Raw genomic sequence first — 44,749 nt, 5'->3', positions numbered from 1 at the left:
GAGGTTCCCTTCGCGGCTGCGGTGGCGCCTGCCGCCGGACCCGCGGCTCGGCGCGCGCAACGCGCGGCGGCCTTGGCTGCCAAGAGCGCCGCCCCGGCTGCTCCGCCACGCGACCGCGAGTCGCTGGCGAGCCCGCGCGCCCGCCGCGTGGCGAAAGAGCTGGGGATCGACTGGCGTTCGCTGTCCGGTTCGGGAGTGAACGGTCGGGTGCGCGAGCGCGACGTACGCGCCGCCGGCGCAACGCCGCGGCCGGCGTCGAGCTTGTCGCCGCGGCGCCGGGCCATTGCCGAGCGGCTGCGCGCCAGCAGCCGGCAGACCGTTCCGGTCACGCTCACCACGACGGCCGACTGCACGAATCTCGTGGCGCTGCGCGAACAGTTCAAGGCGGCCCGCGCCGAGCACGTGCCCACCTATACCGACTTCATCGCCTGTCTCGTGGCCGGCGTGTTGAAGCGGCATCCGCAACTGGCTGTCCGCTGGGAGCAAGGCGACGCCCTCGTCGGCGTCGGGGAAGACGCCTTCGACATCGGCATCGCCGTCGATGCGCCGCAAGGGCTGATCGTGCCGGTCGTGCGCGACGTGCTGCACAAGTCGTTGCTGCGCGTCACGCAGGAATCACGCACGCTGGTCGACAAAGCCCGCGCCGGCCGGCTCGCATCGCCAGAACTGCACGGCGCGGTGATCACGCTGTCGAACCTGGGCGCGCTGGGCATCGACGCGTTCACGCCCGTGATCAACTATCCGGAAATCGCCATCCTGGGCCTGGGGGCCGTGCGGCGGGTGCCGGTGATCGGGCTCGACGAACGAATCGTCGCGCGCGAGAAGATGGTCTTGAGCCTGACGTTTGACCATGCGGCGATCGACGGAGCGCCTGCGGCCCGATTTCTGGGCGATGTGGCCGCGGCCATCGACCACGCGGCGGCGCACCTGCTGCAATCGTAAGCCGCGCCGTCGGCGGCGCGCCGGCCGCCGCGTCAGTTGCCTTGGATGCCCTTGGACGCAAACAGCAGGTTGACCAATTCGGCGGGTGAATCGACGCCGAGCTTTTCGAACATCGACTTGCGCCGCGTCTCGACGGTCCGCAGGCTGACGTCGAGTTCTCCGGCCATCTCCTTGTTCATCTTGCCTTGCGCGACGAGCTGCATGACGCGCCGCTCCTCGGGCGTGAGCGAATCGAAGCGTCGAGCGATTTCGCCCTGCAGCGCGCGGCGCCGGCGGTTCTCGGCATCGGCCTCGAGCGCACGGCGAATCTCGTCCCAGAGGTCGTGATTGCGGCAGGGTTTTTCGAGCAGGCTGAAGGCTCCCTGACGCATCACGCGCACCGCCAGCGGTACGTCGGCATAGGCCGTGATGAGGATGACCGGCAGCGCGGCCTGGGCGCCCCCCAGCCGGGCCAACAGATCGATGCCCGAGATGCCGGTCATCCGCACGTCGCACACGGCGCAGCCGGCGAGCCGGGGATCGTAGGCCTCGAGGAAATCTTCAGCCGAAGCGAAAGTGCGCGCCGGGATCCGCATCGATTCGACTACGGCCGCCAGGCTTTCGCGCGCTGCCGGGTCATCGTCGATCACGAAGACCGTCGGCAGTTCAGTTGCAGACGCCATCGGGCTCTCTCGCCGTGCGCAAGGGAAGCATCAAATGAAATTCGGCGCCGGAGTTCTCGGCCGGCGAAGCCCAGATTCGGCCGCCGTGTGCTTCGACGATCGTGCGGCAAATGGCCAGACCCAGGCCCAGGCCATTGGGTTTGTCCGACACGAAGGCCTCGAAGATATCGACCGAGGCCGCGACGGGCAGGCCGGGACCCGTATCGCGAACGACGATCTCCACGTCGGCGTCGCGCCGGCAGGCCTCGACGGTCAACTGCCGGGACGCCAGCGGCGGATTGTCGCTCATCGCTTCGTAGGCGTTCAGCATCAAGTTCGTGAGCGTCTGTTCAATCAGCAAACCGTCGGCCACGAGCGGCGGAATCGAAGCATCGTATGCGACTTCGACCTGGACGCGCGTGCGCGCGCGGACCGGATCGGTCAGCGCGATCGATTCGTCGATCAATTCGCGCAGGACGATCGGCGCGCTCTGCGGTTGCGCCTTGCGGGCAAAGGCGCGCAAGCGGCGGATGATGGCGCCGCAGCGTTCGGCCTGGCAGGCGATCTGGTCGTTCCAGTGGCGGACCTTGGCGACGGCGGGGTCCTCGATGTGGCCGATCATCTGCGCGCTGGCCCCGGCAAACTGCACGATCGCGTGCAGCGGCTGGTTCACCTCGTGTGCGATCGCGGCGAGCATTTCGCCGAGCGACGCCAGGCGCGAGGCATGGATCAACTGTTCGCGCTGGAGCCGCAGGGCCTCGGCCGCTGCCGCGCGCGCGGTCACGTCGAGCAGCATGCCTTCGTAGCCGATGGCCCGGCCCGCCGTGTCGCCGGCACGCTGCGCGTGCAGCACGGCCGACAGCGTGCAGCCGCTGCGATCGGTGAGCGTACAGTCACCGCCGACGAGCCGTCCGGCTTCGAGCGCTTGCAGCAACTCGACCAGCGGTGCGCCCGATGTGCCATGCGCCGCGAGCAGGTCGGCGACCGAGTCGAAGCCGAGCACTTGCGCCATGGTCAAATTGGCGAAGGTGAGCCGGCCTTCGAGCGTGCATTGAAAGACGCCCACGATCGAGTTGTCGACCAGCGACCGGTAGCGACGTTCGCTTTGGCGCAGGCTTTCTTCGGAGTGGGCGCGCTGGCTGATCTCGCGCTCGAGCCGCGCCACGGCTTCGCGCAGACTCCCTGTCGACAACTGTTCTTTCAGCCGCAATAGCTCCAGGCGTTGGTGGTTTCCCCGCCGGGCGCGGAGGAAGAACACGCCCGTGATGCCGGCCGACGTCAGGATCACAAAGGTGCTGGCGACCTCCGCGCGTGGCACGGTCGCCCAGACGAACGGCAAGGTTCCCAGCAGGCCCACGACCACCAGCAGCAGGTAGTTGCGCACCGTGGAAAAAGTGAAACCGGCCAGGATGAAGGCGATCGCGACCACGCCCAACAGATCAGGCTCGCGATCGAGTTGCAGCATGACGATGGCCTGCCCCAGGATGAACGCGAGCAGCATCTTGAAGACCCGTGCCGCGAGGCCCGGCGGAGTGGTTCGCCGCCAGGCCAGAAAGGTCAACCAGAGCATGCCGGCCGCATTGATCAGGTTCACGCCCATGTCGAGCGAGCGATAGGGCAGCGCGTTGTCGACTTTGAATTGATGCAGCACTCCGCGCAGCGCGGTGACGAACAGGACCGGCGCCAGCCAAAGACAGGTCCGGGCCACGTCCGCGTCCAGGGCGGCCTGCAGCACTTCCTCGGGCAGCGCGATTTCGCGCTCGGCCAGCAGCAAGGGCGAGTTGCGCTCGGCAGATCCCGCCGCGCTGCGCGAATCGGCGTCGCGCGACGCCGAAATAAGACTCGCGATGGTCATGGTCCTGTCCCGATCGTGAGCCGCAGGTTCGCCGGACCGGAAATACCCATCCCACGAGCCTAATCGACCCTGCCGCAACTGGCCAGCAGCACGCGATTGCCGGGCGGCAACGGGGGTCGCCCGTGGCCCGGCGTCTGCCATCCTGGTATCAATGCCAGCTGCCGACCATTGTCTTTTCCCGGTGTTCTGCCCATGTCACGGTCCTTTCGCCTGGCACTTGTTTTGTTGGCCGTCGAGGTCGGCTTGATCGCCGCCTCGGCCGCGGCCGCCCCGCCGAATTTTCTCGTCGTCCTGGCCGACGACCTGGGCTTTTCCGACCTGGGCTGTTACGGCGGCGAGATCGCCACGCCGCAGCTCGACGCCCTGGCCGCCGGCGGCCTGCGCTACACGCAGTTCTATAACACCGCGCGCTGCTGGCCGACGCGTGCTGCACTGCTGACCGGCTATTACGCCCAACAAGTCGGCCGCGATGCGCTGCCGCAGCGGCGCGGCGGGGCCGCGGGACAGCGCCCCGCATGGGCCCAGCTGCTGCCCGAGTATCTGCGTCCGCTGGGCTATCGGTCGTATCATTCCGGTAAGTGGCACGTCGACGGCCGGCCCCTGGCGGCCGGCTTCGATCGCTCGTACGAACTCGACGATCACAACAACCACTTTCATCCCCAGAAACACTTCGAGGATGGACACCCTCTGCCTCCGGTCAAGCCGGGCGAGAACTATTTCAGCACCACGGCCATCGCGGCACATGCGATCGAATACCTCGCCGAGCATGCCCGTTCTCATTCCGACCGGCCGTTTTTCTGTTACGTGGCTTTCACCGCGCCGCATTTTCCGATCCAAGCACCGGCCGACGACGTGGCACGCTGCGCCGAGCGTTACGGCTGCGGCTGGGACGCCATCCGCGCCGCGCGCTTTGCCCGCCAGCGCACGATGCTGCACTTGCCCGGCGAGCTGGCGCCCTTGGAGCGGAATATTGGACCACCGTATAAGTTTCCCGAATTGTTGCAGCTAGTCGGTCCCGGCGAGGTTGACTTCGAGCTGCCCTGGAACGAGCTCGACGACGGCCAGCGCGCCTTTCAGGCGATGAAAATGGCCGTACACGCGGCCATGGTCGAGGGGCTCGATCGCGAGACGGGCCGCCTGATCGCGCAACTGCGCTCGATGGGGGCGCTCGACAATACCCTGGTGCTGTTCTTGTCCGACAACGGGGCCAGCGCCGAACTGATGGTGCGCGGCGACGGACACGATCGCACGGCGCCGGCCGGATCGGACAAGACGTTTCTCTGTCTCGGACCCGGCTGGTCGCGCGCGGCCAACACGCCGTTTCGCCGCCACAAGACCTGGGTCCACGAAGGCGGCATCGCTACGCCGCTCGTCGCGCACTGGCCGGCAGGGATCGCGGCGCAGGGCGAGCTCCGCCGCGCAGTCGGTCATGTGATCGACCTGGCGCCGACCTTACTGCACCTGGCCGGGGGAACCTGGCCCGTCGCCGCCGACGGCCGCCCGCCCTCGCCGGGGCGGGATCTCGCGCCGTCGTTTGCCGCCGATGTGCCGCTTCCGCGCGAGCCCCTGTGGTGGCTGCACGAGGGCAACCGCGCGCTGCGCGACGGCGACTGGAAGCTGGTCGCTGCCAAGCAAGAGCCGTGGCAGCTCTACGACTTGTCGCGCGATCGTAGCGAGGTCCACGACCTGGCGGTCGAAGAGCCCCAGCGCGTCGCCGACATGGCCGAACGTTGGCAACAGATCACCGACGAGTTCGAGCGGCAGGCGGCCGTGGACCGCTAGCGCTCGGCGCGGCGGTAGGGCGGCGTTACCAATAGACGTACCGCTCGAGCAGCTCGCGTTGCCTTCGCGCGAGCCGTTGCACGTCGGGAATCACGAACCGGTTGTCGTCCACGTCCAAGAGCAGCTTGCCCGATGGTCCAAAGTCGAGCGCCTGGCTCTGCGTCCAGCGCATCGTGAATTCGGCTGGGCCGGCCTGGGTGCGGATCTTCCATTGCAGGTAGCCGTATTCGAGCTGGATCTCGTCGATCGCCACGATCTCGCGGAGCAAATAGCGGCGCTCGAGTGCCGCCGTGATCAACTGCCGCTCGAGCGCAGGCCAGGCGCGCAGATCGCGCACGATGCCTAGTTCGTGTTCCTTGCCGTCGCGATCGACGGCCAGCAGGCTGATGTACTCGTCGGGCCGGGTGGCCGGGAAACAGCGCACGGCCACGAGGCCTCGTACCGTCGTGCCATCGGCCTGCACGATCGCTAGCGCGCCGTAGGGACCGCCCCGCAGTTGCACGTCGTCCGGCTCCAGCCAGGTCGGGCCCACGGCGTGCGACGACGTCTCATCTGTCGCGAGCGGAACGGGCTCTTCGATCTCGGTCGCCACGGCGGCCGACAGATCGATCGTGGTGTTGCGCGCGACCTGGGTTTGAATCTTGACGAGCCGGGCGTACTGGCCTGCGAGCCGCATCAGCTCGTCGTGCGAGCCCTGTTCGATCAGCCGGCCGGCGTCGAACACCAGGATCCGGTCCGAGTCGCGCAGCGTGCTCAGCCGGTGAGCGATCGCCAGCGTGGTGCGGCCGTGCGTGAGCGCGCGCAGCGCCTCTTGAATCGATTTCTCCGATTCCGTGTCGACGCTGCTCGTGGCCTCGTCGAGGATCAACACCTTGGGGTCGTAGAGCAAGGCCCGGGCGATCGACACGCGCTGGCGCTCGCCGCCCGAGAGCCCGGCGCCGCGTTCGCCCAGCCAAGTGTCGTAGCCGAGCGGCGTGCGGAGGATGAAATCGTGAGCCTGTGCCCCGTGCGCCGCGCTCAGCACGGCCTCGGTCGTCGCGTCGGGCTGGCCATACACGAGGTTGTCGTACACCGTGCCGCGAAACAAAAACGGCTCCTGGAGCACGACGCCGACATGCTGGCGCAGGTCGCTGGCGGCGAGCTGCCGGACGTCGATGCCGTCGAGCAGCACCCGGCCCGAGTCGACGTCGTAGAACCGGCTGAGCAGGTTGACGACGGTCGTCTTGCCGCTGCCGCTACGGCCGACGATGCCGATCCGCTCGCCGGGCCGCACCGTGAAGCTCACGTCCTTGAGTACAGGCCGGTGGCGCTCATAGCCGAAGGTGACCCGATCAAAACGGATCTCACCCTGCGCGGCGGCCAGCGTTTTGGGCTGCGCGGGATCGTTCGTCTCGGTCGGCGTGTCGAGCAGCTCGAACACGCGCTGGCAGCCGGTCATGAAACTGGTCAGCCAGGTCGTCAATTGCGAGAGCGTCGACAGCGGGGCGTAGAACATCGCCAGGTACGCCAGGAACGCCATCAACGAGCCGAGCGTCATCTGTCCGGCGAGCACATCGCGGCCGCCCACGTACCAGACGATCAACCCGCCCAGGCTGAAGACCAGCGCCATCACGGCCGTGAACGACGTCGTGGCCCGTTCGACGCCGGTGCGCGAGACGCGAAGGTTGTTGCTGGTCCGTTCGAACCGCTCGAATTCGCGCGGCTCCTGGGCAAAGGCTTTCACGACGCGGATGCCCGAGAGCATGCCCGAGAGCGTCCCGGCCTGTTTGTGGCTCGAGTCCCAGTAGCGGTAGTACTTCGGATAGACCCGGTGCCAGAAGAACAAGCTGCCCCCGACGACCAAGGGCGCCGGGATCAGCGTGTACAGGGCCAGCTTGGGGTTGAGCGTGAACAGCATGATGCCGACAGCCACGACCTGGACGATCTGCAACAGGAAGCCGCCGGTGATCTGCTGCAGCAGGCTGTGCAGCACCTCGCTGTCGTACGCCACGCGGCTGACGAGCGAGCCGACCTGGTGCCGGTCGTAGTAGCCTACGCCCAGCGCATGCAGCTTGCGGACCAACTGCCCGCGCAGCTCGTAGGTCAGCGCGACGCCGACGCGGTTTGCCAACAGCCCCTTGGTCCAGTTGACCAGGCCCAACAGCATGCGCGTCGAGGCCAGCGCCAGCACGACTAGCAACAGCGCGGTGAGCAGCGACGCCGCGTCGGGGCGGGCGCTGCCTTGCGCGAGAATCTCGTCGACCAGGTACTGTTGCAGCTTCGGCGGGGCCAGCTCCATCGCCACGCCCACCAGCATCAGCCCGCTCATCGCCAGGGCCGTCGGCCATTGCGGCCGCACCATCTGCCACAGCCGCCCGACGATGGCCCGGCGCGGAAGGCAGCGCGGGCACGATTCGCCCGGTGTCGGCAGCCGCAGCCCACACTGAACGCAATGCGTCGCCGCACGGGGTGCCGATTCCGGCGCGTCGATCTCGCCGTGCTCGCGCAGGGCCTCGAGCTGCTCGGCAAAGTCATGCAGTAGGTGGGCCAGCGAGTTGCTCGAACGGGCCAGGTCGATCCAGGCACCGTCGACGTAGGCTTGCAGAAAGTTCGAGCCGATCGTGGCGTGGGCCCGAAACCGCTCGGCCCGGGACAAGGGCCAGGCCTCGACGAGCCGGGGTGGCTGCACATCGTCGATCACCGCCAGGTGGTCGCGCGTGGCGACGAGCCAATGGTCGCCGCTGTCGCCCGAAAGGTTCAGATCGCTCGCGACCGACAGTACGACGGGCAGGCCATCGAGCTGTTCGGCGGCGAGCAGTTGTTGCACGGCGCGGGGAACCGCTGCTTGCAGCATTTCTGGTTGAGATTCCTCCTTGACCGGCAGTGGCGCTCGGCCGGACGCCTTACACGGCGCCGGCATTGCGGTCATGGCAACCAACGCTTACGCGGTGCGCAAGGGTTGGTTCGGTCCGCGGGCAGATTTCTTCGGAGAATTTCCGCAGGCCGGGCGCGGAGTTGCGTCCTGCCGCGCCCGGGCACCGCTGCTACCGCCCTGCCGGGGCGTTCAACCGCGCGTGGATCTGTTCGCAAGCTTCTGGGCGCAGCCGCAGGCCGTGCGCCAGGTCGCGGAGATAGGTCTTCTCGCTCGGCGAACTCAGGTCCATCGCGATCAGCGACAGTGCGTAGACCTGCTGTTCGAGCCCCAGCGGCACGCTCCAGCAGAACTCGCGGACGTCGAGCGGCTTGGCAAACTCTTCGCGGAGGAACTGCATCATCTCGGCAGACGCTTCGCCCACCTGCTGCAAGATGGCCTGCTGCTCGCCTGGGCTGAGCTGACCGTCGGCCTTGGCGGCGTTGACCATCGCGCGCACCAGCACGAGCGCCTGATCGTTCTGGCTCGGCTGCGGGGTGGGCAACGGAAACTGGATCGGCGACTGCGTCGGCGGCGCCGCGGGCGGTCGCTGCGGCCGGCCCAAGTCGCTCGGGCTCGGCGATTGGCGCGGGATATCGATCGGCTCTTCGCGCGGGGTTGTGCGTGGCGCGGGGCTCGGCGCCCGGCGGCTGTTGCGATCGACCGCCACGCCGAGCATCTCTTCGAGCTGGCGCGCTGCACTCTCGATATCGCCACCGCCCGTCGCGGAGCCACCCGACGATGGTGGCCGCGGCGCGCTCCCACCGCCGGCTGGCGGCGCCGGGCCGCGCTTGGTGAAACCGTCGAGCATGTCCTTGAGGATCTTGCCGCCCAGGCTGCCGCCTCCTGCGCCGCCGATTTTGCGCCCTAGCATGCCGCCGAGAATGTCGATCGCGTCCATCGGTATCCCCCTTGTCATTCAGAGTTAACGCGCGCGCCGGCTCTACGGTAGGCGGTTATTGTCGCGCGCCGCGGTACAGGGCGGAATAGTGCAACACGACCGCTGCCGTGATCAGAAACAGCAGCATGTAGTAGAGATTGAACACGAATTCGTTCCAAACGTGCGGCGGGCCCGTCACCAGATGGGCCAGCACGTTCAGCACCAGCAAGACCAGCCACATCAGCCCGGCGGCGTGCGGAAACAACTCGCCGCGGTAACCGCGCGCCAGCGGTCGCACCAGCGGAACCAGCCAAATCAGCGCCAGCACCACCAGAAAGGCGGGTCCCAGGTTTTGCCACAGCCAGGCGTCCCAGGCGTCTTCATCGCCGTAGTAAATGTTGAAAAAGCCCTTGAGCCCGCACTCGAGCGAAATGCCCAGCCCCAGCAGCAAGCCGAGATACAGGCCCACGCGCTCCAGGTTCGGATCCCCGCGCCCGTCGTGTGCGGTGGCCGGCTCGCGCGCGTACGTCCGGCAGCGGATCGCGTAATACAGCGGGCCCGTCACGAGCGCCCCGGCCAGCAGCGGCCAGCCCCACCCTTCGCAGGTCTCGAACAGCAGCAGCGCGTTGAGCACGGCCAGCAGCAGGTAGACCGCCAACCAGGTCGTGTCGGGCACGGCCAAGGGCCGCCGGGCGCGCTTGCGCGTCGCTTCGTCGGCCGTCAGCGGCCGGTTCGCCAGAAAATAGGCCACGCCATAGCCGATGCCGATCGAAATGCCGCCCGACGATTCCCAGCAGCGCCAGAAGTTGAAGTTGGCGCCTTCCCAGTACTCGGTGGCCCATTTCCAGTTTTGCAGCAGGGCCCAGCCGGCGCCGTTCACCAATCCCACGGTCGCGATCAGCAGGACGTTCTTGCCTTCGCGCCGCGCGGCCTCGTAGCCCAATAACCCCAAGTACACGCCCAGGTGCACGATGGCCTGCCAACTGTCGTTGATCAGCCGCCGCAGATTGGGATTGTGCTCCAGGTCCTGGTACCGCTCGGCGAGTGTGTCGTACATCGGCAAGAAAAGCTGCGGCAGCGCAACGTACAAGCCCCAGGCCACGAGCGCGCCGCCGATTCCGCAACCGATGCGCAGCAGCCAATGCATCAGCCGTGTTTCGCGCAGCGAGCCGGTCCAGGCCAGCAGGCACGCTCCCAGCCCGGCCCACGGCATTCCGGCGATGAACAGCCAGAGGAATCCGTAGGCCCGAGAAATGGGAACGAACTCGCCCTTGGCGTAGTTCGTGACCAGCTTGCCCTCGAAGAAGCTGGGCCACTGCATCCAGCCCCGCGCGCCGGAGATGCCGATTCCCGCGGTCACGGCGAGCACGATCCAGGCCGAGTCATAGCGCCGTTCAGGCCGGCCGGCCACGGGCCGCGAGATGAACCACCAGGCCATGCCCCAGGCCACGCCCGCGAACACGCAGCCGGCCGCCGCGCCGTAGCCCGACGATCCGCGCACGGCCCAGGTCATTCCGCCCAGCGCCGCAAACAGCAGCGTGGGCAGCAGCAGGTCGTGCGTCAGGTCGCGGCGTGGCGAAACAGTTTCCATGGGCCGGTTTCGACAACTTTGCGATCGCCGGCCTTCACGTCTGCTGCCAGCACGGGTTTGCGGCGTGCCTCAGTCGGTCACCGGCAGCACCAGGGCGGTCGGGCGTGCAGAGTCGTGGAACACCGTGTTCCGCGCGACGCGCGGCGGCAACTTGTTGCTGCCCGGCTGTTCGCCCGTGTTGGGGTTCACGTCGAACCGCGGGGCATTGCTCGACGTGACGTGTACGGCGATCCGGTGGCCCGCCTCGAACGTGTTGGCCGTGCTGCCCAATTCGATCGACATCCGCTCGGGCCGGTTCGGCTCCATCAGCTCGACCTGGTTGGGCCGGTGGCCGTGACGATATCGGGTCCGCAGCGGTTGATCGAGGATCAAGGCTTCGTAACCATCCGGGTACACGTCGACCAGCTTGATGCAGAAATCGGTGTCGGTGCCATCGGTGGCCGCGTACAGGTCGAGATACACCCGCCCGGCGATGGTCACGTCCTGCTCGAGCACCGGCGTCTGAAATCTCAGGTAATCGTCGCGCTCGCCGACCTCGCGCTGATCCATCGGGCCAATCGGCAACGTGAGATTCGCCCCGCCGACGGTGGGCACGGGCTTGGCCGGGTCGAACGCATAGGCGGTCGAGGCGTCGCTCGCCTCGGGCGCCGCGGTGGCCAGCGTTCGGTCGGGCTGCAGGAAATAGCGCGTCTCATGCGATTCGGGGGGCCAGTTCGCGGCCGTCTTCCAGCCGTTCTTCGGCGTGGCCTGGCGCTTGCGGGCCGAGGCCATCTGGTAGTACTTCACCGGCGGCTCGGTGGCGATCTCATTGGCGATGCCTTTGAGATGATGGTCGAACCACTTCATCTCCTCTTCCATCGCGCTGAGCATGCCGCCGCCGTCGGGATATTTCAGTTCGCCCTTGAGCTGACCGTGACCGAAGGGGCCCATCAGCAGCTTTTGCGTCCCCCGGGCGCCCGCGGCGCCTTGGTTTTGCAGAAACGCGAAATTGCCCTGCGTGCCGACGGAGAAGATGTCGTACCAGCCACCAACGTGATAAATGGGAATCTGGATCTTGGGACGATGCGGGGCGATGTCCTGCTCGTCTTCTAGCTTCGTGTCGTTCAGCGCCACGCGGCGCAGGGGAATCTGCTCGGGTACCTTCTGCGAGTTGAGCCAGCCGGTGGTGTCGGCCTCTTTGAACACGCCGCCGATGAAGATGGCCTCGGTGGCAAAGCTCTGCGGCGCGACGATGACGAACGCGCATTTCAAGGCCGGCGGCTGCGCGATGGCGGCCAACAGCGACGTGATGCCCATCGCCGAGGCGCCCGACATGCCCACCTTACCGTTGCACCAGGGTTGATGCGCGACCCAGTCGACCGTGTCGAAGCCGTCGTCGCGGTCGGTTTCAAAGACGGTGTAGGTGCCCTCCGAGCGGAAGCGCCCGCGGCAGTCTTGCAGGATGTAGACGTAGCCGGCCTTCACGTAGCGCTCGCCGAGCACGGCCATGCCGGAATCTTTGCCGTACGGCGTGCGCGTAAGGATCACCGGGAAGGGCCCGTCGCCCTTGGGCAGATAGACGTTCGTGGCCAGCTTCACGCCGTCGCTCATCGCGACCATGTGTTCGGTCGCGCCGGAGGCCACCTTGGGCAAATCGCTGGGCTTGGCGTCCGGCTTATCGGCGCGGGCCGTAGAGACCGCGACGGACAAGGCCGTGGCGAACGACAGGGCCAGGCCCCAACGGCGGACGAACTCTCCCATGACCAGCTCCTCCCAGATTGCCCGCCCGATGTATCGGCAGGCCGAAACTTTTTGCGCCCCGAGGGGTTTCCATCGTAGCCTTGGCGCCGTCGATCGGCAAAAATCCAGCGACGCGCGATTAATTCTGTCCTGCCATTCCCAGCAGCGGAAGTGCTCTCCATGTCCAAATCCTCGACGATCCTGGCACTATGCGGTTTGTACCTGCTGCCCACGCTGGTTTGGGCAGAAAACTGGCCCGGCTTTCGCGGGCCCTCGGGCGATGGGCAGATCGCCGCCGGGAGGCTTCCGGTCGAGTGGGGATCGGAGCAAAACCTGGCCTGGAAAGTGGCCGTACCGGGCGTGGCCTGGTCGCAGCCGGTCGTCTGGAACGATCGGATCTTTCTGACCACGGCCGTCGCCGATGACCAACCTCGCCCTGACTCGGCGCCGCAAGGCCGTGGTCGACGCCCCGAAGGCCGACCCGCCGAAGGAGCGGAGCCGCAGGGCAACGGCGAAGGCCGCCCCCGGGGCCGCGCCCCGGGCGGGACCGAACCGCCCGAGGCGGTCTATCGCTGGATGGTGATGTGTCTCGATCGCAACTCGGGCAAGGTGCTCTGGGAACAGGTTGCCCATGAAGGCCGTCCGACGATTTCGATCCACCGCACCAACACCTACGCTTCGGAAACGCCCGTCACCGACGGTGAGCACGTGTATGCCTATTTCGGCATGACGGGCCTCTACTGCTACACGGTCGATGGCCAACTCGCGTGGAGCAAAGACCTGGGCAGCTACAAGATGACGCTCGGCTGGGGGACCGGCAGTTCGCCGTGCTTGTACGGAGATCGGTTGTTCGTCCAGTGCGACAACGACGAACAGTCGTTCCTCGTAGCGCTCGACAAGCAGACCGGCGATGAACTGTGGCGCGTCGAACGCGACGAGAAATCGACCTGGTCGACGCCCTACGTCTGGAAGAACAAGTCCCGGGTCGAGCTCGTGCTCGGCGGCAGCAAGAAGTTTCGCTCGTACGATCCGAACGACGGCAAGCTGCTCTGGGAACTGGGGCCCATGAAGGGTCGTTGCTCAGCCACGCCGGTCGGCACGGACGACATGCTCTATTTCGGCGTCGGCGGTGGCCCGGCGGGGCTGGGGCCCTTGGTCGCGGTGAAGGCCGGTGCCAGCGGCAGCCATGAATTGCCCAAGGCCGGCGAAGCGAACGAGGCCGTGGCCTGGTTGGTCGACAAGGCGGGCCCGCCGATGGCCTCACCCTTGGTCTACGAAGGCTGCTTGTATGTTCTCGAGCAGCGCGGCGGCATCGTGGCCTGCTACGACGCCGCCACGGGCCAGGAGCATTACAAGCAGCGTCTCGAGGGGGCCAAGGCGTTCACCTCGTCCCCGTGGGCCTACGATGGCAAGGTATTCTGCCTCGACGAGTCGGGGCAGACCTTCGTGCTGGCCGCCGGCAAGGAGCTCAAGCTGCTGGGCACCAACAAGATCGATGACATGTTCTGGTCGAGCGTGGCCGTGGCCGGCGACGGCCTGATCCTTCGCGGCCTGAACCAGTTGTACGCGATCGAGCAGCCCTAGGGCTGGCAGTGCCGGTTCGATCGGCAGGGTCATCCTCCGCGGTCGTACCCCGGACGGCGGTGCGCGTGATATTTCCGCGGTCCGGCGAGCCTGGAAGTTTGAGGTCGCTGATCTTCCTGGACGCTCGCTCGAAAAGGACACCCCATGCCTCATCCGGCACGCCATCTGATCGGTCTGGGACTCGTGATGATCACGGTCGGCACCGGCTGGCTGCTCAATGCGCTGGGGCTGGGGCCGGAGATCAACTGGGTCTGGACCTTGGCGCTGGCAGCGATCGGCGTGCTGAGCCTCGCCCAGGGTGGCCGGATCGACAAGTTCAACGTCATCGTGGGTCCTTGGTTTTTGATCGCCAGCGCGCTTTCGGTACTGCGGCAGGCCGGCCTGTTGGTGCTCGACGTCGAGGTGCCGCTGCTGGTGATTGCCGGCGGCGCGCTGTTGGTGATCGCACAATCGCCGCGCGTTCCGATCCCCCATTGGCTGCAACCCGACGCCGCGGCCACCCGCCAGGAATGAACGCCCCTAGCAGCCCGTTGATTTTTTCAGCGGGCTGCGTGACCGCAAGGATTCGGTCTCAAAATGGCGACGTAAGTCGTTGTTTTGCAAGCCGTGCGGAGCTTCACTCCGCACCTGGCGAGGTTTAAATAGGCCACGAAGGCCTATTTCAACGGGCAGCTAGGCACGGCTCCTTACGGACGGGTCAGTTTCTTCATCTTGGCGAAGATCTGAACGCGCTTGTGCCGTAGGCGACCGGGCTTGTATTTGCTCAGCCACGCGGCGGGTCTCTCCGCCAGAAACACGCTGTCGCTCGCGGGGGCGGCGTTCGGCTTGCCGGCGAGCTTCTGGTGCACGGCGCGGAAATAGTAGTGATTGAACAACCGATTGAACTCGGTGAAGTAGATGTCCGCCGTGCGACAGTCACCGCGAATGATCAGCATGTTCTCGTCGTTCTCCTTGGTCGATGCGGCGCTGAAATTCGCCGAACCCGTAACGACGATGGGATCGTCGCCCAAGGGGTCGACCAAGAGGAACTTGGAATGGATGTAGGCCACGTGCCCGTTGACCTTCATCGCCTTGGTATTGGTTTCCTGGGCGAATCGATAGAGCGGATCGCGGAGAAACTCGCCAAACGCCTGGTAGATGTTCTGTTGCGCCGTCAGCTTGACGAACGGCTTGGGCTTGGTCTTCGCTCCCGGCTTGGGCTTGGTCGGCCGATCCTCTTTCTCCAATAGCATCAGCACGAGCGCGCTGTCGGGCGTGTTGTCTACTAACTCGGCCTTCAGCTCGGTAGAAACGCCGAATGCCAGGGTGATGCACGCGAGGTTGTCGGCCGAATCGGCGAGTTTGAAATAGGTGGTTAACGCCTGCAGCGTGCTGCGCGGACTGAAGACGGGCGTCACGCCCGTAGGGATCGATTTGACCGTCTTCGGGAAGGGCGACACGGCTTCGACCTGCTTGCGGAAGGCCGCATTGAGCTTCCTCGAGGTCGCCTGATCGCCGCCGGCAACCGCGCCGGGGTTCTTGCTCAGCACGTCCCAATAGGCCTTGAACTTGCGGGCCACGGCCGGGTTGCGGACCCAGTGGCCGACATTGGTTTGGCCGAAGATTCCGCCTTCGGAGATGTTGGTCGATCCTGTCCAGACTTCCGCGGCAGTCTGCTTCTTGCCCTTGAGCAGGACCATGAACTTGTTGTGCTGAATGGCGCTCTTGCGGGCCGTGCGCTGAATCACGCACGACGGTGGAAGGTCCACGGCCTTGATCAATTTCAGGTTGTCATTCCGCGGAAACGGCGCGATCTTCTTTTTCTTATTTCCGTTGTCTTTGGCGTCGACAATGATGCGGACGTTGACTCCCCGCTGGATCGCGGCTTTCAGGGCCTCGGCCACGGGCCGATAACGAAACTCGTAGAAACAGCACAGTAGCGAGTCGCCCCGCTTGGCCTGTTTGATGAATTCCAGGATCGCTTCATCCAGGGATCGGCTCAGCCAATCGAGCGCTTCCTGTCGTTTCTTCGCGGGCAGTTTTTTGGGCTTCTTGTTGCCGAATTTCACCGCATATGCCTGGCTCGAGGCCACACCACGATTGAAGAACACGTCGTGCTGTTGTTTGCTGAACAACGGTTCGGTCTTGATGCGGATCTCGATCGGCGGGGTGCTGCGGTCGAGGTTTCCTGGTGTCCCTTTCAAGGGATGAAAGACGTACCGATACTCGGATTCTGGCTGGCAGGTGAAATCGTCCCAGACAAAGCTTTGCACTGGGTGATCCTCGGTGCTCACTCGAGTTGCCGGCGTCGGCTTGGGCAGCACCGAACGAAAGACCTTGAATCCCGGCCGAAACTCCAGCTTCCCTTGCTTGAACGCACGCTGGACGGCAAATCCCAGTAATCCTTTTTGAGCTGCGCTGTCGGCCGTGATGGCAAACGATGTGGTGTTGATGCCCGACACGGCGAAGACTTGGAATCCACCGGTCAACTTGGACTTGAATCGCACAGCTCACCCCTTTCTTGAGTTGCTTATATCGCCGCATTCACCAGGTCGCCGCGGTTTTTCTCCCCGATAGTAGTTTGCCTATTTATCGTCGACGGCCGTAATTGGAGCCAGCCAAACGGGGGTGGTCAATATCTGGCTGCTTGTTAATTGCAACGTTTGCGCCAAAGGCGAACGTGAAGTCTCATGCCGGAACAGTCGGGAAATGAATTCCCCGCGCTGTTCTGTCCCCGCGAGTTTTCGCGGATGCCCGGACCGCGGGTTTGCTTTGTATCCGTCGGCTGGTCTTGCCGGGGCGACGCGCCGTTCGTCGCGTCGCGCGAGACCGCTGCGCGGCACCCCGAGGATGGAAGTTCCGCGCAGGTGCGAAGATGCGTCCCGGTGCCTCACCGGGTTGACGATCCCTGCGTCGATCGAGTCGTTTAGCGCTCGATCCGCAATTCGGCCAGGTAGATGGCCGTGATCGGTTTGCCGGCGTCGTCGCGTTCGTGGCTCGAATAGTACGACAGCAGGGCGTGCTCGGCGTCGAACGCCACGAAGCCGGGATACGAGTTGTCGCCGCCGCTGGGCAGCTCGGCGATTTCGTGCAGGTGGTCGCCGGTTAGCCAGTAGAGTGCCGTGCGGGCATCGGCCACGCTCTTGCGCCCGCCGACGAGCAGATGCTCGCCCCAGCGCACCAGCAATGGACCGCCGACTTGCCGGCCCAGGTCGCTGCGCTGCCACACCGCGAAGGGCGCCCGCGCGCGGCACAGTTGGGCGTTGGTCTTGCCGCCGCCGCGCGCCACGGCGACCAATGCCCCGTCGGGCTCGAACAGAAACGCCGTCTCGTCGCCATGCGTCTCCTGGAACAGGCTCGCCTTGCGCCAGATCAGGCCGTCGTCGCTTTCGAGCAGCGCCGACTCGACGATGTCGGGCTCAGGCTCGTCGGAATGCGCAAACTCGTGCTTGCGCCGTCCGCACAGCCAGGCCCGATCGCCCCACGCCGCGGCTCGCCAGACGTAATGGCCATAGGTGCCTTCGAGCATCGCCGGTCCTTGCCAGGCGTGGCCGTCGTCGGTCCACGCGGCATAGCCGAGGTGTTCGTTCAAATCGCGCGACGTGGGCGAGGTGTCGCCGCAATACCAGGTGCCGGTGTAGACGAACAACCGCTCGCGAAACACGAGAAAATGTGGATCGCGCGTATCGCGCCGCGGGACCGAAAAGCGATGCACCTGCGTCCAGGTCTGACCGTCGGTGCTGGACAGCACGAGGATGGCCGACGAGGGGTGCACCATGTGCCCGTCGGGGCAAGTGCGAAACGTCAGGTAATACCGGTCGCGAAACCGCACCAGGTCGGTAAAGGCGTTGTGCTCGCCGTTGTGAAACGCGCGGCGCACGTTTTCGACCGCGACGCGTGGCAGCTCCGGCTCGGCGGCGGTTGCAATGCCGCCGGTCGCCAGGACGATCGCCAGAAAGCACGGCCGCCACGCGAACAGCGTTGCGCCATCACGCCACAAGTTTGTCGACCACATTGCCATGCACATCGGTGAGCCGGTAGTCGCGTCCCTGGAAATGAAAGGTCAGCCGCAGATGGTCGAGACCCAGCAGGTGCAGCACCGTGGCCTGCAGGTCGTGGATATGGATCGGGTCTTCGGCGACATGAAAGCCGAGTTCGTCGGTCGCGCCGATCGTCTGGCCGACGCGCGCCCCGCCGCCGGCCAGCCACATCGTAAAGGCCTGGGGATGATGGTCGCGTCCCAGGCTGCGCCCCAAGGCGGCGTTCGATTCGACCATCGGCGTGCGGCCGAATTCGCCGCCCCAGACGACGAGTGTTTCGCCCAGCAGTCCGCGCTGTTTCAAATCGGCCACCAAGGCCGCGGCCGCGCGGTCGGTGTCGCTGCAGGCGCTCTTCAAGCCGCCAGCCACGTCGCTGTGATGGTCCCAGGCCTCGTGATAGAGATTGACGAAGCGCACGCCGCGTTCGATCAACCGCCGCGCCAGGAGACAATTGTTGGCGAACGACGACTGCCCCGGCTTTGCGCCGTAGAGATCGAGCGTGGCCTGCGATTCCTGACTCAAGTCCATCAGCTCCGGTGCGCTCGACTGCATGCGAAACGCCAGTTCGTAGGCCTCGATCCGCGCGGCGATTTCCGGATCGCCCCAGAGTTCCTGGTGGCCGTGGTTCAACTGGCCCACCAGGTCGAGCGTCTCGCGCTGTAACCGCGCGTCGACGCCGGGCGGATTGGCCACGCCGAGGATCGGGTCACCCTGCGAACGAAAGAGCACGCCCTGGTAGCTCGTCGGCAGGAATCCGCAGCTCCAGTTGGCCGGTCCGCCGCTGGTGCCCTTGCCGCTGGTCATGACGACGAAGCCGGGCAGATCGTCGGCCTCGCTGCCCAGCCCATAGGTCACCCATGCGCCCATGCTGGGTCGTCCAGGCAGCGCCGAGCCCGTGTTGAGAAACAATTGGGCGGGCGCATGGTTGAACTGGTCGGTGCGCATCGACTTGATCAGGCAGACGTCGTCCACGACACCGGCCAGATGCGGCAGCATCTCGGACAGCTCCGCGCCCGACTCGCCGTGGCGCGCAAACTTGTAGCGCGGCGCCAGCAGGGCCGCGTTGCGCTGGATGAACGCATAGCGCTGATCTTTGACCACCTCGGCCGGTACCGGCTGACCGTCGTACTTTTCCAGCATCGGCTTGTAGTCGAACAGGTCCAATTGGCTGGGGGCCCCGGCCATGAACAGGTAGATCACCTGCTTGGCCTTCGGCGCGAAGTGCGGCGCGAGCGTTTGCCTGGCCGATTCGGTCTCGGCCCCCAGAGCCGCTGCCCCGCGCATCGACCGGCACAGCAACCCGGCCAAGGCCAACTTGCCCACGCCGAGCCCGCACTGCTCGAAAAACCACCGGCGGGTCACCGCCCGCGACTGCGCCGAGAAATCGCCCGCCATGCCTATTCCTTCGTGATCGTTTCGTCGAGGTTCAAGAGCACGCGCGCCACGGTGGTCCAAGCAGCCAGCTCGAGCCGATCGAGCGGTGCGTCGGTCAATTCCGGCAGGCCGGGGGCCCGGGTCAGCAACTCTGCATCGAGCTCGCCGGCCTTCAGCCGAGCGAGTTGCGCGTCGTAGAACGCCGCGAGCCGGTCCAGCTCGTCGGCCGCGGGCCGGCGCCCCAGGCACAAGCGAAAGGCCCGTTCGGCTCGCTCGCCGGGGGTGTCCGCGCGTTCTGTGACGACGCGTCGAGCCAGCGCCTGCGCGGCCTCGAACGAAACCTGGTCGTTCAGCAGGTTCAGGGCCTGCAGCGGCGTGTTGGTGCGCGTGCGGCGCGGACAGGTCACGTCGGCCGTCGGGGCATCGAACACCGTCAGGCCTGGATAGGGACTGGTCCGCTTGAGATAGGTGTAGAGTCCGCGGCGAAAGCGGTCCGCGCCCTGGCTGGTCGGCCACTCGGTGGCGCCGTAGGAAAGTTCGCTGATGCCGGCCGGCTGGGGCGGAAACACGCTGGGGCCGCCGATGCGCTGATCGAGCAGTCCGGCCGTCGTGAGTGCCGCGTCGCGGATCATTTCGGCTTCCAGCCGTAGCCGCGGCCCGCGCGCCAGGAGCACGTTTTGCGGATCAAGGCGCAGCAGCGCTGGCGAGACTTGCGACGACTGGCGATAGACGGCCGAGCCGACGATCGCTCGATGCATGGCCTTCAGGCTCCAGCCGCGGCGCATGAATTCGGTCGCGAGCCAATCGAGCAGTTCGGGGTGCGAAGGTCGCTCGCCCATCGCGCCGAAATCCTCGATCGTGGAGACGATCCCGCGGCCGAACAGGGCGGCCCACACGCGGTTCATCGTCACGCGCGCCACGAGCGGGTTCCGCTCGTCGACGAGCCAACGCGCCAGTGCCAGCCGGTTCGGCTCGACACCGGCCGGCAACGGATGCAGCGCCGCGGGCACGCCCGGCTCGACGACCTCGCGCGGATCGAGATATTCGCCCCGATGATGCCGATGGGTGATGCGCCGCGCCTGGGGGGCGCGTTCTTGCATGACCATCGTCTGCACGGGCGAAGGCAGCTTGCGCTTCAGCTCGGCAATCTGCCGATTGTGCTCGGCCAGTTCCGGCGCGGTGGCCAGGAAGTATTCGCGCAGCGCGGCTTGTTGCTGGGCCGTGCGGCCTTCGGCGGGCGCGGCCAGCGCCGTCTCGATCTCGGCCGGCAGCTCGTTGGCCGCCACGGGCATTGCGTCGGACGTGGCCCAGATGCGCAGTCGCCCCAGCGTCATCTGGTGGATGTATTGCTGCACGAGCGTGAGCCGCAGCCTCCGCGACCGGGCAGCGTCCAGCGGCGCCGCCAGCGGGAACACCGCGCGATGGCCCTCGCCGGTCTGGCCCGCGATCGACCAGCCGGTGTCGAGCTGGCCGTCAAGGCACAGATCGGCCGCGCGCTTCTCGGCGGCAAAGTCGTGCGTCGCGCCGGCCAGGCGCACGGCGGTCGCCGGTTCGCCCGCGAGCTCGTCGAGCTGCACCTCGCTGAGCAGGAAGTCGCCCACGGAGAACAGGGGGGCCCTGCCCGGGCCGCCGCCGGGCAACCGCGGATCAGACAGCGCCTCGACGCGCAGCGCGGTCAGGCGATCCAGGGGAACTTCCAGCTCCAATTCGTAGGTGTCGTAGTTCGGGCAGTCGCCGTGCACCCAGATCGAATCGTCGTCAAGCAGGTCCAGCGTGGCGCCGTTGCGCGAGCGCAGCGCGACGGGCCGGACAGCGACCCAGTGGCCCGCGCGCGGCGCTTGTTCGACCTGCCAGCGGGCAAATCGCTCGTCGAGATAGGCATTGGGCCCGCTGCCGCCGACGGTGCCCTTGGCAGCGCGCGGAAACAGCGCTTCGCGGCGCGCCTCGTAATCGGCAATCCGGGCCAAGGCGACGCTTCGCTCCTGCTCGATCCGGGCGTCGGGTACGTCGAAGTCCACTTCGTCGGCGTTGTTCAACAGGGCGAACAGCCCGTAGAACTCGCGCTGCGTGAAGGGGTCGTACTTGTGGTTGTGACACTGCGTGCATTGCAACGTCAGGCCGAGCAGGGCCGCCGAGGTGGTTTGCACGCGATCGACCACGGCCTTGAAGCGGAACTCGGCCACGTCGATCCCGCCCTCTTCGTTGATCATCGTGTTGCGATGAAACCCGGTGGCGATGACCTGGTCGGCCGTCGCCTGCGGCAGCAGGTCTCCGGCAATCTGCTCAATCGCGAACTGGTTGAACGGCAGATCGCGGTTGAAGGCCGCGATGACCCAATCGCGGTAGGGCCAGATCGTGCGCGGCCGGTCTTTTTCGTAGCCGTTCGTATCGGCATACCGGGCCAGGTCAAGCCACCACCGGGCCCAGCGTTCGCCGTAATGCGGCGAGGCCAACAGCCGCTCGACCAGCCGCTCGTAGGCGTCGGGCGCCGTGTCGGCCACGAAGGCGTCGACCTCCTCGGGCGTCGGCGGCAGGCCGGTAAGATCGAAGCTCACGCGGCGGATCAGCGTCTCGCGCGCCGCTTCGGGCGCCGGTTCCAACCCTTGCCCTTCCAGGCGCGCGAGCACCAAGCGATCGAGCTCTTCGCGCGGCCAGGCTTGGTGCGCGACCGCCGGCAGCTCGGGCCGCGCCGGCGGCAGAAACGCCCAGTGCGGGGCATACTCGGCGCCTTGCGCGATCCAGTCGCGCAGCAACTGCCGTTCGCGCTCGCTCAGCACGCGCTTCGTGGCCGGCGGCGGCATCCGCTCGCCCTCGTCGCTGCTGAGTATCCGCCGGATCAGTTCGCTGTCGTCGGGGCGGCCGGGCACGATGGCCGCCTGACCGCTGGTCGCCGGCTCAATCGCCGCGTCGCGCTCGTCGAGCCGCAGCTCGGCCTCGCGCGTGTCGGCATCGGGGCCGTGACAGAGCCAGCAATTGCGCGAGAGGATCGGACGGATGTCGCGGCTGTAGTCGATCTTGTCGTCTGCGGCGACCGCCGCCTGGGCGCAGCCGATCGCGGCAAACATCAGGGCCAGCAAGGCAGATCGCCGCATAAACAATTCGCAGGGCGGCAGCGGGGGGTGGGATTCGAGCGGGAAAACTCTCCAGCCCGCAATTTTACCCTCGTCGACCGCCCCCTTCCCAGCCAGGACTGGCTCGAAAATGCCGCACCGCGACCCACGACGGGCCTGGCTCGATCAGGTAATCTGTTTTTCTATGTTCTGCACCATGCGTTTCCGCCCTAGCGTCGTCCCGCGCTGCGCGCACATGGTTGCGTTGTTGCTCGTTGCCGGCGGAGCGGGTTCCACGGCCTGGGCCGACGAATGGGACTCGCGGTTCGAGGCCGAAATCGCGCCACTCCTGACGCGCAATTGCCTGGAATGTCACAACCCCCGCCAGCGCGAGGGCAATCTCGTGCTCGATCGCCGCGAGGCGCTCGTGACCGGCGGCGACAGCGGGCCCGCGATCGTGCCGGAGCATGTCGACGACAGCCTGCTCGTCGAGCGCGTGCGCGCAGGCGAGATGCCCCCGCCCGAGAAAGAACAGCCGCGCCCCTTGAGCGAGGCCGACACGGCGAAGCTCGTCGCTTGGATCTCGGCCGGGGCGCCCTGGCCCGAGGGGCGCGTGCTCGACGCCTACGACGCCACGACCGACAAGCGCGCCGGCCGCGACTGGTGGGCCTGGCAGCCGCTGGCCGAGGTCGCGCCGCCCGACGCGCCGGCCGGTACGCATCCGGTCGATGCCTTCATCGCCGCCAGGCTGAACGAGGCGGGGATGATCCCTGCCCCGGCTGCCGATCGGCGCACGCTCGCGCGGCGGTTGTATTTCGACCTGATCGGTTTGCCGCCGAGCTACGAACAGGTCGAGGCGTTCGTGGCCGACACGGCGCCCGACGCCTACGAGCGACTGGTGGACGAGTTGCTGGCCTCGCCGCATTTCGGCGAACGCTGGGCGCGCTACTGGCTCGACGTGGCCCGGTTTGCCGAGACCTGCGGCTACGAACGCGACCAGGAAAAGCCGAACGCCTGGAAGTATCGCGATTGGGTCGTCGACGCCATCAACAACGATCTGCCCTACGACCGTTTCGTGCTCGAGCAGTTGGCCGGCGACGAGTTGCCCGACCGCAATGCCTCGACGGTCACGGCCACCGGCTTCTTGCGGATGGGCACCTGGAACGACGAGCCGAACGACCCGCAGGAATACAAGTACGAGCGGCTCGAAGACCTGATCCACACGACGTCGACTGCTTTCCTCGCGCTGACGGTCAAATGCGCGCGGTGCCACGATCACAAGTTCGACCCGATCCCGCAGACCGATTACTACCGCTTGGGCGCGGTGTTCTGGGCCGGTCACGTCGAGCCGCGCGACGCGAAATTCCAGGGCGGGCCTACGCCCGAGGAATTGGGCTTCGAGCTCTGCGGCTATACCGATCGGGCCCGTGACCCGCCGCCTTTGCACTTGCTGCGCAAAGGCGATCCGACGCGCCCCGAGCAGGAGGTCGCGCCGGGATTCCTGTCGCTCGTGGCGGCGCTCGATCGTCCGATCGCAGCGCCGCCGCCGGAAGCCCCCACTTCGCAGCGCCGTTTGCAACTGGCGCGCTGGATCGTCGATCCACAGAACCCGCTGCCGGCCCGCGTGGCGGTCAACCGGCTCTGGCAGCACCATTTCGGGGCGGGCCTGGTCCGCACGCCCGACAATTTCGGCTTCAACGGCCAACGCCCCACGCATCCCGAGCTGCTCGATTGGCTGGCCCGGGAATTGATCGCCGGCGGCTGGCGGCCGAAGCGGATCCACAAGTTGCTGGTGATGTCGGCCACCTATCAGCAGGCCTCGGTGCATCCGCAAGGCGAGCAATACGAGCAGCGCGACGCCGGCAACCGGTACTGGTGGCGGGCCGAGCGCCAGCGGCTCGATGCCGAGGCCCTGCGCGACGCGCTGCTGGCGGCCAGCGGCCAGCTCGACCTGCGCGTGGGCGGGCCGAGCTTCCGTCCGGAGATCAGCAGCGAGGCCCTCGAGGGCCTGTCGATGAAAGGCGGCGCCTGGCAGGCCTCGCCGGCCGCCGAACAGCATCGCCGCAGCATCTACATGTTCAGCAAGCGGTCGCTGTTGGCGCCGATCATGACGGTCTTCGATTTTTGCGATACGACCCAGCCGTGCGCCCAGCGCGACGTGACGATCGTCGCCCCGCAGGCGTTGGCGCTGATGAACAACGAGTTCGTGCATCGCGCCAGCGCCGACCTGGCCGCGCAGGTGATCGAATCGTCGTCCGCAGATTTCCAGGAGCAGGTGAGCTGCGCCTGGCGCTTGGCCTTGGCCCGGCAGCCGACCGCCGTCGAAACGGCCCGGGCGGTGGCGCATATGGAAGCCCAATCGCAGCACTTTGCCTCCGCTCCCGACGCCCGGCGGCGCGCGCTCGAATCGCTGTGCCACGTGCTAGTCAACTGCAACGAGTTCCTCTACGTCGATTGACGGCCGATTTCGTCGAAGGACGCCTGTCATGCAGCAACCTCATTCTTCGCCGGTCGCGCGGACCTTTCCCTGCGGACTCACGCGCCGCGAATGGGTTTGGCAAATGGGCGGCGGCATGGCGGGTCTGGCGTTGAGTTCGCTGCTGGACGCCGACGGCTTCTTTGCCCGGCATCTGCAGGCGGCGACGCCGGCACCGGCCGGACCGCTGGCGCCCAAGCCGCAGCACTTTGCCGCGAAGGCCAAGAGCGTGATCTTTCTGATGATGAACGGCGGCCCCAGCCAGGTCGATCTGTTCGATCCCAAGCCCGAGCTGGAAAAGTACGCCGGTCAATCACTGCCCGAGGGCAAGAAGTTCATCAACTCGGGCGGTCGCGCGATCGGCTTCCTGACGCCCGGTCAGCGCCCGTTTCGTCCCGGCGGCCAGAGCGGTCTGCCGGTGAGCGACTACTTTCCGCTGGTTCGCGAGCATGCCGACAAGCTGGCCGTGATCCGCTCGTGCCATGCCGACAGTCATGCCCACGGGTCGGCGCTCGTCCAGATGAACACCGGCAAGCCGTTGATCGGCAAGCCGTCGCTCGGGAGCTGGTGCGTGTATGGATTGGGCACCGAGAACCAGAGCCTGCCGGGCTACGTCGTGATGCTCGATCAGCGCGGCGGGCCGATCAGCGGCCAGCCCAACTGGTCGAGCGGATTCATGCCAGCCACGTTCCAGGGCACGCTGTTTCGCCCGCTGGGCAACCCGATTCTCGATCTGCAGGGTCCGGAGTATCTCGATCGCCAGGCGCAACGGGCCCAGCTCGACCTGTTGGCCGAGTTGAACCAGGCGCACCTCGACGGCCGGCCCGGCGGCGAGGAGCTGGCCGCGCGGACGCAAAGCTACGAGCTGGCCTTCCGCATGCAGGCCGAGGCGCCCGAGGCGGTCGACCTGGGCCAGGAAACGCAGGCCACGCTCGACCTGTACGGCGTGGGCCGCCAGCCGACCGACGAGTTCGGCCGCAACTGCCTCATCGCCCGGCGGCTGGTCGAGCGCGGCGTGCGGTTCGTGCAGCTCTACTCGGGCGGCGGCCATCTCGAGGCCACCTGGGACGCGCATGAAAGCGTCGAGAAGAATCACGGCCAGCACGCGGCCGAGGTCGATCAACCCATCGCGGCGCTGCTCGCCGACCTGGCGCAGCGGGGATTGCTGGACAGCACGCTGATCGTCTGGGGCGGCGAGTTCGGCCGCATGCCGTTCTCCGAGGGCGTCGGCAAGCCGGGCCGCAATCACAACCCGTACGGCTTCACCATGTGGCTGGCCGGCGGCGGCGTGCGCGGCGGCATGACCTATGGCGCGACCGACGAGTTTGGCTTCGAGGCCGTCGAAAACAAGGTGCACGTGCACGATTTGCACGCCACGATCCTGCACCTGCTGGGCCTCGACCACACACGGCTGACCTATTTCCATCAGGGCCGCGACGAGCGCCTGACCGACGTCTACGGCAACGTGGTCGAAGCGGTGATTGCCTGATGGCGACGCGGCGCGTTCAACCCCCACACGTCGCCGGCGTGCGGCATTTGCGTAAGCATGATCCCGTGATGCGGGTCGTGATCGATCGCGCAGGCCCGTTTGCGCTGAAGCTGCAGCGCGACCGCTTCCGGTCGCTGGTCCGCGCGATCGTCGCGCAGCAGATCTCGACTGCCGCGGCGCGCTCGATCCTCGCCCGGCTGGAAACGCTCGCCGGTCCCAGGGGTCTTACGCCCGATGGGCTCGGACGCTTCGGGCTCGACGAGCTGCGCACCGCCGGCATCTCGCCGCAGAAAGGCGGCTACCTGCTCGACCTGGTCCAACGGGCCCGCGACGGGCGGTTGCAACTGGCGCGCATCGGCCGGCTCGATGACGAGGCGGTGATCGAGCATCTGGTCCAGGTCAAAGGCATCGGCCGCTGGACGGCGCAGATGTTCTTGATCTTCTCGCTGGGCCGGCTCGACGTGTTCCCGCACGACGACCTGGGCGTGCGGATGGCCATCAAGCGGCTCTACGGCCTCGAAGAATTGCCCTCGAAGGACGCCGGCCACGCCATCGCCGAGCGCTGGCGGCCGTACGCCTCGATCGGCAGTTGGTACTGCTGGCGGGCGCTGGAGTTCAAAGCCGAGGGCTGATCGCTGCGGTGCCGCTAGGGGGCGGATGCGTCAGCTGCCCAGCTTGGTTCGCGCGGCGCGTTTGGCCTTTTTCTTGGCACCGGCCTTCTTGGCCTTGGCCTTGGGCTTGGCCTGCCGTTCCTTCGGAGCGCTCGGCGGCGCCTGCTCGGCATTCCAGGCCTGATACAGCGCCAACAGTTCGTCGCGCTTGCTGGTCTCCTCGCCGGCCAGGTTTTTCGACTCGCCGATGTCGGTCGCCAGGTTGTAGAGCTCCGGGTCGGGCCCGCCGTCGCGGCCGACGAGCAGCTTCCAATCGCCATGGCGGATGGCCCATTGCTCGCCGAAGCGCCAATAGAGCGTCTGGTGCGGCTGGCCCGCTTGGGTGCCGGCCAGGTACGGCGCGAGGTCGACGCCGTCGAGCTTCCAGGCCGGGTCGACCGTTCCGCCGGCCGCCGTGACGACGGTCGGCAGAATGTCGAGCTGAATGATCGGGTGCTGGTATTCGGTCCCGGCGGGGAAATGCCCCGGCCACTTCGCCGCAAAGGGCACGCGGACGCCGCCTTCCCAGGTCGTGGCCTTGTAGCCGCGCAACGGACCGTTGCCCGAGGTCGTCACGAGCGTCGGTCCGCCGTTGTCCGACAGGAAGAACACGATCGTGTTGGCCTCCTGACCGGCCTCGCGGATCTTGTCGAGCACGCGCCCCACGGCGTCGTCCTTGGCCGACATCATCGCGGCGAACAGCTTGCGCTTCGGGTCGTCGATGTTCGGGAACCGGTCGAGATACTTTTGCGGGGCCTGCAACGGCGCGTGCTGGGCATTGAACGGCAGATACAAGAACCAGGGGCCCGCGCGATGCGCCTCGATGAATTCGACGGCCCGTTGGGCGTATTGGTCGGTCGTATAGAAGGTGTCGTCGTCGATCTGTTGCACGTCGTTGGAGACGCGAGAATCGACGAACTGCGTCGGGTGATAGAACGGCGTGTTGCCGAGCGTGCCGTAGAACTCGTCGAATCCGCGTTTGGTCGGGCGCGTCTCGGGTCGATTGCCCAGGTGCCATTTGCCGATGGCCATCGTGGCATAGCCCAGCGACTTGAGGCGATCGGCGATCGTCGTCTCGTTCAGATCGAGTCCCTTGACGGCCGCCACGTTGTTGAACTCGTGCCCGAAGCGCGTCTGGTAGCGGCCGGTCATCAATCCGGCTCGGGTCGGGCTGCAGTATGGTCCTGAGACGTAGCCCTGGACGAATCGCACGCCTTGCTTGGCGATCGAGTCGATGTGGGGCGTGGGGATTTGCTGGTTGCCCTGGAATCCATACTCACCCCAGCCGGTGTCGTCGGTGAGGATGACCAGCACGTTGGGCTTTTCGGCCGCGGCGGCGGTTGCGGCGCCGCAGGCCACGATGAGCAAGGCAAGCGACCAGCGCGACATGGGGCAAACCCTTCTCAAGCGATGGGAGGATGGTGCGGCGATCCGGTCCCGGCAGCACCGGGCATCCAGTAAACCCCGCCGCGGCGGTAAAGTTCCGCCGTGGCCCATTGAAAGTGGTCGCGCGCCGCAAAACAAGCGTCGGGGACCAGGGTTACAATAGGTGCCGATGACCCGCGCGATGAGGCTTTTATCGCTGGCCTGCGCCATGGCGGCCCTGGCGCCGCACGGCTGGCGGTGCGCGCGGGCCGGCGACGTCGAATTCTTCGAGCAGCGAATCCGCCCGGTCCTGGTCGAACACTGTTACGAGTGTCACGCCGGCGACGAGCGCAGCGGCGGTCTGCAGCTCGATTCGCGCCCGGCGCTCGTCGCCGGTGGCGACTCGGGGCCGGCGCTGGTGCCCGGCGATCCACAGGCAAGCCGGTTGCTGCGGGCCATCCGATACGACGACCCCGACTTGCAAATGCCGCCTGCCGGCCAGTTGGCGGACAACGTGGTGGCCGATTTCGATCGCTGGATCGCCGCCGGCGCGCCTGATCCGCGCGAACCTGTCGCCGCCAGCGCCCCACGGGCGATCGACCTGGCCGCGGGGCGCGAGCATTGGTGCTACCGTCCGCCGACGCGCGCGGCAGTGCCCGAACTGCGCGACGCCACGTGGCCGCTCGATGAGCGCCTCGACGGGTTCATCCTGGCGCGGCTCGAAGAGGCCAATCTGCGCCCGGCCGGCGAGGCATCGCGCCCCGAGTTGCTGCGCAGGTTGAGTTTCGACCTGGTCGGCCTGCCGCCCACGCCCGAGGAGCTCGACGCATTTGTCGCCGACGAGGCGCCGGGCGCCTACGAGCGCCAAGTCGACAGGTTGCTGGCGAGCCCGCAGTATGGCGAGCGCTGGGGGCGGCATTGGCTCGACGTCGCGCGGTTTGCCGAGTCGTTCACGCTGCGCGGCCTGGTGATGAGCGAGGCCTGGCGTTATCGCGACTATGTGATCGAGGCGTTCAACGCCGACCGCCCGTTCGATCGCCTGGTTCGCGAGCAGTTGGCCGGCGACCTGCTGCCCGCCGAGAGCCTGCCCGAGCGCCAGCGCCAACGTATCGCCACGGCCTTTTTGGCGATGGGCAACCACAACCTCGAGGAGCAGGACAAGGCCCAGTTGCGGATGGACGTGGTCGACGAGCAATTGGAAACGATCGGCCGCGCGTTCCTGGCGCAAACGCTCGGCTGCGCGCGGTGCCACGATCACAAGTTCGACCCGATCCCGACGACCGACTACTACGCCCTGGCGGGCATCCTGCGCAACACGCAGACGCTCGAAGATGCGAACGTCTCGAACTGGCTCGACGTCCCCCTGCCCCTGCCGGAGGACGAAGAACGCTTCTTTGCCGAGCTTCACACCCAGGAAAGCAAGCTGGCGGCGCAAGTGAAGCAACAGCGCGAGCTGGTCGAACGGCTCGCGCAAACCGATCCCGCGGGGCCGGCCGTGGTCAAGGCGAGCGACCTGCCCGGCGTCGTGGTCGACGATGCGCAGGCCCGGCTCGTCGGCCGCTGGACGCGTTCGCAGTCGGTGCGGCGCTACGTCGGCGAGGGCTATGTCCACGACGGCAACGAGCAGCCAGGCACGAAGACGGCCACCTTCATCGCCGAGTTGCCGGCCGCTGGACGCTACGACGTACGCCTGGCCTACACGCCGGGGAGCAATCGGGCGACGAACACCGAAGTGACCGTGTTCAGCGCCGAGGGGGAGCTGGTGCGGCAGATCAACCAGCGCGAGCGCCCGCCGATTGATGGCCGGTTTGTCTCCCTCGGCGAGTTTCGGTTCGAGCTGGGGGGACAGTCGTTCGTGCTGATTTCGAATGCCGGCGCCGACGGGCATGTCGTGGCCGACGCCGTGCAGTTCCTGCCGGTTGGCGAGTCCAGCGGCGCCGCGGCCGGGGAAACACCGCCCGCCGCGGCCGAGTCCGCCGAGCTGAAAGATGCGCAGCGGCAGTTGCGCGATCTGGAGGGCGAGCTGCGCAAGCTGCGGGAAGACAGCCCCCGGCGGCCCAAGGCCCTGTCGGTGGTCGAGCAGGCGTCGATCGAAAATGCCCGCGTGCACGTGCGCGGCAACGTCCACAACCAGACGGACGAGGTGCCGCGCGGATTCCTGAGCGTGATGCCTGGCGTGCGACCGCCGGCGCTACCGCCTGAGCAAAGCGGGCGCCGCGAGCTGGCCGATTGGATCGCGGCGCCGGACAATCCGCTCACGGCGCGGGTCTTCGTGAATCGCGCCTGGCATTGGCTGTTCGGCGCAGGCCTGGTGCGAACGACCGACAATTTCGGTACGACCGGCGAACGGCCCTCGCATCCCGAGCTGCTCGACGAGCTCGCGTTGCAGTTCATCGACGACGGCTGGTCGATCAAGCGGCTCGTGCGCCGCATCGTCACTTCGCGCACCTATCGACAGGCGACCACGGCCGAACCGTCGCTCGTCGAGGCCGATCCCGAGAACCGGCTGTTTGGCCGCGCCGTGCGTCGCAGGCTCGACGCCGAGGCCCTGCGCGACGCCATGCTCGGCGCGGCGGGACGCTTGGACTTGACCCTGGGGGGGCCGACGATTGCGCCCGGTACGGCGGCCGACTATGGATTCGTCTACGACCAGCCGCGGCGGAGCGTCTATGTGCCGGTATTGCGCAACGCTTTGCCCAGCCTGTTTCAGGTGTTCGATTTTGCGGATCCGAGCGTCGTGACGGGCGTCCGCGCGACGAGCACCGTGGCGCCGCAGGCGCTGTGGATGCTGAACGACCCATTCGTGCGCGAGCAGGCGCGGCACACGGCCGTGCGTCTGCTGGCCAGCGCCGAGGACGACAAGTCGCGGCTGGTCGCGGCGTTTCGTATCCTGTTGGGACGCGAGCCGCGCGCGGCGGAGTTGCTGGCGGCGCAGGCCTATCTGTCGCCGGCCGACGACGGCGCGACGCCGCAGGCGCGCGAAGATGCCTGGACGCAATTGGTGCAGGCGCTGTTCGGTTCACTCGATTTTCGCTACCTGAACTGACGCGAGACGCAGCATGCACGGCTCGATCGATCCTCGCCGCTGGTCGCGTCGCGAATTGTTGGCGACCAGCGCCTGTGGGTTCGGCCAGATGGCGCTGGCGTCGCTGACGGTGCGGGCGGCGGCAGTCACCGGCGAGGCGTCGCGCACCGTCCATTTTCCGGCCCGGGCCAAGCGCTGCATCTTTTTGTTCATGCAGGGCGGACCCAGCCACGTCGATTCGTTCGACTACAAGCCCCGGCTCCTGGCCGACGACGGCCAATCGATCGACTTCGACGATGCCCGCAAGCGGGCCAACACGGGCCAAGGCGTCTCGGCCCAGCGGATCATGAAGCCGCAATGGCCGTTTGCCCAACACGGCCAGACAGGCCGCTGGGTGTCGGAGCTGTTTCCCGCGCTGACGTCGGTGGTCGACGACCTGTGCTTCGTCCACTCGCTGCACACCGAGGGGGTGGCGCACGGTCCCGCGACACTGTTTCTGCACAGCGGGGCGACGAATTTCATCCGGCCGTCGCTCGGGTCCTGGCTGCTCTACGGCCTGGGCACCGAGAACGAAAACCTGCCGGGCTTTGTGTCCATCGCCCCATCGGCCGGCAACGGCGGTCCGCGCAACTACGGCGCCGCGTTCTTGCCGGCGCGCTATCAGGGCACGCCGATCGGCCGCGCCGGCGCGCCGGCGCAAGCGATCGCCAATATTGCGCGCGACGATCTCGATCGCACCGCGCAGCGCCGGCAGCTCGACCTGTTGCAGGCGTTCAATCAGGCGCAGCGCGACGCCGCTGGCGGCGAGAGCGAATTCGACGCGGTCGTGGAAAGCTACGAGCTGGCCTGGCGGATGCAGATGCATGCGCCGGGGCTGTTCGACCTGTCGGGCGAGTCGCAAACGACCCTGGCCGCCTATGGCGCCGACGACAAGGCCACGGCCGATTTTGCCCGTAAGTGCATCCTTGCACGGCGGCTGGTCGAAGCGGGCGTGCGCCACGTGCAGGTGACCTACGGTGACAACACGGCCAACCCGGCCTGGGACCAGCACTCGAACATCGCCAAGCATGCCGATCATGCCCGGGCCGTCGATCGCCCGGTGGCCGCGCTCGTGGCCGATCTCAAGCAGCGCGGATTGCTCGACGACACGCTGGTCTGGTGGGGTGGCGAATTCGGACGCACGCCTTATGCGCAGGCCAATGGCACGGGCCGCGATCACAACCCCTTGGGTTTCACCATGTGGCTCGCCGGCGGTGGCGTGCAGCCCGGGCTGGCCTACGGGGCGACCGACGAGTTCGGGCACCAAGCTGTCGAGCACAAGGTGCACATGCATGATCTGCATGCGACACTCTTGCACTTGATGGGCCTCGACCACGAGCGGCTCACCTATCGCTACGCGGGCCGCGACTTCCGCCTGACCGACGTTCACGGCCGAGTCGTCGACGAGTTGTTTGCCTGAAATACTCGGCAAACTTCGGGCAGATTCGCAAGCTTGAAGTGGGGTTGAGACAGCTTCTCATTTCGCTGTCTGCAACTAGGTCTCAACAACGCCGCGTGTTGGACCGCGCTTTCGGCAAGGTTTGCTAGCGCAACGAGATGCGGCGTTTTGTCGTTGCGTGGTTTCCCCGATAGCGAAGTTGGTCTTTGAACGTAACAGTTATCGCAAGTTGTCAGCGCGCGGTGGTGGAGATTGCAGACCGCACGCGAAGCAATTGCGAGGCCCAGCCGGGTAGCTCGCGCACACGCGGCAGCCAGGGGAAACCGCTGCAGTCGATCGAGCGAGAGAGACGCGCAGTGGTTGGCAGTCGCAGGTGATGGTTCGCGGGCAGCGATTGCCAGTCCTGGAGAGTGTCGCCCAGCGGGCGGCGTTCTCCGGGTGCAGCGCTCGTGGTCACTACGTCCTGTAGCCAAGGGAAGCTCACATGCGTCGCCGTCCTGTGCGTAAGAGTGCGTCGTTCTTCTCTCGCAGCAAGTCGCAACGCCGTGGCCGCCGCGCGTTTCGCCCGCTCGAGGCGCTCGAGCATCGGCTCGTCCTGGCCGGTGTCTTCGGCGGTGACCCGAACACGGTGATCGAAGGCAAGGTCTTCAACGACCTGAACGGCGACGGCAATCGCACCGGCGATCCGCTGTTGCCGAACTGGACCGTGTTTCTCGACCTCGACCACAACGGCGCGCTCAACGGCAGCGAACCGTCGCGCGTGACGGACGACGCGGGTGAGTACAAGTTTGCCGGATTGCTGTCCGGCACCTACGAGGTGCGCGAGATCTTGCAGGCCGGCTGGTCCGCCACGACGCCCGTGTCGCAATTCGTCACGGTCGAAGACGGCGACGGCGTCGAAGTGCATTTCGGCAACAGCCAAGGCATTATCGTTCCCACTTACGGCGATCTCGACGGCACGGTCTGGAACGACCTCGACGGCGACGGGGTGCGCGCCGTTGATCCGGGTACGGGCGACTACACCGAGCCGGGCCTGTCGGGCTGGACCGTGTATCTCGACCTGAATACCGACGGCACACTCGATGCCGGCGACGTTTCGACGACGACCGACGCCAATGGCTATTACCTGTTCTCCGGTGTCGAGACGGGCGACTATGTCGTCGCCGAGGTCCTGCCCACGGGGTGGGATGCCGCGCCGGGCTGGAACACGAGCGAGTGGGTCTCGATCTACGACAGCCAAACGACGACGCAGGACTTCGCCAACGTCGTGCTCGAGGCCGCCAGCGCCAGCGGCGTGGTGTGGAACGACCTCGACGGCAGCGGCGTGCGCGAATTCGACTCAGGCACCGGCACCTACACCGAGCCGGGTCTGGCCGGCTGGCGGGTGTATGTCGACGTCGACGGCAGCGGCGCCTACGAAGCCGGCGAACCGACGGCGGTGACCGCTGCCGACGGCGCGTATTCAATCTTCGGCATCCCGACCGGCACGTTCGATCTGCGCGAGGAGCAACTGGCCGAGTATCGGCCCACGGCGCCGGCCACGGGTTCGACTACCTTGTTTTTCGACACCGGCTTCGTCTATACGGCGATCGATTTCGGCAACCAGTTGCGCCAGGAAGCCATCATCCGGGGCACCGTCTATGCCGACTCGGATCACGATCACACGCGCGACGCGGGCGAACGCGGTCTGGCCGGCATCACCGTGTTTCTCGACACGAACGACAACGGCGCACTCGACGCGGGCGAAGCGTCGGTGGTCACCTCGGCCGACTTGTTCTATACGCCCGGCGTCGACGAGACGGGTACCTACAGCTTCACGCACCTGCCGGCCGGCACGTACCACGTGCGTGAGATTGTCCCGGCCGATCAATTGCCGACTCCGGCCGACCAGAGTCACCACGTCGTAACGGTCACCGCCGCCCAAGAACTGGCCGGCGTCAATATGGGCAATATTTTCCGCCCGAACGAAGTCCGTGGCGTGAAGTTCGACGATCTCGACAACGACCACGTCCGCGACCCGGGCGAACCGGGCATGCCGGGCGTGACGATCTACATCGATCTCAATCGCGACGATCAGCTCGATGCCGGCGAACCGACCACGGTCACCGGGGCCGACGGCTCGTACGCGTTCACCGGCCTGACGCCGGGTGCCTACGTCATCCGCCAGGTGCTCCCGACGGGCCACGTCTACAGCTATCCCGGGCCCACCGGCGGAACGCTCTGGCCGATGGGCACCAGCAATCCGGTGGTCGGCAACGTCAGCCCGACGAGCATCACGGTCGCGCTGGCCGACGGCCAGACGCATCGGCAGAACGTTTCGTTGACCTTGCCTAGCGGCGGCGCCCTGACCAACCAGGTCGACGTGTTTCTGCTGTTCGACGACACCGGCAGCTTCACCGACAACAGCCCGATCGTGCGGGCGGCGTTCCCCGAGATCATCGCGGCCCTGCAATCGGCGCTGCCGGGAATCGATCTCGGCTTCGGCGTGGGCCGGTTCGAAGAGTACGGCAATTTTGCCGAAGAGTATTCGACCGGGCGGCCGTTCATCCTCAACCAGCCGATCATCGCCAGCAATGTGCCCGGCTTCGCGACCTCGATCCAATCGGCGCTCGACAGGATGGCGCCCGGCTACGGCGGCGACACGCCCGAGACGCTGATCGAAGCCTTGTATCAGACGGTCACCGGCGCCGGTTTCGACGGCAACAACAACGGTTCGGTGCTCGATAGCGGCGCCGCCGGCCTGGTCAACACCCAATTGAATCCTGGCGATAGCGGTGACGTGCCTTCCTACGCATCGTTCACGCCCGACGCGTCGGGCAACGTGCTGGCGGCGTCGGGCAACGTCGGCGGGGCGGGCTTCCGGCCCGGGGCGCTGCCGATCGTCCTCGCGGCGACCGACACGGGCTTTGCTTATCAGCCCAAGCCGGGGGATTCGACGATCACCGGTGTCGGCGGACTCACGCTGCCCTTGTCGGTGTTGACCGAGTCGGCCCGTACGACGACTCCCTTCAACTACGGGGCCGGCATCCAAGAGACGATCACCGGCCTGAACGCCCTGGGCGCCTTGGTCATTGGGCTCGGCGTGAATCCGGAGGCCAATCTCGACCCGCGGCAGGATCTCGAGGCGATTGCCCGGTTGACCGGCGCGACGAACCATTCGGCCGCGTCGATCGCCAACGGCACCGCCGACCCGATCGACCCAGGCGATCCGATGTACTTCCAGATCAGCTCCGGTTTCGGCGGTACGGTCGCCAACGGCGTCGTCTCGGCCATCCAAAACGCCGTGACGAACGTGGCCGTGAACATCACGCTCCGGGCATCGGACCCGCGCGTGACGATCATCAACCACACGGGCGTGCTGCCGAATATCGGCGCCGGCCAGACGGCCACGTTCGACGTCGAATTCGTCGGCGACGGCCTGCCACACCGATTCGACCTGCAATTCGTACGCGAAGGCACAAACGTCGTGTTGGGCTCGATTCCGGTCGTGATTGGCACGCCGATCACCGGCGATTGCTACGAGTTCGAAGACCTGGAAGACGGCGAATGGGCCGAGGTCGAGGACTTTGGCAGCCATGCCGAACCGCTCGACGTCGAAATCGCCGGGGCGTCGTCCGCCTACCGTGGCGAGAGCCTGTCGTTCACGTTTACCACGCCCACCGGGGCCACGGGCCCCACGGCGCCGCTGACCTATGCGATCGACTGGGACGGCGACGGCGCGGTCGATCAGACGGCGTCGGGCACCGAGTCGGGCGTGACGCTCTCGCACGTGTTTGCCGCGGCCGGCAACTACGCCGTGAAGGCGACGGTGACCGATGCCGTAGGTCAGGCGAACACCCAGGTGCAAAGCGTCAATGTGGCGAAATATGTCCTGCGTTCCGATGGCGCCGGGCACACCGACCTGATCTGGAGCGGCACGCCCGGCTTCGACGCGGTGTTCTTCTTCAACTCGGCTCAACGCGTGACGATGGTCACGCAGTTCGAGAACGGGGCGTTGAACTTCTCGGTGGTCTCGCTCAACGGCATCAACGGCAAGATCATCGCCTACGGCAACGACGGCCTCGACGTGATCGACGCCGAACTCGTCACGCAACGCCGCGTGGTGCTCTATGGCGGCGGCGGCGACGATGCCCTCTACGGCGGGCAGCGTGCCGACAGCTTGTTCGGCGGCACGGGCAACGACCTGCTCGTCGGCGGTACACAAGGGACGGACCTCGGCGACGCTATTTTCGGCGAAGCCGGCAACGACGTGCTCGTCGGACACCGCGGGGCCGATAGCCTCAACGGCGGCGCGGGCGAAGACTTGCTCGTGCCCGACATCATCCAATATGCCCCCGACTACTACGGGCTCCTCAACGGCGCCGCGGGCGTGTGGAACAACGGCGACACGTACGCCAATCGCGTGGGTTCGCTGCTGGTCGATACGCTGCTGGCCGGCGACACCGTCGTGAGCGACGGCGCGGTCGACCAGTTGACCGGCGGCGACGAGCTCGACTGGCTGTTTTACACCTTCGGACAGGACGTCGTATCCGACGGCTCTGCCGGCGAGACCGAAACCGACGCGCTGCCCTGATTGCGATTTTTCCGGGTGACCGGTTCAGGGGAACCGGTAGGAGTGTGGCCGGCATGCGCCGGCGGCTTAGGCCAAAATGTCTCCGAGCAACTCGCCGTGGACGTTGGTCAGCCGCCGGCGGATGCCGTTGTGGTAGTAGGTCAGGCGCTCGTGGTCGATGCCCAACAGGTGCAGGACTGTCGCGTGCAGGTCGTGCCACGACGTGGGCCGTTCGATCGCCTTGTAGCCGACGTCGTCGGTGGCGCCGTAGGCGATACCGTGCTTCAGGCCCGCCCCGGCCAGCCAGACGGTGAAGCCGTATTGGTTGTGGTCGCGTCCCAGGCCCACGACGTCGGCGGCCGATTGCGTGAACGGTGTTCGTCCAAACTCGGTCGTGAACAGCACCAGCGTATCGTCGAGCAGCCCGCGCTGCCGCAGGTCGCGCAACAGGCCCGCCACCGGCCGATCGATGCGCGGCGCCTCGCGGCCGTGATTCTCGCGCATGTCTTCGTGTCCGTCCCAGTTGATCCGCGGTGAGCCGAACGAGCCCCCGGAAAACAATTGCACGAACCGCACGCCGCGTTCGAGCAGCCGTCGCGCCAACAGGCAGCCGCGGCCGAAATCGGCCGACTCGACCCGGTCGAGCCCGTAGAGCTGCCGTGTGGACTCGGTTTCCTGCGCCAGGTCGGCGACCTCGGGCACGGCGGTTTGCATGCGCGCCGCCAGCTCGTAGCTGCGCAGCCGCGCGGCCAGCACATCGTCGCCGGCGTGGTCGGCCAGGTGTTGCGCGTTCAGGGCCGCGAGCGCTTCGCGCGTGGCGCGATCCCGATCGCTGGAGATGGCTCGGGCGGGCACCAGGTCGTCGATCGGCGCGCCGGAGCTGCGCAGCGTCACGCCTTGGTGCCGCGCCGGCAAGAACCCATTGGACCAATTGATCGAGCCGCCCGCCGGGTAACCGCGCGCATCAGGCACCACGACGTAGGCCGGCAGATCGTCGCTCTCGGTGCCCAGTCCGTACGACAGCCAGGCACCCATCGTGGGAAAGCCGTTGAGTCGAAAGCCCGTGTTCTCTTGGAATGTGGCCGGGGTGTGATTCGAGGTTTCGGCCACCATCGAATGGATCACCGTCAGCTCGTCGGCTACCTGCGCCAGCTCGGGAAACAGCTCCGACACCCATAAACCGCTGTCGCCGCGCTGGCGGAATTCCCATTCGGGCCGGCGGAGCAGGCCCACCTGTCCGAAGAACACGTCGGGCTGTTCATTGCCGGGCAGCGGCTGGCCGTGCAGGCGGTTGAGCAGCGGCTTGTGGTCGAACGTGTCGAGATGACTCATAGCCCCGCACAGGCAGATGTGCACGACGCGCTGCGCCTTGGGGGGATGATGCGGCGGCGGGTCCGACGCCTCGCCCGGCACGCGGGCCCGCGCAGGGCGGCCGTCGGCGGCGAGCAGCGCGGCCGCGGCGATGCTGCCGACTCCCCAACGGGCAAACGCGAGAAACTCGCGGCGACTGCAGTCCATCCCGTTAATCGACATAGACAAACTCGTTGCTGTTCAGCAAGACGCGCGCCAGGCTTGCCAACCCCTGCTCGCGCACCAGCGCTAGGGCGATGGCCGTCTCGCGCTCGGTGGCGGCCCGGCCATAGACCAGGCGAAACGCCCGTTCGATTTGCGCGGCGACTTCGCTGCCGGCCTCGTGCTCGACACGTTCGGTGAAGGCGTCGCTCATGCGCAGGACGAAGGCATTGTTCAAAAGTGCCAGCGCTTGCAGCGGCGTGGTCGTGACGGCGCGGCGCGGCGTCGTGGTCGAAGGGTCGGGGCAATCGAATGCATCGAGCAGCCCGCCACGTCCGCCGCGCGTCGTCGTGCGATAGACGGTGCGGCGTTCGAACTCGGGCCCGCTGCGCTCTGCCGGCAGGTACGACCAGGTGCCTGATCGATTGAGCTCTTCGTAGTCCTTGAATCCTGGCCCGCCAGCCAGCGGGTTGAGCCGCCCGGCGACGGCCAGCATGCTGTCGCGCAGGGCCTCGGCTTCGAGCCGCCGCGGCGTGTAGCGCCACAGTAGCCGGTTGCTCGCATCGCGCTCGACAGCCTCGGCGCGGGCGAGCGAAGCCTGGCGATAGGTGGCGCTCGTGACGATCAGCCGGTGGAGTTGCTTGAGCCGGAAGCCGCCATCGCGGAATTCGGCCGCCAACCAATCGAGCAGCTCGGGATGCGACGGACGCGCGCCGTTGAAACCGAAATCGTTCGGCGTATCGACCAGCCCGGCGCCGAAATGGTAGTGCCAGACCCGATTGACCATCACGCGGGCAAACAGTGGGTTGTCGCGCGACGCGATCCAGTTGGCGAGCGCCGCGCGGCGCGCGTCCTCCGGCCCGTCGGGCGCCAGGCCGAACTCGCTGGCCGGACCCATGGCGGCGATCCCCCCGGCGGCAACCAGGTCGGCAGGCTGCCGTGGGTCACCTCGACGCAGCACGTGCGTCGGCTCGGGCTGGCGCGGCCGGCAACAATAGACGTTGCGCTGGCGCGGTGCCGCCAGGCGACTGCGGGCCGCGTCGAGCCGCTTGGCCAAAGCGGCGCGCCGCCGCGCGGTCTCGGGATCGAGTCGCGCGATAATTTCGTCCGCGGGTATCTCGTCGCCGGCGCGGGCGACTTCGGCCGGCGTGAGGGCCCGATCGTAAAGCTCGGCTCGCTCGATCGCGCCGGCCAGCATCCGGTTGCCGCCCGGCGGCTGATGGCGCAGGCCGAAGGCGACGTACGCCTGGCCCGCCGCGAACAAGACCGGCGGGCCGGTCTGATAAGGCTGACCGTAGGGCAGGCCATCGCGGTAGGCGGCGATCGTGCCGTCGTCGGCGTAGGTGATCGTAATGCGGACGGCTCGGCCGTCGGCCTCGGTCTCGGCCGGTGCCTGAAAGCTTTCCGTGCGCTCGAATCCATTGCTGCCGGCCAGCCATTGGCCCGCCTCGCGCTCGGCAAAGACGATGGCGTCGAACACCTGGCCGTCGGCCGACAGCAGGCTGATGGCCGCCCCGCCCCGCTGGTTCAGGTTGGCCAGCTGCACCCAGGCCTGGAGCGTCTTGGCGCGCACGTCCTGGATCAAGGGCTCCGTCGTCGCAAAGCCCGAACTCCCGTCGACATTCAGAGCGCCTGCGCCGAGCGCCGCGCTGCCTTGCAGCGTGATCGCGTGTGCGCCGTTGCCGTCGCGCAAGTCGTCGAAATCCCAGCGCGCGATCGGGCGCAGCGCCTGATCGCCGGACGACGGGGTCGAGGCGCGCTGGCTGGCGATCTGCACGCGGATCGGCGCGTCGATCGCATCGAGCTGGGCGGCGAGTGACGCGACTTCGTCGCGCGCCTGTTGCCATTGCTGCTGGTCTGTCTCGCGCTGCGCGGGCGTGGTGATATCGCGCACGCCCTGCCGGACGCCAGACAGCGCCGCGACGACCCGGTAATAGTCGCGCTGCAACAGCGGATCGAATTTGTGATCGTGGCACCGCGCACAATTGAGCGTCAGTCCCAGGAAGGTCTGCCCGATCGTACCGACCAGGTCCTCCATCTCGTCTTGCCGTACGACGGCCTTCATCGCCGCGCTCTGCTGGCTCTGGCCGGGCGTGTCATAGGGGCCCGCGGCCAGAAAGCCCGTCGCGACGGTTGCCGAGGCGTCGTCGGGCGCGAGCACGTCGCCCGCCAGTTGGCGGCGGCAGAACTCGTCATAGGGCAAGTCCTCGTTCAGCGCCGCGATCACCCAATCGCGATAGGGCCACGCGTCGCGCCGCGGCTCGTCATATTCAAAACCGTTCGTCTCGGCGAACCGCACCACGTCGAGCCAGTGCCGAGCCCAGCGCTCGCCGTACTGCGGAGCCGCCAACAGCCGATCGACCAGCCGGTCGTAGGCCGCCGGATCGCCGTCGGTCTCGAAGGCGGCGACCGCCTCGGGCTCGGGTGGCAGGCCCCACAGGTCGTAGTACAGCCGCCGGATCAACACGCGCTTGCCGGCTTCGGGCGACGGGGTCAGGCCCGCCGCGCTCAGGCCCGCGAACACGAACCGGTCGATGGGCTGAGTGTTCCAGCGTGGGTCGGCCGCCGCCGGCGGGTCGGGACGCACAATCGGCGCCAGCGACCACCAGTCGTAACCGGCACGGTGGTCGGTCGAATAGCGAAACCGATCGATGGGGTCTGTGCCCCACGGGGCACCGGCCGCGATCCACGAGCCCAGCAGTTCGCGCTCGTCGTCGGCCAGAGACATCTCGGGCGGCATTTCGCCGGCGACCACACGTTGCCACGCGTGGCTCTCGTCGCGATTGCCGGCAACGAGCGCCGGTCCCGAATCGCCGCCTCGCAGGGCGGCGTCGCGCTGGGTCAGATCGAGCCCGCCCTTGGGGTCGGCCGAGTTGTGGCACTCGAGGCAGTGCCGCGCGAGCCAGGGAGCGAGCTGTCGATCGAAGCGTTCGGCATTCCACGGCGAATCGGCAGCCGCCGGTGCCGCCAACGCGGCCGCCACGGCGACGACCAGCAGCCCACGCGTTGTGCGGTGATAGCACATGACGATGCTTCGCAGCTTGAATGTCCCTCCGGAGCAATCTAGCCACCCGGCGCGCCGGGTGCCAAATCGCGGCGCAAAACGACAGTTCCCGCCAACTCGCGGCCGACCGGGTGGCGGACCCGCCGGAGCGAAGTTCCGGTATCGGTAAATCGGGCATTCTGGCGAGAGCCTGTGGGTTCTGCCGGATTGACTGGAAATGCCGATTGCCGCTCGCCGATCAGCCTTGTGAGGCCGAATTTGTAATCCCGTGCTGGCGCGTTGCTGCATGCGAGACACCTGGCGAATCGTGGCTGGTTGGTGCTTGATCCTGGCGCTGGCCCCGGCTGCGTTTGCGGCCGAACCGGCGCGCACGGCGCAGGTGCCCTACGCGCCGCCCCCCTCGCCGCCGGCCTATGTGCCGCCGCCGCCGGCGGGTATGCAAGCGATGGCCTATCCGCCCGCCCCCAGCGTTCCGGCGATTCCCGTGGCGCCCGATCCGCATGCTCGCGAGGGCTGGCTGCCGCCTTGCGGCGGCAATTGTGAAGAGTGCCTGGGCGACGTCTGTTGCGCGGGCCTCGACTGGGCGACGCTGGGTCGTTGGCAGGTGTTTGCCGACGCGCTGGCCCTGCGGCGCGATCAGATGTCCGACGTCGAGTTCGCCGGCGCGAACGGCCACAGTCTGGCGAGCAACCAATCCGATGCGCCGTTTGCCGCGATGCCAAGGCTGGGCGCAGGCTACCTGTTTGCGCCGAATTGGCGCATTGAAGGCCTGTACTACGGTCTCGGCGACTGGCAGGAAGATCGCGCGCTGTTCGACGAATCGATCAACCCGCTGGGCACCACCGGCAACCTGGTCTCGCGGTTGTCGAACTTCGGCAACCCCGGCCTGACCCCGGGCGTAGACTACAACTACCTGGCCGCCTACGAGGCAGAGAGCGAGCTGGACAACGCCGAGCTGCACGTCCGGCATCGTTTCGAGACGCCGCCCTACTTCGCCTTCTCGGCGCTGGTGGGGCTGCGCTACCTCAACGTCTCCGAAACGGCCCGGCTGCGTACGGCGTCGCACGAGCCGGGTCCGAGCGACGCGACGAACGACGTGACGGTCAAGACCGACAACCAGATGCTCGGCGTCCAGATCGGCGGTAACTCGCAGATCTACGTGTACGGCCGCTGGACGTGCGCGTTCGAGGCCAAGGCCGCGGTGCTGCAGAACGATGCGTCGCTCGAGACGCGACTACTGCGCGATCCCGGCACCGGCACCGTGACGACGTATCTGGCCGACGACGATGGTCAGAAAACGGTCTTCACCGGCGAGTTGGAGCTGACCATGAACTGCCAGGTGACGCCGCACTTCGCCGCGCGGTTTGGCTACCACGCGTTGTGGGTCGATGGGCTGGCGATCGCCACCCAGAACATCCCGCGCGACATCAATTACCTCACGACAGGCCCGGTCAATCTCGATCACGAGGGCCGCTCGGTCTATCACGGCCCGCAGATCGGTGCGACGCTGTCGTGGTGACTCTGCCGCGTTGATGCGGACCGGCGCGCGGGCAGGTCAGCCGACCAGCCGTGCGGCCAGATCGTTCTGCCCGCCGACGTCGGTCAAGCGCCGCTCACGGCCTTCGAACAAATAGGTCAGGCGTGTGTGATCGAGCCCTAGCAGCGACAGCATCGTGGCGTGCAGGTCGTGCACGTGGACCTTGTCTTCGACGGCCGTGAAGCCAAAGTCGTCGGTAGCGCCGATCACCTGTCCGCCGCGCACGCCGCCGCCGGCCAGCCAGGCTGAAAAGCCGTAGGGATTGTGATCGCGCCCCTGGGTGCCCTGCATGACGGGCGTGCGGCCGAACTCGCCGACCCACACTAGCAGCGTGCTGTCGAGCAGGCCCCGCTGCGCCAGGTCGCGAATCAATCCGGCGATGGGCCGGTCGATTCGCGCGGCGTTGGTTTCGTGATTCTTGGCGCAGTGTTCGTGGCCGTCCCAGTCGTTGTTGATCAGCATCACGTAGCGCACCCCGCGCTCGACCATCCGCCGCGCGAGCAGGCACATCTTGCCAAAGCGGGCCGTCGGTTCCTGGTCGGCGCCGTATTCGCCCAGCGTGTGGGCGGTTTCATCTTCCAGCCGCATCAACTCCGGGGCGGCCGTTTGCATGCGGTAGGCCAGCTCGTAATTGGCCAGCCGCGCCTCGAGACGGCTGTCGCCCGGCCGGTCGGCCGCGTAGCGCTCGTTCCAATCCTGGAGCTGGTCCATCAGCCGTCGCTGTCGAGCCGCGGACAGGTGCGGCGGCACCGCGAGATTCTGAATCGGCGGGCCCGAGTCGCGCAGCCACGTGCCTTGGTAGACGGCCGGCAAAAAGCCCGACTGGTACATCACGTTGCCGCCGCGAAAACCGCCGTCGGTCAGCACCAGGTAGGCCGGCAGGTTGTCGCTTTCGGAGCCCAACCCGTAGGTGACCCACGCACCGACGCTGGGATGACCCAACAGCAGCGACCCGGTCGTGACCAGGTTGATTGCCGGCCCGTGGATGAACGACTCGTGGTGGCACGATCGAACGACCGCCAAGCGATCGGCCTGCTGCGACAGGTGCGGGAACAAGTCGGAGATCTCGATGCCCGACTGCCCTCGGGGACGAAACGCAAACGGCGAGGCCAGCAGCGTCCCGTCCGAGGCGCGCATGAATTGCAGGTCGAGACCGGCCGAGTTGAAGCTGTCGGGCAGCTTCTGGCCGTTGTACTTGATCAGCTCCGGCTTGGGATCGAACGTCTCGATCTGGCTGGGACCGCCCGACAAGAAGATGAAGATCACATGCCGGGCCTGGCCCGCGCGCGGCGGCTGCCTTGGGGCGAGCGGGTTCGCGGCCCGCGACGGCTCGTCGCCCACGGCTTCGCGCGCGAGCAGCTCGCCGGCGGCCAG

25 protein-coding genes are annotated in these 44,749 nt (G+C 67.1%); 11 read left to right on the top strand and 14 right to left on the bottom strand.

Annotated elements, in window-relative coordinates; all coding sequences use genetic code 11:
• On the top strand, window positions 1–942 hold a 942-nt coding region (locus K1X74_20530), incomplete at its 5' end, for a 2-oxo acid dehydrogenase subunit E2 (GenBank protein ID MBX7168735.1).
• 32 nt (window positions 943–974) lie between these two features.
• On the opposite strand, the gene K1X74_20525 is transcribed toward K1X74_20530, so the two are convergent.
• Window positions 975–1,604 (bottom strand): response regulator, encoded by a 630-nt coding sequence (locus K1X74_20525; protein ID MBX7168734.1) that lies wholly within the window; start codon window positions 1,602–1,604, stop codon window positions 975–977.
• Complete coding sequence (locus K1X74_20520) at window positions 1,588–3,438, bottom strand: PAS domain-containing protein (GenBank protein ID MBX7168733.1); 1,851 nt, start codon at window positions 3,436–3,438, stop codon at window positions 1,588–1,590. The genes K1X74_20525 and K1X74_20520 overlap by 17 nt, the downstream gene beginning before the upstream one ends.
• Before the next feature lie 192 nt (window positions 3,439–3,630).
• Here K1X74_20520 and K1X74_20515 point away from each other — a divergent pair, with 192 nt between their 5' ends.
• Window positions 3,631–5,220, top strand: a complete 1,590-nt coding sequence (locus tag K1X74_20515) for an arylsulfatase (protein MBX7168732.1) — start codon at window positions 3,631–3,633, stop codon at window positions 5,218–5,220.
• Between the two features lie 25 nt (window positions 5,221–5,245).
• On the opposite strand, the gene K1X74_20510 is transcribed toward K1X74_20515, so the two are convergent.
• From K1X74_20510 to K1X74_20495, 4 genes are all read right to left on the bottom strand, one after another.
• Entirely contained in the window at window positions 5,246–8,053 is a 2,808-nt protein-coding gene (locus tag K1X74_20510; GenBank protein ID MBX7168731.1) for a DUF1854 domain-containing protein, read from the bottom strand.
• A gap of 190 nt (window positions 8,054–8,243) precedes the next feature.
• Window positions 8,244–9,011, bottom strand: coding sequence for a tellurite resistance TerB family protein (locus tag K1X74_20505; protein ID MBX7168730.1), 768 nt, complete (start codon window positions 9,009–9,011; stop codon window positions 8,244–8,246).
• A gap of 55 nt (window positions 9,012–9,066) precedes the next feature.
• Window positions 9,067–10,581, bottom strand: coding sequence for a hypothetical protein (locus tag K1X74_20500; GenBank protein MBX7168729.1), 1,515 nt, complete (start codon window positions 10,579–10,581; stop codon window positions 9,067–9,069).
• A 69-nt stretch (window positions 10,582–10,650) separates the two neighbouring features.
• Window positions 10,651–12,321, bottom strand: a complete 1,671-nt coding sequence (locus K1X74_20495) for a CocE/NonD family hydrolase (protein MBX7168728.1) — start codon at window positions 12,319–12,321, stop codon at window positions 10,651–10,653.
• A gap of 159 nt (window positions 12,322–12,480) precedes the next feature.
• On the opposite strand from K1X74_20495, the gene K1X74_20490 reads away from it, so the two are divergent.
• Both K1X74_20490 and K1X74_20485 read left to right on the top strand, forming a co-directional pair.
• Window positions 12,481–13,884 (top strand): PQQ-binding-like beta-propeller repeat protein, encoded by a 1,404-nt coding sequence (locus tag K1X74_20490; GenBank protein ID MBX7168727.1) that lies wholly within the window; start codon window positions 12,481–12,483, stop codon window positions 13,882–13,884.
• A 144-nt stretch (window positions 13,885–14,028) separates the two neighbouring features.
• On the top strand, window positions 14,029–14,397 hold the full coding sequence (locus K1X74_20485) for a hypothetical protein (protein MBX7168726.1): 369 nt from the start codon (window positions 14,029–14,031) through the stop codon (window positions 14,395–14,397).
• A gap of 173 nt (window positions 14,398–14,570) precedes the next feature.
• On the opposite strand, the gene K1X74_20480 is transcribed toward K1X74_20485, so the two are convergent.
• From K1X74_20480 to K1X74_20465, 4 genes are all read right to left on the bottom strand, one after another.
• Window positions 14,571–16,370 carry a hypothetical protein gene (locus tag K1X74_20480; GenBank protein ID MBX7168725.1) on the bottom strand — a complete coding sequence of 600 codons (1,800 nt, stop codon included), beginning with the start codon at window positions 16,368–16,370 and terminating at the stop codon, window positions 14,571–14,573.
• Between the two features lie 419 nt (window positions 16,371–16,789).
• Window positions 16,790–17,884, bottom strand: coding sequence for a hypothetical protein (locus K1X74_20475; GenBank protein MBX7168724.1), 1,095 nt, complete (start codon window positions 17,882–17,884; stop codon window positions 16,790–16,792).
• The gene (locus K1X74_20470) at window positions 17,853–19,298 is read right to left on the bottom strand and encodes a DUF1501 domain-containing protein (GenBank protein MBX7168723.1); all 1,446 of its coding nucleotides are present in this window, start codon (window positions 19,296–19,298) and stop codon (window positions 17,853–17,855) included. The genes K1X74_20475 and K1X74_20470 overlap by 32 nt, the downstream gene beginning before the upstream one ends.
• Window positions 19,299–19,300: 2 nt before the next feature.
• Window positions 19,301–22,369 carry a PSD1 and planctomycete cytochrome C domain-containing protein gene (locus tag K1X74_20465; GenBank protein MBX7168722.1) on the bottom strand — a complete coding sequence of 1,023 codons (3,069 nt, stop codon included), beginning with the start codon at window positions 22,367–22,369 and terminating at the stop codon, window positions 19,301–19,303.
• A 175-nt stretch (window positions 22,370–22,544) separates the two neighbouring features.
• On the opposite strand from K1X74_20465, the gene K1X74_20460 reads away from it, so the two are divergent.
• The 3 genes from K1X74_20460 to K1X74_20450 are packed head-to-tail and all read left to right on the top strand — an operon-like array spanning window position 22,545 to window position 26,924.
• Window positions 22,545–24,785: a PSD1 and planctomycete cytochrome C domain-containing protein gene (locus K1X74_20460; protein ID MBX7168721.1), complete on the top strand. Its 2,241-nt coding sequence runs from the start codon at window positions 22,545–22,547 to the stop codon at window positions 24,783–24,785.
• Between the two features lie 28 nt (window positions 24,786–24,813).
• Window positions 24,814–26,292 (top strand): DUF1501 domain-containing protein, encoded by a 1,479-nt coding sequence (locus K1X74_20455; GenBank protein ID MBX7168720.1) that lies wholly within the window; start codon window positions 24,814–24,816, stop codon window positions 26,290–26,292.
• Window positions 26,292–26,924, top strand: coding sequence for a DNA-3-methyladenine glycosylase 2 family protein (locus K1X74_20450; protein ID MBX7168719.1), 633 nt, complete (start codon window positions 26,292–26,294; stop codon window positions 26,922–26,924). Before K1X74_20455 ends, K1X74_20450 begins: the two co-directional genes overlap by 1 nt.
• A 30-nt stretch (window positions 26,925–26,954) precedes the next feature.
• Here K1X74_20450 and K1X74_20445 read toward each other — a convergent pair whose 3' ends face one another.
• Window positions 26,955–28,331, bottom strand: coding sequence for a sulfatase-like hydrolase/transferase (locus K1X74_20445; protein ID MBX7168718.1), 1,377 nt, complete (start codon window positions 28,329–28,331; stop codon window positions 26,955–26,957).
• Between the two features lie 178 nt (window positions 28,332–28,509).
• On the opposite strand from K1X74_20445, the gene K1X74_20440 reads away from it, so the two are divergent.
• From K1X74_20440 to K1X74_20430, 3 genes are all read left to right on the top strand, one after another.
• Window positions 28,510–31,353: a DUF1553 domain-containing protein gene (locus tag K1X74_20440; GenBank protein ID MBX7168717.1), complete on the top strand. Its 2,844-nt coding sequence runs from the start codon at window positions 28,510–28,512 to the stop codon at window positions 31,351–31,353.
• Window positions 31,354–31,366: 13 nt separating this feature from the next.
• Entirely contained in the window at window positions 31,367–32,791 is a 1,425-nt protein-coding gene (locus K1X74_20435; GenBank protein ID MBX7168716.1) for a DUF1501 domain-containing protein, read from the top strand.
• A gap of 463 nt (window positions 32,792–33,254) precedes the next feature.
• A complete protein-coding gene (locus K1X74_20430; GenBank protein ID MBX7168715.1) occupies window positions 33,255–37,343 on the top strand; it encodes a hypothetical protein in 4,089 nt (1,362 codons plus the stop codon).
• Window positions 37,344–37,409: 66 nt separating this feature from the next.
• Here the strand turns inward: K1X74_20430 and K1X74_20425 are convergent, their stop codons facing one another.
• Together K1X74_20425 and K1X74_20420 are read right to left on the bottom strand one after the other, a co-directional pair.
• Window positions 37,410–38,855, bottom strand: a complete 1,446-nt coding sequence (locus K1X74_20425) for a DUF1501 domain-containing protein (protein ID MBX7168714.1) — start codon at window positions 38,853–38,855, stop codon at window positions 37,410–37,412.
• On the bottom strand, window positions 38,845–41,859 hold the full coding sequence (locus tag K1X74_20420; GenBank protein ID MBX7168713.1) for a DUF1553 domain-containing protein: 3,015 nt from the start codon (window positions 41,857–41,859) through the stop codon (window positions 38,845–38,847). The genes K1X74_20425 and K1X74_20420 overlap by 11 nt, the downstream gene beginning before the upstream one ends.
• A 265-nt stretch (window positions 41,860–42,124) precedes the next feature.
• On the opposite strand from K1X74_20420, the gene K1X74_20415 reads away from it, so the two are divergent.
• Window positions 42,125–43,357 carry a BBP7 family outer membrane beta-barrel protein gene (locus tag K1X74_20415; GenBank protein MBX7168712.1) on the top strand — a complete coding sequence of 411 codons (1,233 nt, stop codon included), beginning with the start codon at window positions 42,125–42,127 and terminating at the stop codon, window positions 43,355–43,357.
• Window positions 43,358–43,393: 36 nt separating this feature from the next.
• Here the strand turns inward: K1X74_20415 and K1X74_20410 are convergent.
• The coding region (locus K1X74_20410) for a DUF1501 domain-containing protein (GenBank protein MBX7168711.1) at window positions 43,394–44,749 on the bottom strand (1,356 nt) is incomplete at its 5' end.

Source organism: Pirellulales bacterium (assembly GCA_019694435.1).
GTDB lineage: Bacteria > Planctomycetota > Planctomycetia > Pirellulales > JAEUIK01 > JAIBBZ01.
Note: the sequence above shows the minus strand (reverse complement) of the source record. Positions and strands in the feature narration are given on the sequence as shown.

Coding starts and splice junctions, on each gene's coding strand:
- K1X74_20465 (MBX7168722.1), bottom strand. CDS start 22,369: ATGCGGCGATCTGCCTTGCTGGCCCTGATGTTTGCCGCGATCGGCTGC.
- K1X74_20470 (MBX7168723.1), bottom strand. CDS start 19,298: ATGGCGGGCGATTTCTCGGCGCAGTCGCGGGCGGTGACCCGCCGGTGG.
- K1X74_20515 (MBX7168732.1), top strand. CDS start 3,631: ATGTCACGGTCCTTTCGCCTGGCACTTGTTTTGTTGGCCGTCGAGGTC.
- K1X74_20505 (MBX7168730.1), bottom strand. CDS start 9,011: ATGGACGCGATCGACATTCTCGGCGGCATGCTAGGGCGCAAAATCGGC.
- K1X74_20455 (MBX7168720.1), top strand. CDS start 24,814: ATGCAGCAACCTCATTCTTCGCCGGTCGCGCGGACCTTTCCCTGCGGA.
- K1X74_20485 (MBX7168726.1), top strand. CDS start 14,029: ATGCCTCATCCGGCACGCCATCTGATCGGTCTGGGACTCGTGATGATC.
- K1X74_20500 (MBX7168729.1), bottom strand. CDS start 10,581: ATGGAAACTGTTTCGCCACGCCGCGACCTGACGCACGACCTGCTGCTG.
- K1X74_20460 (MBX7168721.1), top strand. CDS start 22,545: ATGCGTTTCCGCCCTAGCGTCGTCCCGCGCTGCGCGCACATGGTTGCG.
- K1X74_20475 (MBX7168724.1), bottom strand. CDS start 17,884: ATGGCAATGTGGTCGACAAACTTGTGGCGTGATGGCGCAACGCTGTTC.
- K1X74_20425 (MBX7168714.1), bottom strand. CDS start 38,855: ATGTCGATTAACGGGATGGACTGCAGTCGCCGCGAGTTTCTCGCGTTT.
- K1X74_20420 (MBX7168713.1), bottom strand. CDS start 41,859: ATGTGCTATCACCGCACAACGCGTGGGCTGCTGGTCGTCGCCGTGGCG.
- K1X74_20495 (MBX7168728.1), bottom strand. CDS start 12,321: ATGGGAGAGTTCGTCCGCCGTTGGGGCCTGGCCCTGTCGTTCGCCACG.
- K1X74_20440 (MBX7168717.1), top strand. CDS start 28,510: ATGAGGCTTTTATCGCTGGCCTGCGCCATGGCGGCCCTGGCGCCGCAC.
- K1X74_20430 (MBX7168715.1), top strand. CDS start 33,255: ATGCGTCGCCGTCCTGTGCGTAAGAGTGCGTCGTTCTTCTCTCGCAGC.
- K1X74_20415 (MBX7168712.1), top strand. CDS start 42,125: ATGCGAGACACCTGGCGAATCGTGGCTGGTTGGTGCTTGATCCTGGCG.
- K1X74_20450 (MBX7168719.1), top strand. CDS start 26,292: ATGGCGACGCGGCGCGTTCAACCCCCACACGTCGCCGGCGTGCGGCAT.
- K1X74_20525 (MBX7168734.1), bottom strand. CDS start 1,604: ATGGCGTCTGCAACTGAACTGCCGACGGTCTTCGTGATCGACGATGAC.
- K1X74_20520 (MBX7168733.1), bottom strand. CDS start 3,438: ATGACCATCGCGAGTCTTATTTCGGCGTCGCGCGACGCCGATTCGCGC.
- K1X74_20445 (MBX7168718.1), bottom strand. CDS start 28,331: ATGTCGCGCTGGTCGCTTGCCTTGCTCATCGTGGCCTGCGGCGCCGCA.
- K1X74_20510 (MBX7168731.1), bottom strand. CDS start 8,053: ATGCTGCAAGCAGCGGTTCCCCGCGCCGTGCAACAACTGCTCGCCGCC.
- K1X74_20490 (MBX7168727.1), top strand. CDS start 12,481: ATGTCCAAATCCTCGACGATCCTGGCACTATGCGGTTTGTACCTGCTG.
- K1X74_20435 (MBX7168716.1), top strand. CDS start 31,367: ATGCACGGCTCGATCGATCCTCGCCGCTGGTCGCGTCGCGAATTGTTG.